Consider the following 56600-nt stretch of genomic DNA (forward strand, 5'->3'; position numbering starts at 1 on the left):
CCCGCCCACTCTGCGTGGTGCCCACCACGTTAATCCCCCAGAGGATCGAACCGGTGGCGGTTAAACTTTCACCAAAGCCCAGCACCACCCGCCCGACCGCCAGCAGCAGCAGGCTGGCCAGCGGCGAGGCATCGACCATCACCGCAAGAAGGGTAAACAGCCCGCTGGCGCCGCAGAAAATCAGCCCGACCAGCACCACTTTTTTCGGCCCGAGCAGGTCAGCATAGCGCCCGGCCTGCGGTCGGCTGACCAGCGTGGCGAAATATTGCAGGCTGATAATCAGCCCGGCGATAAACGAGCTGTAGCCCAGCTGGTTATGCACATAACCGGGCAATACCGCCAGCGGCAGACCAATCGACAGGTAGCAGAAGAAGGTAAAAATCACCACGGAGATAATGCGCTTGTTCAGTTGAGCAGAGGTTAATGCCGGGTTCAGAGACATAAAAAAGCCAGATAAAAATGCGATGTGGGTCACATCATACCCTTAGCTTGCTAACAGATCTCGCGAAGTTTACCGACACGTTATTTCCAGCTATCTGCAATGCGCTGCGCAGGGGTTGCCAAACGGCTGGCGCAATTTGCGCCTAGTCTGGCTGCGTCTATCAACAGGGAGAATGACCATGAGATTCAGTACAAAAGTTGCGATTGTCACCGGGGGAGCCAGCGGTATTGGCGCGGCCACCGTCGCCCGACTGGCCGGGGAAGGCGCCGCCGTGATGGTCGCGGACCTCAACGAAGTTTCCGGCCGCGCCTTTGTTGCCCGCCTGGTGAAAGAGGGCCACAAGGCTGAGTTCTGCAAAATTGATGTGACCGATGCGCGGCAAAATCGTCAGCTGATTGAACAGACCGTGGCGCACTTCGGGCGGCTGGATATTGTCTTTGCCAACGCCGGAATTGCCGCCGATGGCCCGGCGCACCTGCTGACGGTGGAGAAATGGCAGAAAACCATCGATATCAATCTGACCGCCGTATTTCTGATTAATCAGGCAGCGATCGCCTGGTGGCTTGAGCATAAGCAGCCGGGAATTATCGTTAACTGCGGCTCGATTCATAGCTGGGTCGGCAAGCACGGCGTCACCGCCTATGCTGCTTCAAAAGGTGGCGTAAAGCTGCTGACGCAAACGCTGGCTATCGACTATGCCGCGCGCGGTATTCGCGTCAACGCGGTCTGCCCGGGATATATCGATACGCCGCTGCTGTCCAAAGCCAGCGAGGAGGATAAAGACGCGTTGAAAAAATTGCACCCGATTGGCCGTCTCGGCCGCCCGGAGGAGGTCGCAGCGGTGGTGGCCTTCCTCGCCAGCCCCGATGCCTCATTTGTTAACGGCGCGGCGCTGCTGGTAGACGGCGGGTACGTGGCGCAATAGGCGCGGCAGGCCTTGCCGCTACGCTAGCGCGCACCGCAAACGCGCTGAGCTAACCTCAAATCATTCGATTCTGCGCATTAATCACCCGCGCAATATCCGCTGAGGTTGGCTGGGTGCGCACCTGCATAAACAGATCGGTGGCTTCCTCGTACTCTTTACGCAGATAGCCGAGCCACTGCTTAATGCGCGCCATATGATACAGGCCGGTATCGCCCTGCTTCTCCAGCCGCACATATTTTCGCAGCAGCTCAACCACCTGCGGCCACGGCATGCGCGGCTCGTTGTATTTGATCATCCGGCTGAGATTCGGCACGTTGAGCGCGCCGCGCCCGATCATCACCGCATCACAGCCCGTTACCGCCATACAATCCTGCGCGCTCTGCCAGTCCCAGATCTCGCCGTTGGCGATCACCGGAATGCTGAGCCGCTGGCGGATCTCACCGATCGCCGCCCAGTTAATCGCCTCAGCGCGGTAACCGTCCTCTTTAGTACGACCGTGCACCGCCAGTTCAGTGGCGCCGGCCTGCTGCACCGCATCGGCGATTTCGAAGCGCCGCGCGCCGGAATCCCAGCCCAGGCGCACTTTGACCGTGACCGGAAGGTGAGCCGGCACCGCCGCACGCATCGCTTTGGCCCCCTGGTAGATCAGCTCGGGATCTTTTAACAGCGTCGCCCCACCGCCGCTGCCGTTAACCGTTTTCGACGGGCAGCCGCAGTTAAGGTCAACGCCCCATGAGCCCATCTCCACCGCTCTGGCAGCATTTTCCGCCAGCCACTGCGGATGCTGGCCAAGCAGCTGAATACGCACCCGCGTGCCGGATGGCGTGCGGCTGTCATTGTCGAGCTCGGGGCAGAGACGCTGGAAGCACTTCTCCGGCAGCAGAGCATCCACTACGCGCAGAAATTCAGTAATGCAGAGGTCGTAATCGTTGACGTCGGTCAGCAGTTCACGCACCAGCGAATCGAGAACGCCTTCCATCGGGGCAAGTAATACGCGCATGGTAAACCTGTGGAGAGTAGAGAACAGGGGGAAGCGGGCGCCTCCCCCCGATTAATTAGCCGTTGTTACTTGGGGTAGAACGGCGTGGACGGGTTTTGTTGACGCGCGGTGCGCCAGCGTTACCGCCTTCCGGGCGTGCTGCACGGCCTGAACCGTTGCCCTGACGGCGCTCGCCGCCTGCACCCGCGCCATTGCCGCCGCCGTTACCGGCACGGTTGCCGCTGGCGCTACGATCGCCACCGCTGCGCTGGCCGCCCTGAGCACCACGACCGCGTCCACCGCCGCCGCCTGCTCCGCCGCGCTGCTGCTGGCGACCGTTGATGATCGGCTCAGCTTTAATGCTCGGGTCCGGCTCATAGCCTTCAATCGCCATGCGCGGGATTTCACGCTTCAGCACGCGTTCAATGTCGCGCAGCAGCTTCAGTTCGTCCACGCACACCAGCGACAAGGCTTCGCCCACCGCGGCCGCACGGCCGGTACGACCAATGCGGTGCACATAGTCTTCCGGTACGTTTGGCAGCTCGAAGTTCACCACGTGCGGCAGCTCTTCGATATCGATACCGCGCGCGGCGATATCAGTCGCCACCAGCACGCGGATCTTACCTTCTTTAAAGTCGCTCAATGCACGGGTACGCGCGCCCTGGCTCTTGTTGCCGTGGATCGCGGCGGCGGTGATGCCGTCTTTGTTCAGCTGCTCGGCCAGGTGGTTAGCGCCGTGCTTGGTGCGGGTAAATACCAGCACCTGCTGCCAGTTGTCGCGCCCGATCAGGAACGATAACAGCTCGCGCTTACGCTTCTTGTCGACCATATGAACGTGCTGCGTCACCTGCTCGGAAGCGGTGTTGCGGCGCGCCACGGAGACTTCTTCCGGGTTGTGCAGCAGTTTTTCCGCCAGGGTTTTGATCTCGTCAGAGAAAGTGGCGGAGAACAGCAGGTTCTGGCGTTTGGCAGGCAGTTTTGCCAGCACGCGACGGATATCGTGAATGAAGCCCATATCCAGCATGCGGTCGGCTTCATCCAGTACCAGAATTTCTACTTTGGACAGGTCGAGCGCGTTCTGATGCTCAAGGTCCAGCAGACGGCCAGGCGTTGCCACCAGCACGTCAACACCGCTGCGCAGTTTCATCATTTGCGGGTTGATGCTGACGCCGCCGAACACCACCAGCGAGCGCAAGTCGAGGTATTTGCTGTATTCCTGCACGTTTTCGCCCACCTGAGCCGCCAGTTCGCGGGTTGGGGTGAGGATCAGGGCGCGCACCGGGCGGCGGCCTTTCGGATGCGGGTTGTTGTTGCTGAGCAGCTGCAGCAGCGGCAGGGTGAAACCTGCGGTTTTACCGGTACCGGTCTGGGCGCTGGCCATCAGGTCACGTCCAGCCAGCACTACCGGGATTGCCTGGCGCTGAATTGGCGTCGGCTCGTTATAGCCCTGTTCAGTAACAGCGCGCAAAATATCGGCATTAAGGCCGAGAGAATCAAATGACATAAAGTTGACTGACTCCGGATCCGCCCTGACCGCGTAACGGTGTAGTTTCCAGGGGGAGAGTTGACGCCAGGATCATTCCTGACGCTTGAATGAGAGCACAAACCACGGTGCCTAAGGGGCGGATTATAACAGAACCCTACGCTCGACAGGGAGTTATTCTTACGCTTCTTGTCCAAAAATGCGCTACAAGCGGTTACAGCGCGCCAGCGCACATCGCAGCGAAGGGGTCGGTAAGGAGAGGATGGCTGCAGCAGACGGGAAAACAAACGGGCCACCGAAGTGGCCCGTGTGGGATTAACGTGGACGCTGGCGCGGTTGTACCCGCTCTTTAACCAGCAGCGAGACCAGCGCAGGTCCCGCCAGCATCACCACCCCGACTGCGCCAAGCAGCAGGTTGTTATGGATTACCCGTGACAGCACCAGCAGCACCAGCATTGCGGCACCGAAGTAATAGGTGGTGGTCACATCTTCAAGGAAATCGCCAATACGCCGCAGACGCGGCAGACGCTGGGTGAGCAGCATGGCGGCAAACACGCTGGCATACAGCGCCAGTAAAATTGTGCTCACCTGCAACAGTGCCTGATGTTTCCACCCCCACACCAGCGCGGCGATCAGCAGCAGGTGCAGTGCGATATGTACGCAGGTTTGTCCAGTGACAATCTGAATACGATTAGACCATTTCATGCTCTTCTCCTGGCAGACCTTACGTGAAACAGGTCGCCCATGCGGTTACTGACACCGGCCAGTAACGACGTCCTCAGACTAACGTAGTTTTCGGATAATACTGCAAATAAACGCGTTTCCCGCCACACATTTGTGACAAAGACTACACTTTACCCTTCACAAGTTAAGACGAAGAGTGTCATCAGTATGTCACAAAAAACGCAAGGATTTTCATTTAAAGTCCTGACGATTAACACTCACATGGGTTTCAACGCCTTTAACCGGCGTTTTATTCTGCCTGAACTCCGCGATGCGGTGCGGGCAACCGGGGCTGATATTGTGCTGTTACAGGAAGTGATGGGCAGCCACGATCTGCACAAGCTGCGCGTGGATAACTGGCCAGAAACGCCGCATTACGAGTTCCTCGCCGATACCATGTGGCGTGACTTTGCCTATGGCCGTAATGCAGTTTATCCAGAGGGGCACCATGGTAATGCGGTGCTGTCGCGCCTGCCCATCCTCGAGCATCACAACCGCGATATCTCGGTCGCAGGCACGGAAAAGCGCGGTATCCTGCACTGTCGTATTGCGGTGCCGGACAGCGACCTCACTCTGCACGTGCTGTGCGTGCACCTTGGCCTGCGCGAAGCACACCGGCAGGCCCAGCTCAAAATGCTGTGTCAGCTGGTGAATGAACTGCCGCCGGATGCCCCGGTGGTGATCGCCGGAGATTTTAACGACTGGCGCCTGCGCGCGAATGCCATTCTTGAGCGCGGAGCCGGGATGGAAGAGGTCTTCAGCCGCAAAAATGGTCGCCCGGCGCGCACCTTCCCCGCCCGCTTTCCGCTACTGCGCCTTGACCGTATCTACGTCAAAAATGCCGCTGTCAGCCATCCACAAACTATTCCGCTACGCCCATGGTCGCATCTCTCCGACCATGCGCCGCTGGCGGTGGAGATCCACCTATGAACCAGTGGCAGGAAGGTAATCAGATCAGGCTGCTGGAAAATGGCGAGGAATTTTTCCCGCGCGTTTTCGGGGCAATTCAGCGCGCCCAGCACAGCCTGCTGTTGGAAACATTTATCCTGTTTAACGATGATGTCGGCCAGGCCCTGCACGCCGAACTGCTGGCGGCAGCCCAGCGCGGGGTCAAGATTGAGATGATGGTCGACGGCTACGGCTCCCCGGACCTGCCGGACGAATTTGTCCACAGCCTCACCTCGCTCGGCGTGCGCTTTCTGTATTACGATCCGCGCCCGCTGGTCCTTGGCATGCGCACCAACCTGTTTCGCCGCCTGCACCGCAAAATTGTGGTCGCCGATGGCGAGATCGCCTTTGTCGGCGGCATCAACTACTCGGCGGAGCACAACGCCAGCTACGGTCCGGAAGCGAAGCAGGATTATGCGGTGGAGGTTAAAGGGCCCATCGTCGGCGATATTGCCGCTTACGTGCAGCAGCAGATGGGCAGCGAGCAGAAAATCCGTCGCTGGTGGGGACAGCGCTCGCACCGCCCGGCACATAACGCCAGGCCGGGCAACGCGCAGGCGCTGCTGGTGTATCGCGACAATCATGAGCACCGCGATGACATCGAGCAGCACTATATCGATATGCTGAAGAGTGCGCAGCAAGACGTCATTATCGCCAATGCCTACTTCTTCCCCGGCTATCGCCTGCTGCGCGAAATGCGCAACGCGGCGCGGCGCGGCGTGCGCGTGCGGCTGATCGTGCAGGGCAAGCCGGATATGCCGATCGTCAAGGTCGGCGCCGAGCTGCTGTATAACTACCTGGTGGAGGGCGGCGTGGAGGTTTACGAGTACTGCCGCCGCCCGCTGCACGCCAAAATCGCGGTGCAGGATCAACAGTGGTCAACCGTCGGTTCCAGCAATCTCGACCCGCTCAGCCTGTCGCTCAATCTGGAAGCGAATCTGATGATTCACGATCGCGACTTTAACCAGTGCGTGCGTGACAACCTCGAGGGGCTGCTGGCGGCGGACTGCCAGCGCGTGCAGGAGAGCCAGCTGCCGAAACGCAACTGGTGGCAGCTGGGCAAAGGCGTGCTGGTTTTCCATTTTCTGCGTCATTTCCCGGCGATTGCCGGCTGGCTGCCCGCCCACACGCCGAAGCTGGCGCAGGTACCGCCCCCGGCCCAGCCGGAGATGGAAACCCAGGACAGGGTCGAGACCCCCAACGAAGGAGTTAAACCCTGATGGCTAAAGCGCATACTCTCTGGAGCCGGGCGAAGAAGGTTCTGACCTGGCTGTTCTTTATCGCGGTAATCGTATTGCTGGTGGTCTATGCCCGCCAGGTGAACTGGGCCGACGTTTGGGATGTGGTGGTCAACTACAATCGCGTCGCGATCCTGGGGGCCGTGGCGCTGGTGGTGGTCAGCTACCTCACCTACGGCGTGTACGATCTGATTGGCCGCGCCTACTGCGGGCACAAGCTGGCGAAACGCCAGGTGATGCTGGTGTCGTTTATCTGCTACGCCTTTAACCTGACGCTCAGCACCTGGGTCGGCGGCGTGGCGATGCGCTATCGCCTCTACTCGCGGCTCGGCCTTGGCGGCAGCACCATTACGCGCATCTTCTCCCTGAGCATTGCGACTAACTGGCTGGGCTATGTTCTGGTCGCCGGGATTGTGTTCAGCGCAGCGATGGTGCGGGTGCCGGACGGCTGGTTTATTGGTGCCGGAACCCTGCGGGTGATAGGCATCTGCCTGCTGGCGTTTGTCGCGGTTTATCTGGCGCTGTGTGCCTTTTCCAAACGCCGCCGCTGGACCATCAAGGGGCAGAAGCTGGCGCTGCCGTCGCTGCGCATGGCGCTGATCCAGTTCGCGGTTTCCAGCGCTAACTGGCTGGTGATGGGGGCGATTATCTGGCTGCTGCTGATGCAAAAGGTCGATTTCCCGCAGGTGCTGGGGGTGTTGCTCATCAGCAGTATTGCCGGGGTGATTATTCATATTCCCGCCGGGATTGGCGTGCTGGAGGCGGTGTTCCTGGCGCTGCTGCGCGGAGAACCCATCTCACACGGCGCGATTATCGCCGCGCTGCTGGCCTATCGGGTACTCTATTTTATCGCCCCGCTGCTGCTGGCGCTGGTGATGTATCTGTGGCTGGAGGGTCGGGCGAAGACGTTGAGAGCGAAGAATTTAGCGTAAACGAGGGCGACCGAATAAAGGTCGCCCCTTACAGCACGTTGGGGCGGCCCCTTTTTCGGTCCGCCCTTCGCGTCAACGGCGGTTGCCGAAGATACGCAGCAGCATCAGGAACAGGTTGATAAAGTCGAGATACAGCGTCAGCGCACCCATAATCGAGTAGCGGCGCAGGTTCTCCTTGTCATCAACGTTGATCCCTTCACCGATGTTTTTCAGCTTCTGGGTGTCATAGGCGGTCAGGCCGACAAACACCACCACGCCAATATAGGTCACTGCCCACATCAGCGCGCTGCTTTTCAGCCAGATATTCACCAGTGACGCCAGCACGATGCCAATCAGCGCCATAAACAGCATGCTGCCCATTCCGCTCAGATCGCGTTTTGTGGTGTAACCCCACAGGCTCATCGCGCCAAACATCCCGCCGGTAACCAGGAAGGTGCTGGCAATCGAAGAGTAGGTATAGACGAGGAAAATACTCGCCATGGTCAGCCCGGTTAGCGCTGAATAGAGCATAAACAGGCCGGTTGCAGCGGCTCCGCTCAGCTTGTGCACCATGCCTGACAGCACAAACACCAGCCCCAGCTGCACGATAATCAGGCCGAAGAAGGTGATGCGATTGGCAAATACCAGCTCCATCACCGCCGGCGTATTCGCCGCGAACCAGGAAACAAACGCCGTTAACAGCAAGCCACAGGTCATCCAGCCGTAAACCTGCGCCATATAGACGGACAGGCCCGCGCTGGCACGCTGGACAATGGTATCGTTGGATCGTGGATATCGGTCCATGATGCTCCCCTTAATAGATGGATGAAAAGTGAGTTAAACCTCAAACAAGTCTGGCACATACCGCCCCGCCTGCGCCAGCCCGAAAGCGCGCGGATTTGTTGCTGATTGCGGCGCGATTGAGTTTAGCACTTCATCATGTGTCATTATTGGTGGGTAAATTCACCGAGGAGCTGTTGCTGGCTTTACTGCTAACCGCCTGCGGGAGAGGTAGTCCGCGTCAAGACGACAGAAATCTGTTTTCTGAGGATAAAATATTAACCGTTTTTTTCCATGGTGTTGCTGCCAGTGAGGTGCGCTAAAAATTAACGTTTAAGCCGATAATTTATCATTTTTCTTGAACAGCAAGCCTAAATCACAGGTAAAGGGACGGCTAAGTATATAAAAATGAGCCATATTTTTGCACCCAATTTTACCTAACGCAGACAGCTTGTGTGAACTCACCGTTTTGCAATTTATATTAAATTTATTACTTATTATCCCTGATCCACTCCCTGTTATAAACTCATGTAAAACATCAAACTCCCTCTTAGTCAGAAACTTCCTCACCTTTCTTTTGGGCGTGGGTTCGAATCTGTATGAAAACTGCAATCCGCACAACTTATTTAGCAGGTGAACGATATCCTTTCGATTAACTTTCAATGTATTAGGGTACAAAATATCAGTAAGAAGCTCCTGAAAAACCCCGCAAGTAATCATTATCATTCTCGCATGGTTATTTATTATCTCGGTCATTGATGTTTTAACGCTAAACGTACATGTCTGCCAGGAAAGGAGATCCAGAAGAACAATATCCGCCTCATTGACCTCACTACCGATAAAACTTTCGAGATTTAAACACTCCACCCTACGATTTAGCGCGGGTAAAAACCCAACCCCCGCACAGAGGAATGTATCGTCAGAGATCAGTAGAATATTCCTAAATTTCATACTGCAGATTTTATTTAACATAGCAACCTCTACCTGTCAGGTAAAAATACTCCCTTGATTAAAACTATACTCAAACTTAATTTTTTTTCAAACTATAGACATTGGGCATTTTTGGTATTAAAAATCTTTCTTACGGAATATTCTTACTAAAGACGACATAAGAGAGAGCGTGTAAAATGTTACAACTATTACTTTTATTCACCTTGCCTTTAATCATATTTTTCAGCATTTTATATCACTATCAAACCAAAAAAAGGAGGAAAATTTACTATAGAAATCATAACAATAAAGAGCTTGCACATATTAAAGGGCGAAGAACAAAGATTTTTTTGACGCTTATAAAGAGACTTATTGGAAAGAAATAGCCAGTTAATACCAACACCCTACCCGCTATTAAAACCTGGGGTTATGCGTTGAAATTTTGCAAAGGGGGCAATGCCCCCGCTATTAGGAGATAAACTATTTTTTTATTTTTAGGATTTTCACCAAGAAAAAATCGGCATGGTAGAGACCAGGGTAGAGATCGATACTGAATGTTCCTAAATCAAGTTTGCCCCGAAGCGAAAAAAACTATCAAGAAAAATAGAGTACAGCCTCGCAAGCAATGATACCGTACGGAATAGCGTTAAAATAACCAATAAGCAACACGCCTTAACCTCTCCCGGTTTCCTGATGCTATCCGCTACATTCACCTGATTGATATAACGAGAGCACATTGTCTTATTCATGCGCTATTTATTACCCACCTGAACATTACTTCCTACTTAACACCTGACCTTGCCAATAGGAAAATAATGGACTCGGGGGAAGTCATTCGACACCCAAAGCTGGATCGTATTGATTGCCAGGGCTTTTGCCGATCTTCAGCGCTAAATTACAGCGCAAAATCACCCGCTGGGCAGCCACAACTGGCTCTGATCGCTTAACTGACGCAGGGCAAAGTGTGATGATTATCCGAGGTCGTAACTGACAGGCAGAGTTTTATCTCACGCCGAATTTATCCAATAAATCCATCTGCCGGATAAAGATTGCTCACTGACTGCCGATAGACTGAGCAAAGGAGGTTGCAAAACAGGAAGTGACTAACGGGTACATTTTGCCACATCGGGGAAGGTCACATGCAGAGTCAGACAGTAGCAAAAAAGAGAATGAGCACCCGCACGCTGATGCTGCTCACTGGGGTACTGACAATTACCCTGGGTTTCAGCCTCACCATTGGCTTGCTGAGCTGGCAGTCGAGCCAGCAGCAGAAAAAGCTGGCGGAAGATTATCTCGGGCAGATCGCCCAGAGCCAGGCGCTATCGGTGCAGAAAGAGCTGGAGTATGCACGCACCGTCGCAGCCGCCATGGGCCAGAGCCTGATTGCCCTACCCGCCGCGGGCATCACTGACCGCGCTCAGGCGGAACAGATTATGGTCTATGCGCTGAAGATGAACCCCAGCTATCTGTCGATGTCGGCGGTTCTCGAACCCAATGTTTTAGATGGACGCGATGCGGAGTTCGCCAGCCAGCCTGGTTCGCCGCCGGGTGGGCGCTTCTCGCGCTATGTCGATCGGGATAAAGCGGGTGCCTATCAAAGCCATCTGATGGGGACATTTCTCACCCCGGGTGATGGCGACTACTATCTGGTACCACGCAAGCTGGAACGCGACACGCTGGCCGAACCTTACAGCTTCGCCTATGAAGGCGTCCCCACCCTGCTGACCTCCGTTTCGGCGGTGATTTTTGATGATGGCAAGGTGAAAGCCGTGACCACCTCCGATATTTCACTCGCCTCGCTGCAGGAAAAAGTGAGTAAAATCAAACCGTGGCAAGGCGCAGGCTATGCCATGCTGCTCTCTACCGCCGGTAAGGTGGTTTCCAGCCCAAACAAGGACGATGCCGGTAAGCCCTATAAAGGCGAAACCGACAAGTTCAGCAGCCAGATAATCCAGCGCTACGACCCGGTTTTGGGTGAGGATGTGCTGCAAACCTGGCGTCCGATCACCGTTGGCAACAGCCAGGCTTCATGGTATCTCGGCGTTGCCGCGCCGGTGAAGCTGGTGATGGCCGCGGCGAACCGCCAGCTGATGTATGCGCTGATAATGGCGGTGATCAGTATTGTGGTGGTGTGCGGCGTGCTGGGGCTGGTGTTCAGCCGCAAAGTGGCGAAACCGATCGGCGGGGAGCCGCGTCAGGCGGCGGATATTGCGCTGGCGGTGGCAGAGGGCGATCTCAGCGCCACTATCCCGGTGAAAGAGAACGATAAGCAGAGTATTTTCTTCGCCATGCAGACCATGCAGCACCAGCTGCGCAATATGGTGGGTGAGATTATCTCCGCCAGCGACTCGGTACGTCAGGGGGCGGAAGAGATCGCCAGCGGCAACCTTGACCTCGCTTCACGCACCGAGCAGCAGGCTGCGGCGCTGGAAGAGACGGCAGCCAGCATGGAGCAGTTAACCGCCACGGTGAAGCACAATGCTGATAATGCCCACCAGGCAACGGCGCTGACGGATAACGCTACCGACATCGCCCGGCGCGGCGAGCAGCTGGTGTCGCAGGTGGTGCAGATTATGCAGCAGATTGATGAGAGCTCGCAGAAGATTGGTGCTATCACCAGCATTATCAACGGCATTGCCTTCCAGACCAATATTCTGGCGCTGAACGCGGCGGTTGAAGCAGCACGCGCCGGGGAGCAGGGGCGCGGCTTTGCGGTGGTGGCGGCGGAAGTGCGCAGCCTGGCACAGCGCAGCGCCAATGCGGTGAAGGATATCTCCGCGCTGATCGCCGAATCGACCCAGCGCGTCGACCACGGGGTGGATCTGGTGCAGAGCGCCGGGAAAACCATGCAGGAGATGACGCAGGCGGTAAACTCGGTGAAGACCATTATCGGCGAGATTGTGCATGCCTCCGATGAACAGTCGCAGGGCATCGGTCAGGTGACGGTCGCGGTCAATCAGATGGATGGCGCAACGCAGCAGAACTCCGCGCTGGTGCAGCAGATGTCGGCCGCCGCCGCATCGCTGGAGGATCAGGCGAAGACGCTGGCGCAGACCGTGCAGCTGTTTAAGCTGGAAACGGCGTAACGGGGATCGAGGGCCGACCAGAAAAGCGGTCGGCCCCTACACCAGAGCGTAACCGTAGGGGCCGATCATCTTTTTCGATCGGCCCGTCAAACCGGCTGTAACCGCAGGGGCCGATCATCTTTTTCGATCGGCCCAGCAAACCGGCTGTAACCGTAGGGGCCGATCATCTTTTTCGATCGGCCCGTCGAACCGGCTGTAACCGTAGGGGCCGATCATCTTTTTCGATCGGCCCGTCGAACCGGCTGTAACCGCAGGGGCCGATCATCCTTTTCGATCGGCCCGTGACAGCAGATTACTGACGGCTGATACAGCTCTGATAACGCGTATTCACGCGCTGGGCAAACCAGGCGGTGGTCAGATTACGGGTTATTTTCGGGCTTTCCAGCTTGATGCCCGGCAGCACTTCTCGCGGTAATCTCTTACCGGCGTCTTTATCCGCCAGCGCGAATACCGACTTGTACAGGTCGGTTTTCTCGAAGTCGATGCTCTCCCCTTTCTCCAGCGCCCGACGGATCGCCCGCTCGCTGAAGTCCAGACGCTTGCCGAGGGTACGTACCGCTTTCTCGGTTGAGCCTGCACTGTCGGACCCGTAGTTGATCAGGTCACCATCCAGCGCCAGCTTGATGCCGCTCAGCCGGGATACCGCCGCCTGGAATGCGGCGTTACGGCTGGCATACCAGCCCGCGTTGAAGTCGGCAAAGCGATACAGCGGCGCAGTATAATTGGCCGGATAGCCCAGCAGATGCAGGGTACCGAACCACATCCCACCGCGTCGGCTGAAGACTTCGCGCCGGATCGAGCCGTCAACCTGATACGGGTAGCCTTTACTGTGCGCTTCGGCAAAGGCAATGCTGACCTGCATCGGGCCGCCGGTGTGGATCGGGTTGAGATTGCCAAACAGCTTCTGCCCCATCGGCACCATATCGATAAAATCATCGAAGATCGCGCTCAGCTCTTTTTCACTGGAGACATGATCGAGGCGATCGGCATAGCTTTTGCCGTTGGGGGATTTGATCAGCAGCGCGGTGCGCACCAGGAATGATGGGATATGCAGCTGCCCTGCGCGGCGGTCAATCTCGCCCCAGGCGATTTTCGGCAGGCCGGCCACATTGGCATCGGCGCTGAAGTTGGACTCCTGCCCGGTAACGGCGATCACCGCGCACAGATTGCTGACCGAAGGGTCAATCTCCTGGCCGTTGAAGGCGACATAGATATCGCTGGCCCAGCCCTGGCGATCGCTGACGCCGGGCGGTAACAGCCGGGCGATCTGGGCTTTCACATCGGTCGGGCGCGCGGCAGGCGTGGTTTTCGACGTCGGGTTACTACAGCCCGCCAGCACCAGCAGGGCCAGCGGCGCGAGGTGTCTCAAAGAGAAACGGCTCATGAAAATCCTTAGCCAAAGAAAAGACGCAGTGTACCCTATTTTTCCCAGCGTGCGGCGGCGTCGCGGTCGCTCTGTTTAGCCTCGACCCAGCGCTCGCCGTCTGGCGTGGCTTCACGCTTCCAGAACGGCGCACGGGTTTTCAGCCGATCCATGATAAATTCCGCCGCGTCAAAGGCGGCACCACGGTGCGCGCCACTGACCCCCACCAGCACGATCTCATCGCCCGGGAACAGTTCACCGACGCGATGGATGACGGTGACGCGCTGCATTGGCCAGCGGCGGCGCGCTTCGGCTACGATCTCCGCCAGCGCTTTTTCGGTCATGCCCGGATAGTGTTCGAGGGCCAGGGCACTGACGTTATCACCAAGGTTGTGATTGCGCACTTTGCCGGTAAAGGTCACCACCGCCCCATCTTCATCGCAGGCGGCCAGCCACTGATACTCGTCGGCCATATTAAATGGTTCGCTGCCAACCCGAATTCGCGTCTCCATCTCAGCCCCCGGTGACCGGCGGGAAGAAGGCGACTTCATCCCCGGCGCGCAGCGGATGCGCCATCGGCACCAGCGTCTGATTAACCGCCGCCAGCAGCTTGCCGGACTCCAGCGCCAGCGCCCAGCGATCGCCCTTCTGCGCCAGCTCGCTGCGCAGGGCTTCTACGCTGGTAAATTCGGCGGGCAGTTCAAGGCTGGCGGTGCCAACCAGCTCGCGCACCTGGGCAAAAAACAGCACGTTAATCATGGCTCACCGCCTGAAAATCACCGGATTTCCCACCGCTCTTACTCAGCAGGCGGCACTGTTCGATGGTGATATCTTTCTGCACCGCCTTGCACATGTCGTAGATGGTCAGCGCGGCAACGGAGGCCGCGGTCAGTGCTTCCATCTCCACGCCGGTTTTCCCGGTCAGGCGGCACAGCGACTCGATGCGCACGCGGTTGTGCTGCGGCTGGGCTTCCAGCGACACTTCCACCTTGCTCAGCAGCAGCGGGTGGCAGAGCGGGATCAGCTCCCAGGTGCGTTTTGCCGCCTGGATGCCGGCAATGCGCGCCGTGGCAAAGACGTCACCCTTATGGTGGCTGCCGTCGATAATCATCTGCAGCGTCTCCGGGTGCATCACCACGAACGCTTCTGCCCGCGCTTCACGCACGGTTTCCTGTTTGGTGGAAACGTCCACCATATGCGCCTCACCGGCGGCATTAATATGAGTTAACTGAGACATTTACGGCTTCTTCACATGTGAAACAAAATTACACGGGCGAGTTCGGGCATCCAGCTGTGGCTGAATAATGCGCTCCCACGCCAGCTGACAGGCGCTGGTGGAACCGGGCACGGCGAGGATCAGCGTCTGATTGGCGACGCCAGCCACCGCGCGCGACTGAATGGTGGAGGTGCCAATATCCTCCCAGGAGATCATGCGGAACAGCTCGCCAAATCCTTCCACTTCACGATCGAACAGCGGCAGCAGCGCTTCCGGGGTGCTGTTTTTCTCATTAAAACCGGTACCGCCGTTGATCAGCACCACCTGCACATCCCTGCTGGCGATCCAGCTGGAGACCACGGCGCGAATACGGTAGCGGTTATCGGGCACGATGGCATGGTCGAGCACCTGATGCCCGGCCTCGATCGCGGCCTCCCGCAGATAGCTGCCGGAGCTGTCGCTCTCCGCCGTATGGCGGTCGGAGACGGTCAGCACCGCCACGTTAAGGGGGGTAAAATCCGTCGAAGTTTTACTCATAATCAAGTCCTTAGCTTAACCGCCGATAAATGAGAGATTCTGCGTGATGCCGGTATTGCCCTGGTGCAGGAAGTGGGTTTGCTTTTTGCTGGTCAGACTGCTGGCGATACGCGCCTGCAGTTCCGCCTGCTGGCTGTCATCCGCCAGCAGATCTCTGAGCGGTACGCCGCTCTCACCAAACAGGCAGAGATGCAGATTGCCAATCGCCGATACGCGCAGGCGGTTACAGCTGGCGCAGAAGTCCTTTTCATACGGCATAATCAGGCCAATTTCACCCTGATAGTCGGCATGCCGGAATACCTGCGCCGGGCCGTCACTGCGCGCGCGCGCCTGACGCACCCAGCCCTGCTGCAGCAGCTGGTCGCGGATCACTTCGCCAGAAACGTGATGTTTGCGGAACAGCGCCCCGCCGTCACCGGTTTCCATCAGCTCAATAAAACGCAGCTGGATCGGGCGCGTGCGCACCCAGGCAAGAAAGGTATCCAGGCTGTGGTGATTCACGTCGCGCATCAGCACGGTATTGACCTTCACCTTGCTGAACCCGGCGTCAAAAGCGGCATCGATACCGCGCATCACCTGATGAAATTTGTCCTGGCCGGTAATGGCGTGGAACTGGCGCGCATCAAGGCTGTCGATACTGACGTTGAGTGCGGTCAGCCCGGCAGCCCGCCACTCGGCAACATCGCGCTGCAGGCGATAGCCGTTAGTGGTCACCGCCAGCTGGCGAATAGAGGGGTTGTCGCGCACCGCCGCAATGATGTCCGTAAAGTCACGGCGCATTGAAGGCTCGCCGCCGGTCAGGCGCACTTTTTCGGTGCCCGCAGCGGCGAACGCCCGCGTGACGCGACGGATTTCATCCAGCGACAGGAAGCTTTTGTTCTGAATACCCTGTGGTTTATACCCGTCAGGCAGACAGTATGTGCAACGGAAGTTGCATACATCGGTGATCGACAGACGCAGGTAATAGAACCTGCGGTCGAAACTATCAGCAAATTGTGGCACCAGAACACCTTTCCAAAGAGGGGAGATGCAGTCATTTCTTTCTGCACCCTGGCAACTCGGGGTTGCGGCCAGGAGACCGTATCCAGCAGGACTTAGGTATCAGGGCTTAAGTGTGATTTACCGGACATCGGTAAACCATGGTTTAAAAATTTTAGCGCTTCTGACTGCGCGATACCAGAACAGAGTTTCGCTATATACTTTGAGATATAACGTTTTTTCCCGGCATTTTAACACCCGTTTAGCGTAAAATAGCTTTTATCAACGTTTCAACCATGATGATGACAATAACTATGCGCAATCGCACTTTAGCTGACCTCGACCGCGTGGTGGCATTAGGCGGCGGGCACGGCCTGGGTCGTGTGATGTCCGCACTTTCTCCGCTGGGTTCCCGCCTTACCGGCATTGTGACCACCACGGATAATGGCGGCTCCACCGGGCGCATTCGCCGCTCGGAAGGCGGTATTGCCTGGGGTGATATGCGCAACTGCCTTAACCAGCTGATCGCCGAGCCGAGCGTGGCCTCGGCAATGTTTGAGTATCGCTTTGCCGGTAACGGCGAGCTGGCCGGCCATAATCTCGGCAACCTGATGCTGAAGGCGCTCGATCATCTCAGCGTGCGCCCGTTTGAGGCGATAAACCTGATCCGCAATCTGCTGAAGGTGGATGCGTTTCTTATCCCGATGTCAGAGCAGCCCGTCGACCTGGTGGCGCTGGATAGCGAGGGTCACCTGGTATACGGCGAGACTGAAATTGACCAGCTGACCCAGCCGCCGCAGGAGTTAATGCTCTCCCCTGCCGTCAGCGCCACGCGTGAAGCGGTAGAAGCGATTGGTGAAGCCGACCTGATCCTGATTGGCCCCGGCAGTTTCTATACCAGCCTGATGCCGGTGCTGCTGCTGCCGGAAATCGCCCAGGCGCTGCGCCGTACCCCGGCGACGATGGTGTTTATTGGCAATCTCGGCAAAGAGCTCAGCCCGGCAGCGGCACAGCTGACGGTGGTGGATAAGCTGGCGATGATGGAGAAGGCGATCGGTAAACGGGTGATTGATGCGCTGGTGCTCGGGCCGAAGGTTGACAGCAGCCATCTGAGCGACCGCATGGTGATTCAGGAGCCGCTGGAGGCCGGAGATATTCCCTATCGCCACGACCGCCAGCTGCTGCGCCTGGCGCTGGAGCACGCGGTGCAGGCGATGGTGTGAAAATGCGCCCGATTTGAACCGTAGGGGCCGATCATTTTTTTCGATCGGCCCGCGATCTATCCTTTACCGCGCGGGGGGACCGGAAAAGAAGGTCCCCCCCTACAAAAACCCTGCGGCCAAATAATTACGATGCGGCGATAAACAGCTCGCGCACCTGGTGCAGCTGGTCACGCACCTGGGCGGCCTCTTCAAACTCCAGATTCTGCGCGTGCTGCTGCATCTGCGCTTCCAGCTGGTGAATGCGCTTCTGCAGCCCGGCTGGCGACAGATCGACATAGGTCGCATCGTCTTCCACCAGGCTCTTACCTTTCATATTGCGCGGCTTAGCTTTGTTCTTCGCCAGCCCCTGGCCCAGCTCAAGAATATCGGCAATTTTCTTGTTCAGCCCCTGCGGTACAATGCCGTTCTCCTTGTTGTACTGCTCCTGTTTCTCGCGGCGACGCTCGGTTTCGCCTATAGCGCGCTCCATCGACGGGGTGATCTTATCACCGTAGAGAATCGCTTTACCGTTGAGGTTACGTGCGGCGCGGCCAATGGTCTGGATCAGCGAGCGTTCGGAGCGCAGGAAGCCCTCTTTATCGGCATCGAGGATTGCCACCAGCGACACTTCCGGCATATCCAGGCCCTCTCGCAGCAGGTTAATCCCCACCAGCACGTCAAATTTACCGAGGCGCAAATCGCGAATGATCTCGACACGCTCAACGGTATCAATATCCGAGTGCAGATAGCGCACGCGCTCGCCGTGCTCCGTCAGGTATTCGGTTAAATCTTCCGCCATGCGTTTGGTCAGCACCGTGACCAGCACGCGCTCGTTAATCTGCACGCGCTTGCGGATCTCCGACAGCAGGTCATCCACCTGGGTACCCACCGGGCGCACTTCGACAATCGGGTCGAGCAGGCCGGTTGGGCGCACCACCTGGTCAATCACATCACCGCCGGATTTCTCCAGCTCATAATTGCCCGGCGTAGCGGAGACGTAAATAGTCTGCGGCGCCAGCGCCTCAAACTCTTCAAACTTCATCGGGCGGTTGTCCAGCGCCGACGGCAGGCGGAAGCCATACTCGACCAGCGTCTCTTTGCGCGAGCGGTCGCCTTTGTACATCCCGCCAATCTGCGGAATCGTGACGTGGGATTCGTCAATCACCAGCAGACCATCGGCAGGCAGGTAGTCAAACAGCGTGGGCGGCGCTTCGCCTGGACCGCGCCCGGAGAGGTAGCGCGAGTAGTTTTCGATACCGGAGCAGTAGCCCAGCTCGTTCATCATTTCGAGGTCAAACTGGGTGCGCTGGCTGATGCGCTGCTCTTCCAGCAGCTTGTTGTTTTCCAGCAGCACCTTTTTGCGCTCCGCCAGTTCAACTTTAATCTCTTCCATCGCCTGCACAATGCGCTCACGCGGCGTGACGTAGTGCGTTTTCGGGTAGATGGTATAGCGCGGGATCACCGACTCAATCTGACCGGTCAGCGGGTCGAAAATTGAGAGCCGCTCGACCTCTTCATCAAACAGCTCCACGCGCAGCGCGTAGTCGTCCGACTCTGCCGGGAAGATGTCTATCACCTCTCCGCGCACGCGGAATGTTCCGCGCTGGAATGCCTGGTCGTTACGCGTGTACTGCAGCTCCGCCAGGCGGCGCAGGATGGCGCGCTGGTCAATCACCATACCACGCGTCAGGTGCAGCATCATTTTGAGGTAGAGGTCAGGGTCGCCAAGGCCGTAAATCGCAGAAACGGAGGAGACCACGATAACGTCGCGCCGCTCCAGCAGGGCTTTAGTGGCGGAAAGACGCATCTGCTCGATATGTTCGTTAACCGAGGCATCTTTCTCAATAAAGGTGTCGGAGCTGGGCACATAGGCTTCCGGCTGGTAGTAGTCGTAATACGAGACAAAGTATTCCACGGCGTTATCAGGGAAAAACTCTTTCATCTCGCCGTACAGCTGCGCCGCCAGCGTCTTGTTAGGGGCCAGCACCATGGTCGGGCGGTTCAGGTCGGCAATCACGTTGGCGACGGTGAAGGTTTTACCGGATCCGGTCACGCCCAGCAGCGTCTGATGGGCAAGACCATCTTCCAGCCCCTCTTCAAGGCGTCGAATCGCCTCAGGCTGATCGCCAGATGGTTTGAAATCGGAGTTGAGTTTAAAGACTTTGCTCATTGAAGGGCTACCTGAAAAATGAAGTGCGCGAACCGGACTGTAATTCTACTCTGCCCTGACGATTTTGCCAGCAAAAAAGACTGGATAAAATTACAGTTATTTTGCATGATGCATCAGAAGAGAGCCCGTCTGCACTTTTGCCGTCCGTTGCGCAAACGAATGCGCAAAACAGGCGTCGAGGTTATCCCCAAATGCTTTACGCTTTTAACATTTGTCAATAGCCTGCTGACAAATCTGACCCGGCGCTTATCAGGAATATTCCAGTGGCTTGATTTTAATTAACTAATTGATTTTAATCATTTATATAAAGAAGCCGAGTTTCGCACCAACCCGTGCGCAAGCCGCGTCCGCTCTCGCCTTGCGCGGGTTTTCACACTCTAATGCACAAGGTTATCCACAGGAATGGTGGATAACTGTTTTCAGCGCTTGAGGCGTCTGATGTGTATAAATCGTCCCCACGCTGCGATCGACCCGCCAAATATTTTTTTTTGCTTTATTTTTACCCCCGCCAGCGGGGATTTCGCCAGGCATTGGCCATGTTATGCACCGCGCATTCAATCAGCCGGGCACGTTTTATTCTCCCCGCCTGACTCTCACTGCCATTTCGCGTGGCAGCTGCACCATAAATGATTAACCCGCGGCACTGGTCCGGTGCAGCACGCTGCTTACTGCAGGAAATTGTTTAGCCGCGCTGACCAATAACTGCGGATGAATGTTATCAGTTTGTCTCTTTTTTTACTTTTTTCCGCCGTTCAACACCTCTGGCCCACTAATTGCAAGTACTCACTGGTTAGTCCATACCGCCTCACGCTTGCAGCTTGCATAACACCAGAGCGAGGAGCACAAAACCGCGGGTACTTCATAGCGAGATACCGGACTGTTTGCCAGACGACAAAGAGCGGGAGCAATACAGGTGCGATCGAAAACTGTCTGAAGGAGAGTGCAGATGCTCAGCTTACGTTCTATTAATCAATTTTATGGGCAGAACCACATATTGTGGGATGTTGATCTCGATCTGCCACCTGGCACCTGTACCGGCATCCTCGGACAGCCCGGCATGGGAAAAACCACGCTGGTCAACTGCATCATGGGGCATTTGCCGATTAACAGCGGCTCGATGATCTGGCAGGAAGATAACGGCCCACCGCAGGACCTGCTGCTGCAGCCGGTGGAAAAACGCGCCTCGCTGGGGATAGGCTATGTTCCGCAGGGGCGACACATCTTTTCGCAGATGAGTATTGAAGAGAACCTGCAAATCGCCCTGCTGGCCGGTGCCGGTATGGAACGCCACCGGGCTATCCCTCAGATGGTGTATGACCTGTTCCCGGCGCTCTATTCGCTGCGTCATCAGCGCAGCGGCGAGCTGCCTATCGACCAGCAGCAGCAGCTGGCGCTGGCGCGTGCGCTGGTACTGCAGCCGAAGCTGCTGATTCTGGATGAGCCGACCGAAGGCATGTCGCCCTGGCTGGAAGAGGAGATGGGCAACCTGATCCATCGCCTGAACCATGATTTCGGGATGACCATTTTGCTGCTGGAGCAGCGCCTGTCGTTTATTCGCCGCGTGGCTGACTACTTCCTGCTGCTGCACCGCGGGCGCAACGTGGCGCACGGCACGGTGGCACAGCTGGATGAGAGCATGGTGAATACCTGGCTGACGGTGTGAGGTTTGCGGGGCGGTGTGAAGTTTGCGGGACGGGCATGCCCGTCCCCTACGATGTGCGTAGGGGGCAGGCATGCCTGACCCGTTTACGGCAAGGTAATAAACCGCCCCACCTCATCAAACCCCTCTCCACCCGGCAGGTGCGGGATCTCGCCCAGCAGCGGTGCCGGGATCGTGCGGGTTAACGTCGCCATATACTCCTGGTGACGTTTACCCGCAGGCAGCACGCCGTTGGCAATCCAACCCGCCAGCTGCAGCCCGCTGGCCTGAATCGCCTGCGCGGTGAGTAAGGCGTGATTAATACAGCCCAGCTTAACGCCCACCACCAGAATCACCGGCAGCTGCTCCTGCACCACCCAGTCGGCAAAGGTCAGACTTTCCGACAGCGGCGTGAACCAGCCACCGGCCCCTTCGGTCAGCACCCAGTCAGCCTGTTGTGCAACCGTCTCCAACCCGGCAGAGAGCTGGCGGGCGCTGATCGGGCGCTGCTCTTCGGCGCTGACAATATGCGGCGAGGTCGGCTCGATAAACGCCAGCGGGTTGACCTGCTGATACGGCAGCCAGACGCTGGCAGTGCGCTGCAGCGCCAGCGCATCACTGTTGCGCACGCCCTCAGGCGTCACCTCACAGCCGGAGGCCACCGGCTTGTAGCCTGCACAGCGCCATCCCGCAGCTTTCGCCGCCTGCAACAGTGCACAGCTGGCCACTGTCTTCCCCACTTCCGTATCCGTTCCGGTGACAAACCAGCGCTTACTCACACTCAATCACTCCTGATACCAGTTGATAACTCAGCAGGCAGCCGCGTTCATCGCGCGGCCAGACCTGCTCCAGCCGCTGCAGCGCGCCACGGCTCAACGCCAGCGCATCGCGCCCCTGATGCAGATGGGTGGCGCCGATGCCCTTCAGGGAACGCAGCGCGCTGAGCACGTCCGCAAACGCCAGCGTCAGGGGATAGCACTCAAGCGACAGCCGCATGCCGCTTGCCGCCTCTGCAATCATCTCTGGCGTGGCAAAGCGGTTGACCGGCGCACAGCGTCCCAGGTGCTGCCAGGCTTGCTGCACCTCACTCAGCGAGCCGGCGAGCAGCGTGGAAAACAGCACCTGCCCGCCGGGGCGCGTGACGCGCTGCAGCTCGCGCAGCGCCTGCGGCAGCGAACTGCACCACTGCACCGCCAGGTTGCTCCAGCTGCGGTCAAAGTGGTTATCGGCAAACGGCAGCGCCTCAATGTCGCCCAGCTGATAATGGTGCGCAGCCTGCGCGGCAGCGGCCTGACGCAGCATATCCGCGGAGAGATCCAGCGCGGTGACGGCATGCCCGTTTTCACGCCAGCGCTGGCTGAACCAGCCAGTGCCGCAGCCGGCATCCAGCACCTCCAGCTCCTGCCCGGGGCGCGCCAGCTGCATCAGGCGTTCTCCGCACTGGCGCTGTAGCTCCGCATGCTGGTTATAGCTGTGCGCGGCCCGGCCAAACGCCGCCGCCACCGCCTGTTTATTGACCATTTGCAGCATGCAGCACCTCCAGCAGGGCATCGATATCGGAATCGTGGTGCGCCGCGCTGAGGGTGATGCGCAGCCGTGAGGTGCCGGGCGGTACGGTCGGCGGGCGGATGGCACTCACCCAGCAGCCCGCCGACCGTAGCCGCTGTGCCAGCGCGAGGGCTGCCTGCTCATCGCCGACCATCAGCGGTTGGATGGCGCTGTCCGATGCGGCCAGCTTCCAGCGCAAGCCGCTGGCGTGCTGGCGAAAATAGCCAATATTATCCTTCAGCCTTTGCCGCTGCTCATCGCCCTGCTGCACGCAGACCAGTGCCGCCTGCAACGCACAGATCTGCGCTGGCGGCATGGCAGTGCTGTAGATCAGGTGACGGGCAAACTGCAGCAGATATTCCGCGGTGGCGTCATCGCACAGCAGCGCCGCGCCGCTGACGCCAAAAGCTTTGCCAAAGGTGACGATCAGCAGCTGCGGTTTCACCCCCTGCTGCCAGCAGCTGCCGCGCCCCTGTTCGCCGCAGACGCCAATACCGTGCGCATCATCCACCAGCAGCCAGCTGTTGTGCCGCTGAGCCAGCTGCTGCAGCGCCGCCAGCGGGGCGCGGTCGCCATCCATGCTGAACAGCCCTTCGGTGACCACCAGCGTCTCGCCACTGCCCGCCGTGGCCAGCAGGGAAGCCAGCGCGGGCGGCTGATTGTGGCTAAAACGGCGCAGCGTGGCCGGGCAGAGGCTGGCGGCTTCCAGCAGCGAGGCGTGGCACAGCTTATCGGCAAAGATACGATCGTCTTTGGCCATCATCGCGGTAATCACCGCCTGGTTAGCGGCAAAGCCGGAGATAAACAGCAGCGCGCGCGAGTAGCCCAGCCACTCTGCCAGCTGCTGCTCAAACTCCGCCTGCGGGGCGCGATAGCCGGTAACGTGCGCTGAACCGCCCGCGCCCACGCCATAGCGGGCCGCGCCCTGCTGCCAGGCGGCCACAATGCGCGCATCGTGGCTCAGCCCGAGGTAGTCGTTGGCAGAGAAATTGCGGTAATCATGGCCCTCGACCCGCAGGCTGCGCGCATCGGCGTATTCGTTCACCTGCCGCTGGCGATACTGGCCGTGCAGGCGGCGGGTTTCCAGCGCCTGCTTCATTCGCTGTGACCAGGCCATTATCGTGCCGCGTTGTAAAACAGGTCGTTATCGGCCGTCATCAGCTGCGCCGCCAGCGCCTGCTGCTGTTCGTTATCGCCGCGGTGGGTCTCCGTATGCTGCGGGTTGAGACCCAGCTTGCGGAACAGCAGCAGATCTTTGTCCTCCTCCGGGTTCGGCGTGGTGAGCAGCTTACAGCCGTAGAAGATCGAGTTGGCCCCGGCCATAAAGCACATCGCCTGAGTCTGTTCGCTCATCTGCTCGCGCCCGGCGGAGAGCCGCACATGGGAGCCAGGCATCATGATGCGCGCCACCGCGATGGTCCGCACAAAATCAAACGGATCGACGTCATCGTTATCCGCCAGCGGCGTACCTTTTACCTTGACCAGCATGTTGATCGGCACGCTCTCCGGCGGGGTGGGCAGGTTCGCCAGCTGTACCAGTAGCCCGGCGCGGTCGCTGACCGTTTCGCCCAATCCGACAATGCCGCCGGAGCAGACTTTAATCCCGGCATCGCGCACCTTGCCCAGCGTATCCAGGCGCTCCTGGTAGCTGCGCGTGGTAATAATGCTGCCGTAAAATTCCGGCGAGGTGTCAAGGTTATGGTTATAGAAATCCAGCCCGGCATCGGCCAGGCGCTGCGCCTGCTGCTCGCTCAGCGACCCCAGCGTCATGCAGGTTTCCAGCCCCATCGCTTTCACGCCCTGCACCATCTTTTCCAGATACGGCATATCGCGCTCGTGCGGATTTTTCCACGCCGCCCCCATGCAGAAACGGCCGGAGCCGGCGGCCTTGGCCTTGCGCGCCGAGATCAGCACCTCCTCCACTTCCATCAGGCGCTCGGACTCCAGCCCGGTTTTGTAGCGCGCGCTCTGCGGACAGTATTTGCAGTCCTCCGGACAGGCGCCGGTTTTGATCGACAGCAGCGTACTGACCTGCACCTGGCGCGGGTCGAAATGCTGGCGGTGTACCTGCTGCGCCTCAAACATCAGTTCGAGAAAGGGTTTTTCAAACAGCGCCTGCGCCTGAGAAATAGTCCAACGATGTGCCATTGCTTGCTCCAAAAAAGTCTGTCATTTGTCTTCACGGCCTGGTTATACTTGTAAACTAAATATTTTATTTTTGGTTTACAAGTGATTTTATGACCCCAGCCGATCTTGCCTTTGACCGTCACCACATCTGGCATCCGTACACCTCGATGTCCGCGCCGTTGCCCTGCTACCCGATCGTCGCCGCGCAGGAGACCTCGCTACAGCTGGCCGACGGGCGCCAGCTGGTCGACGGCATGTCGTCCTGGTGGGCGGCGATCCACGGTTATAACCATCCGCGCCTCAACCGGGCGCTGCAGGCGCAGATGGCGCAGATGTCACACGTGATGTTTGGCGGCATAACCCATCCGGCGGCGGTGGCGCTGTGCCGCAGGCTGCTGGCCATGGTGCCGCAGAACTTGCAGTGCGTGTTTTTGGCGGATTCCGGCTCGGTGGCGGTGGAGGTGGCGATGAAAATGGCGCTGCAATACTGGCAGGCGCGCGGTGAAAAGCGGCAGCGGTTTCTCACCCTGCGCCACGGCTATCACGGCGATACCTTCGCGGCGATGTCGGTGTGCGACCCGCAAAACTCGATGCACAGCCTGTATCAGGGCTATCTGCCCGAGCATCTGTTTGCCCCGGCCCCGGCCTGCCGCTTTGACGATGAGTGGCAGGAGAGCGATGCCGATGCGCTGGAGCAGCTGATCGTGGCGCATCATCAGCAGATCGGCGCCGTCATCCTCGAACCGATCGTGCAGGGCGCGGGCGGGATGCGCTTTTATCATCCGCGCTATCTGCAACGGGTGCGCGCGCTGTGCGACCGCTATTCGCTGCTGCTGATTGCCGATGAGATCGCCACCGGTTTTGGCCGCACCGGCAGGCTGTTTGCCTGTGAACACGCGCAGATCGCCCCGGATATTCTCTGCGTTGGAAAAGCGCTAACCGGCGGCAGCATGACGCTCTCCGCCACGCTGACCAGCCGCCATGTGGCCGATACCATCAGCCAGGGCACTGCCGGCTGCTTTATGCACGGGCCAACCTTTATGGGCAATCCGCTGGCCTGCGCGGTTGCCGCCGAAAGCCTGGCGATACTGCAGGAGAACCACTGGCCTGCTCAGGTCGCCGCAATTGAAAGCCAGCTGGCCGCCGCGCTGCTGCCGTTGCGCGACCACCCTGCCGTGGCGGACGTGCGGGTGCTGGGCGCGATTGGCGTGGTAGAGACGCAGCGACCGGTGAATATGGCGGCGATGCAGCAGTTCTTTGTCGAACAGGGCGTGTGGATCCGTCCGTTTGGTCGCCTGATCTACCTGATGCCGCCCTATATCATCTCCCCGGCGGCGCTGGCGCAGTTAACGCACGCCATCAGTGAAGCTATTGCTTATCCGGCCCTGTTTAATTAATCAGGATCGGCTCACCCTCCCGGCAGGCAAAAGCGTGATGCGCTACGCTTTTAGAACGTTTTTAAGCGGCACTACTGCCGCATTAAGAAATCGGAGGAACTATGCCACAAGATAAACAGACCAACCGCCGCCTGCTGCTGGCCTCACGCCCGCACGGTGCGCCGACCGAGGCGAACTTCCGCCTGGAATCTCAGCACGTGCCGCAGCCCGCTCAGGGACAGGTGCTGCTGCGCACCGTCTGGCTCTCCCTCGACCCTTACATGCGCGGGCGCATGAGCGACGCCCCTTCCTACGTTCCGCCGGTCGCGCTGAATGAGGTGATGTGCGGCGGCACGGTAGCGATTGTTGAGCGTTCAGAAAATCCTGATTTCAGCGCGGGCGACTGGGTGGTGAGCGGCAACGGCTGGCAGGATTTCGCGCTGTCTGACGGGCGAGACCTGCTTAAGCTCAGCGGCCCGGTGCTGGAACACCCTTCCTGGGCGCTGGGCATGTTGGGCATGCCGGGCTTCACCGCCTATATGGGCCTGCTGGATATCGGTAACCCGCAGCCGGGCGAGACGGTGGTGGTCGCGGCCGCCACGGGGGCTGTCGGTTCGCTGGTCGGGCAGATCGCCAAAATCAAGGGCTGCCACGTGGTCGGGATTGCGGGCGGTGCGGAGAAATGCCGCTACGCCGAAGAGAAGCTGGGCTTCGACCGCTGCCTGGATCACCGCGATGCCAATCTGGAACAGCAGCTGAAGCGCCACTGCCCGGATGGTATCGATGTCTACTTTGAAAGCGTCGGTGGGCGGGTATTCGATGCGATATTACCTCTGATGAATACCAAAGGGCGCATCCCGGTCTGCGGGCTGATAGCTGACTACAACAGCACCGGCGTTCCTGCCGGCCCTGACCGTCTGCCGCTGCTGCAAAGTGCGATCCTGCGCAAACGCCTGCGCGTGCAGGGCTTTATCATTAACCAGGACTACGGCCACCGCTTTGACGAGTTTTTCCGCCAGATGAGCCAGTGGGTGGCGGAAGATCGCCTGGTGTTCCGCGAACATATTGTCGACGGTCTGGATAAGGCACCAGAAACCTTTATCGGCATGCTGCAGGGGGAAAACTTCGGCAAGGTGGTCATACGCGTTGCGGGGGATCGGCCGTGAGGATCCTGATGGTATTAACCTCCCACGATAAGCTGGGCGATAGCGGTAAAAAGACCGGCTTCTGGCTGGAGGAGTTTGCCGCGCCGTACTATGTCTTTTTTGACGCCCATATCAATGTGGTGCTGGCTTCTCCCGCCGGGGGGCAGCCGCCGCTCGATCCGGTCAGCGACGCCCCGGATGCACAAACTCCCGATACCGAACGCTTCCGCCAGGACCCCATTGCTCAGCAGGCGCTGGCCAATACGCAGCAGCTGAAAAATATCGATCCCGGCCATTACGATGCGGTGTTCTACCCCGGAGGCCACGGCCCGCTGTGGGACTTAGCGGAAGATGAAGCCAGTATTGCTTTAATCGAAACGCTGTTCGCCAACGGTAAACCGGTTGCCGCCGTCTGCCACGCGCCGGGCGTGCTGCGCCACGCCAGGAAACCGGACGGTACGCCGCTGGTGGCGGGCAAACGGGTGACCGGCTTTACCAACAGCGAGGAGCATGCCGTTGGGCTGACGAATGTGGTACCTTTTTTGGTTGAGGACGAGCTGAAAAAGCTTGGCAGCCAGTTTGAACACACGGATAACTGGGGTGTTTATGTGCTGACTGACGGCCACCTGGTCACCGGACAAAACCCGGCCTCCTCCGCTGCTGCGGCCGAAGAGCTGCTGAAGTTGTTACATCAATAATTGCTAACCAAAATAGTTGAGGTTGCATCAAGGCGACAAGAGAATGACAAATCAGTCAGGAACCGATTTGAACGCTGTTTACAGCGGCCCCATCAGGGGTGAGGGCCAGGGATGGCCCGAATAACAAGCGCAGTTAACGCAGATGCAGCCTCAAATATGAAAGTTAAGGAGATGGAATGAAGCTTTTGAGTCACGATTTTAACGACGGCGATAAGCTGCCGGAGCGCCAGGTATTGAATGCAATGGGCTATCAGGGTGATAACCTGTCGCCACACCTGAAGTGGGATGACGTGCCTGCCGGCACCAAAAGTTTTGTTATCACCTGTTATGACCCCGATGCCCCCACCGGCTCCGGCTGGTGGCACTGGGTGGTGGCGAACCTGCCAGCCGGGGTGCGCGAGCTTCCGCAGGGCGCCGGTTCCGGCAAAGCGGAGCTGCCAGCCGGCGCGGTGCAGACGCGCACCGATTTCGGCAGCGCAGGTTACGGCGGCGCGGCACCGCCGAAAGGCGAATCGCACCGTTATATCTTTACCGTGCATGCCATTGATGTAGAGACGCTGGAAGTGGATGAGAACGCCAGTGGCGCTATGGTCGGTTTCAACGTGCATTTCCATTCGCTGGGCAGCGCTTCCATTACGGCGATCTATTCGTAGTTAAGCTGGATGGACGGGTTGGCTTAAGACCTGTAGGGGCGGACCGCTGTTTGGGTCCGCCCCTTTTTCGTTGCGCCGCTGCCTGATGAGAGAATTAACCCAGGCTCCAGGCATGCGTGGATCTGTCATGAATATTCGAGAATTAACGTAGGGTCCAGGCATGCCTGGACCGGGCGGGTCATGACCCGCCCCTACAGCGATACCCGTAGCATGCCTGACCGCTACGGGCATTAAGCCAGTGAGTGAATCACCACCCACATCGGGCCCTGACCAACTGCGTAGCGCGCCAGCGGCTGCAGCAGGCCACGATCGGAAGTGATTTTGTACACCTCAATATGATGCGACTTCTGCCCTGCCGCCACCAGATACTGGCCGCTGCGATCGATATTAAAACCGCGTGGCTGGGTTTCGGTTGGCTGATAGCCTTCAATCGTTAACGCCGCGCCGTCGGCGCTGATGCTGAACACGGTAATCATGCTGGCGGTACGGTCACAGCTGTACAGATGGCGACCATCCGGGGTGATATGAATATCTGCCGCCCAGCGCGTGCCGCTAAAGCCTTCCGGCATCATATCCAGGCTCTGCACCTTCTGCACTTCGCTGGCGCTGATGTCCCAGACGTCGACGCTGCTGTCCAGTTCGTTGACGCAGTAGGCGTAACGCTGGTTCGGGTGGAACACCATATGGCGCGGACCGGCACCTTTGGTGGTGCTGACTTCCGCCTGCGGGCGTGGCGTCAGCTTGCCGTCTTCACCCAGCGTAAACAGGCAGATGCGGTCCTGCTTCAGCGCCGGAACAAACAGCGTGTTGTTACCGAGATCGATATTGGCAGAGTGGCAGCCTTCCAGCCCGTTCACCACCTCCAGCGGCGCACCCGGCAGGCCATCGGCAGCAATCGGGCTGACGCTGACGCAGGCATCGTTATAGGAACCCACGAAAATAAAGCGCCCGTTACGGTCGGTAGAAATATGCGTCGGGCTGCCAGGCAGCGGCGCATGGCCGGCTTCTTTCAGCTTACCTTCGGCATCAATCTTATAGGCCACCACGCGAAAATCCGGGCGCACGCCGACATACAGAAACGCTTTGTCCGGGCTGACCACCATTGGCTGAACCTGGCCCGGTGCATCAACCACCTGCAGCAGCGTCAGTGCGCCGTCATCATGCAACTGCCAGGCGTGGATCTGATGGCTTTCCGGGCTGGCGGTATAAACAACTTGTTTCATGAATGCTCCTTGTTCTGAACGGGAAATCAGGTGAATGGATTATTGCACCGCCAGTTTTAAAGCTGGCGTCACAAGGTGTACACTTACTGGCTTACTTCGAGTCACGGAATCGCACATGAGCTATCGCATCATCGCCCTCGATCTGGACGGCACGCTGTTAACCCCGACGAAAACCATTCTGCCAGAATCGCTTGCCGCGCTGAAAAAAGCGCAGCAGGCGGGAATAAAAATCCTGATCGTGACCGGTCGCCATCACGTTGCCATCCACCCTTTTTATCAGGCACTGGCGCTCGATACACCTGCAATCTGCTGTAATGGCACTTATTTGTATGATTATCAGACTAAAACGGTGCTCGAGAGCGATCCGCTGCCGCAGGAGCAGGCGCTGCGCGTCGTGGAGATGCTGGACGAAGCGGGCATCCACGGCCTGCTGTATGTCGATAATGCCATGCTGTATCAGGCTGAAACCGGCCACGTGACGCGCACCATTAACTGGGGACTGTCGCTGCCGGAACACCAGCGCCCGACATTCTTACAGGTTGACAGCCTGGCCGACGCGGCACGCAGTGCTGAATCGATCTGGAAATTTGCCCTGTCCCATGCAGACACCGACGCGCTGCAGCAGTTCGCGCAAAAAGTTGAAGCTGAAATGGGGCTGGCCTGCGAGTGGTCCTGGCATGACCAGGTGGATATTGCCAAAGCGGGCAACAGCAAAGGCAAGCGCCTGGCGCAGTGGGTAGCCGCGAACGGCTACCAGATGAGCGAGGTGATTGCGTTCGGCGATAATTATAACGATCTCAGCATGCTGGAAACCGTTGGCTTAGGCGTGGCGATGGGCAATGCGGACGATGCTATTAAAGCGCGGGCGAAACGCGTCATTGGCACCAACCTCGAAAGCGGGATTGCCGATACCCTTTACCGCGAAGTGCTGTAATCAGAGCGTGTCGATCAGGTGGTGATCGACACGCTTTTGATTTGCGCATATAGCCACATATTGGGCTTAATCATCAGTTCATCGCGCGCCCAGGGCGTGATACGCGCCCACAGCTCGCTCTGCCCCACCAGCAGCTTGACTTCGATCTGATTGTCGATCTCCAGCAGTTCTGCCACCTTCGCCGGGATCACGTTGCGAATGCTGCTGTTGACCGGGGGTTTTAATATCAGCGAAACATCCGCCGACTGAATGCGAATGCGCAGCGGGGTGCCCTGCGACGCATCCACCCGGTTTACCCAGATATGCTGATCGCCCAGCGACAGTGCGGTCATCTGGTAGTGAGGATGCTGTTCCAGCACCATCACGCGCAGGATACTGCTCTGGTCACTTCTTGGCAGCCACGGGCGCATCGCGCTGCTGGCCCAGACGCGCTCCAGCGGGCCAAAGGCTTTCACCTCACCTTTATCCAGCACCATCACGTTATCCGCCAGATGCAGCAGTTCATCGAGGCTGTGGCTGACGTAAAGGATCGGCGTTTCCACCTGACGCGCCAGCGTCTGCAGCCAGGCTAGCAGCTCGCGCTTGCGCGGCAGATCCAGCGAGGCCAGTGGCTCATCCATCAGCAGGATTTCCGGCGCGCTCAGCAGCGCACGGCCGATCGCCACGCGCTGTTTTTCGCCGCCGGACAGCGACCACGGATAGCGATCCAGCAGCGCTTCAATACCCAGCAGCCGCACCAGCGAATCGAACTGCGCGCGCATCGACCTGGCCATGCCATATTCCAGATTGCCGCGCACCCGGTAGTGCGGGAACAGACGCGCATCCTGGAACACATAGCCGATACGCCGTTTTTCCGGCGGCAGCCAGACGCCATTTTCCGCATCGCTCAGCAGGCGCCCGTTGAGGGCGATGGTGCCGCGTTGCGGTTTGGTCAGGCCACCAATGGCGTTAATTAACGAGGTTTTTCCGGCGCCGGAGACGCCAAAAATGGCGGTCACGCCATGAGCGGGCACGCTGGCGTTAATCGTCAGGGTGTGGTCGCCCTGCTGCTGGCTGAAATCGAGTTCTAACATCAGAGACCTAAACGCTTACGACCCCAGCGGGTCAGCCATTCGGAAAGCAGCAATGAAACCAGCGCCAGCAGGATAGCAATGACGCACAGACGCGCCGCCGCCCCTTCCGCACCGGGGGTTTCAATCAGCGTATACATGGCGGACGGCAGCGTGCGCGTCTCGCCGGGAATGTTAGAGACAAAAGTAATGGTGGCACCAAACTCGCCGAGCGAGCGGGCGAAGGCTAACACGGTGCCGACGATAATCCCCGGCAGGGTCAGCGGCAGCGTGATGGTAAAGAACACCCGCCAGCGCCCGGCGCCCAGCGTGCGCGCCGCCTGCTCCAGCCGGCTATCAACCGCTTCCAGCGCCAGACGGATGGCGCGCACCATCAGTGGAAAAGCGATCACCGCCGAAGCCAGCGCCGCCCCGCGCCAGCTGAAGGCGAAGCTGAAGCCAAACCAGTCATAAAGATATTCACCAAAAAATCCGCGGCGCCCGAATCCGAGCAGCAGCAGATAGCCCACCACCACCGGGGGCAGCACCAGCGGCAGGTGGATGACGCTGTCGAGCAGGGTTTTGCCGGGAAACTGGCGACGAACCAGGATCCAGGCCATCAGGATGCCAAACGGCAGGCTACAGGCGACCGCGACCACGGACACTTTCAGGCTGAGGGCGACGGCCTGCCATTCTGGCTCACTGAGAAACATCATTTTAACCTTCATCCTTTAAACTGCAGCTGCGTTGGCTGCTCTCATTCACCCCAGTCACTGACTGGAGTAAGCACCTGGGGCTTCACTCAACTGCCGCCTTGCTGCAGCTTAAAAGCTTTTGGTTAACGGGGAGAATCCATACTGTTTGAACACGGCTGCGGCCTGCGGCCCTTTCAGATAGTTGTAGAACGCGGTGACGCTGGCGCTGTTATGGTCTTTCACGATGGCTATCGGGTACTCTACCGGTTTGTGGCTGGCCTGCGGGAAAGTGCCGACGACCGTCACTTTTTTGCTGGCGATAGCGTCTGAACCATACACGATACCGTAAGGGGTTTCATCACGTTCGACCAGCGCCAGGGCGGCACGCACGCTATTACCCGGGGCCAGCATCGGCGAGACCTGCTGCCAGGCGCCCAGTTTCTCCAGGGCCTCTTTAGCGTAGATCCCGGCCGGAACGTGATCCGGATCGCCAACGGCCAGACGCTGCCCTTTCAGCAGGCCCTTCCAGTCGGTTTTTTCACTGATGGTAACGGCCTGCGCTTTCGTCGAGGCCGGCGCCACCAGCACCAGATCGTTGCCCAGCAGGGTAAAGCGGCTGGCGTCATCAATGGTTTTCTTCCCGGAGGCGTAATCCATCCACTGCTGATCGGCGGAGATAAACAGATCGGCCGGAGCGCCCTGCTCAATCTGGCGCGCCAGCGTTGACGAGGAAGCAAAAGAAGAGACAATTTTGACCTCTTTGCCTTTCTCATACTGGCTGGCGATATCCTGCAGTGCATTAGTCAGGGAAGCGGCGGCAAACACGGTGATGTTCTCGGCCGCCATTGCGTGGCCGCCTACGCTCAGACTGACGGCCGCCGCAGCCAGCCACGGGTTCCAGTTTACAGACATGATGTTTCTCCGGTTTCAGGGGGTTACGTTATATACTTTATGATATAGCGATGAATTACCCTCTGCCACAGTAAATATCGGCATTGGCGGGAAGAAGTTTAATCGGGGGGAATTGGCAGGGTACAAAAGCAAACGCCCGGAGGTCCGGGCGTTTAAAATGGCGCAATCAGTGTTACTGAGCGATGCGGTCTTTCTTCGCGGGTTGCTCGTTACGGTGACCGATTTTCGAGATCACGTTGAAGACTTCACCCAGTCCCCAGATCAGGCCGAGAATAATTGCCATCACGATTGGCACCATAATAATTGCTACGGCCAGGCCTTTCAGTAATTCCAGCATGGAAGCCTCATCTTGCTGAAGAAAAAAGTTATTGTAACGGGAGTCTCTAAGAATGCACTGACCTTTTGTGCTTTCGTGCGCTTTTTATGGCCAGTACTTCTATTCCGGGAGTAGCTGCTACAATCGCCGGCCAAAACTTATCACCCGGAGGATCTATGCAGGCTGAAATTGCCCTGATACTGAAACGACAGCAGCGGCTGTTCGCCGACCCGCGCCGTATTGAACTGCTGCGCCAGGTGAAAGAGAGCGGATCGATCAGTCAGGGCGCGAAGCTGGCGGGCATCAGCTATAAAAGCGCCTGGGATGCCATCAATGAGATGAACCAGCTGGCAGAGCGCACGCTGGTCGAGCGCGCCACCGGCGGGAAAGGCGGCGGCGGCGCGCAGGTTACCGCCTGGGGAGAGCGCCTGCTGGACCTGTACGCCCTGCTTGAACAGATCCAGCAGAGAGCGTTTGATGTGTTGCAGGATGATGCCGCGCCCGGCAGTCTGTTAGCCGCGATTGCGCGCTTTTCCCTGCAGACCAGCGCGCGCAACCAGTTCTTTGGCACCATCATCAGCCGCGACATTCAGCCGGTGCAGCAGCACGTTAGCGTGCAACTGGCCGATGGCGTCACCCAGGTGCAGGTCGCGCTGACCGCTCAGAGCGCCGATCGCCTGGGGCTTACAAGCGGCAAAGAGGTGCTGGTGCTGATTAAGGCGCCGTGGGTTGAAGTGTCCAGCCAGCGCGTCGAGGCGGACAACCAGCTGTCCGGCACCGTGCGCGAGATTGAACAGGGTGAGACGCACAGCGAAATCCTGATCGCCCTGAGCGGCGGTGAAACCCTGTGCGCCACCGTGGACAATCAGCATATTGCCCAGCAAAAACTGCAGCCGGGCGCGGCGGTGACAGCATATTTTAATGCCGATCGCGCCATCATCGCGACGCTGCTCTGAATCCCGGGTGCGGGTTTGACAATCAGCAGCAGGAAGCCCCTAATCATCTCACGATGCAGCGACTCTCAATAACTCGAGCCGCAGGAAGGCGGCAAGCCTGAGAAGCCCCAGCAGCTGAGATAACTGGGTGACTGGGGTGAGCAGGCGCAGCCAACGCATCTGTGGCTTGAAGTATGACGTGCAATAATGGAATGAATAATGTCAATGATGCAAATTACGCAGGGCATCTTTCGCCTGAGCGATACCCGAACGCTGAACCTGAATGACTTAACCCTTAACGCGGATGAAAGCTGGGCGTTTGTCGGCGCTAACGGCAGCGGTAAATCGTCGCTGGCCCGCGCGCTCTCCGGCGAATTAGCGCCGTCCAAGGGCAGCGTCAACAGCCATTATCAGCGCCCGGTGCGCTTGTCGCTGGAGCAGCTGCAAAAGCTGGTTTCCGATGAATGGCAGCGCAATAACACCGACCTGCTCAGCCCCGGTGAAGACGATACCGGCCGCACCGCCGCTGAGATTATCCAGGACGAGGTCAAAGACCCCGCTCGCTGCCAGCAGCTGGCGACGCGGTTTGGCATTGCGCACCTGCTGACGCGCCGCTTTAAATATCTCTCAACCGGCGAGACGCGCAAAACGCTGCTGTGCCAGGCGCTGATGGCGCAGCCGGACCTGCTGATCCTCGATGAGCCGTTTGACGGCCTTGACGTCGCTTCGCGCGCCAACCTGGCGAGCGTGCTGGGTGAACTGCAGCAGCCCGGATTTACTCTGGTGCTGGTGCTGAACCGCTTTGATGACATCCCCGATTTTATTGCGCACGTCGGCGTGCTGGCGGAGTGTACGCTAACCCACATCGGCGCGCGGGATGCTATCCTGGCGCAAGCCCTGGTGGCACAGCTGGCGCACAGCGAGCAGCTGGCCGGCATGACGCTGCCGGAAGCTGACGATGCCGCCGCCATCCCAGCGCTGCCCGCCGGGGCACCGCTGATAGTGCTGCGCGACGGCGTGGTCTCCTATAACGATCGCCCGATCCTCAACCAGCTGAGCTGGCAGGTGGATCGCGGCCAGCACTGGCAGATTGTCGGCCCGAACGGCGCGGGGAAGTCGACCCTGCTGAGCCTGGTCACCGGCGATCATCCGCAGGGTTACAGCAACGATTTAACCCTGTTTGGCCGCCGTCGCGGCAGCGGTGAAACCATCTGGGATATCAAGCAGCATATCGGCTACGTCAGCAGCAGTCTGCACCTTGATTACCGCGTCAGCAGCAGCGTGCGCAACGTGGTGATCTCTGGCTATTTTGACTCAATAGGCATTTATCAGGCGGTGTCTGACCGTCAGCAGGCGCTGGCCCGCGAGTGGCTGGCGCTGCTGGGAATGCACGGCGCGCTGGCCGACTCCCCGTTCCACGATCTGTCGTGGGGCCAGCAGCGGCTGGTGCTGATTGCGCGCGCGCTGGTGAAACATCCGGCGCTGCTGATCCTCGATGAGCCACTGCAGGGGCTGGACCCCATCAACCGCCTGCTGGTCCGCCGCTTTGTCGATGTGCTGATTGGCGAAGGCCGCACCCAGCTGCTGTTTGTCTCCCACCATGCCGAAGATGCGCCGCAGTGTATTACCCATCGTCTGAGCTTTGTGGCCGACGGCGACGGCTATCGTTATACGCAAGAGGCATTGTAGGTTTAACGGGGCGAGCGGAAAAAATGGTCGTCATTACCTTCGTCGATATTCATCCGCACGGGGCGACCGGAAAAAATGGTCGCCCCCTACAGGGTTCCGCGTGGGGCTGACCTTCTGTTTCGGTTAGCCCATTATCATAATGTAACCGCTACCATTATTCCTCCCACCTTGCCTGCTTATCAGTCAGCCCCGTACTATTTTTATTGATACTTCGGATTTTTCAGCTTGTGTAAACGATTCCATTTATACAGACTTGATCACGCTTTCCGCAGCGACTCTGTGCTATTTTCCTTCACAGCAAAAAATGCATAAAAAAGGTTACCAGGAACTCAACATGCAGAAATTTAATCCGGTCGATCACCCGCATCGCCGTTATAACCCACTGTCCGATCAGTGGATTCTGGTTTCACCGCACCGGGCCAAACGCCCCTGGCAGGGTGCGCAGGAAACCCCGTCGCAGGATAAACTGCCGGCGCACGATCCTGACTGCTTCCTTTGCCCCGGCAATACGCGCGTCACCGGGGATAAAAACCCCGACTACAGCAGCACCTACGTGTTTACGAATGACTTTGCTGCGCTGATGACCGATACCCCGGACGCGCCGCAAAGCGAAGATATGCTGATGCGCTGCGAGAGCGCGCGCGGCACCAGCCGGGTGATCTGCTTCTCCCCCGATCACAGTAAAACCCTGCCCGAGCTGACGGTTGCGGGGCTGATTGAGGTGGTGAAAACCTGGCAGGAACAGAGCGCCGACCTCGGTCAGCACTATCCCTGGGTGCAGGTATTTGAGAACAAAGGCGCGGCGATGGGCTGCTCCAACCCGCATCCGCACGGCCAGGTGTGGGCTAACAGCTTCCTGCCTAACGAAGCGAAGCGTGAAGACGATCTGCAGCGCGCTTATTTCAGCAAAAACGGTGCGCCGATGCTGGTGGATTACGCCGCACGCGAGCTAAAAGACGGCAGCCGCACGGTGGTCGAAACCGAACACTGGCTGGCCGTGGTGCCGTGGTGGGCAGCGTGGCCGTTTGAAACGCTGCTGCTGCCAAAGGCGCATATTAAACGCATCACCGATTTGAGTGAGGCGCAGCGCGACGATCTGGCGCTGGCGTTGAAAAAACTCACCAGCCGCTATGACAATCTGTTCCAGTGCTCCTTCCCTTATTCAATGGGCTGGCACGGCGCGCCGTTTAACGATGACGCCAATGACCACTGGCAGCTGCACGCGCACTTCTATCCCCCGCTGCTGCGCTCGGCAACGGTGCGTAAATTTATGGTCGGCTATGAAATGCTGGCTGAAACCCAACGTGATTTAACGGCGGAGCAGGCGGCAGAACGTCTGCGCGCCGTCAGCGATATTCATTTCCGTGAGACGGGAGCATAACCATGAGTTTACAGACCTCTACCCAGCAGATTTTCAGCAGCGCGTTTGGCTATGCCCCGGGCCACATTATTCAGGCACCGGGCCGCGTCAACCTGATCGGCGAACACACCGACTACAACGACGGTTTCGTGCTGCCGTGCGCCATTGATTACCAGACGGTGATCGCCTGCGCGAAACGCAGCGATCGTCAGGTGCGGGTTATCGCCGCCGATTACGAAAATCAGCAGGATATCTTCTCGCTAAACGAGGCGATCGAAAGCCACCCCGACCAGATGTGGTCAAACTACGTGCGCGGCGTGGTGAAGCACCTGCTGACACGCTGCCCGGATTTTGCCGGTGTGGATATGGTGATTAGTGGCAACGTCCCGCAGGGCGCGGGCTTAAGCTCATCCGCCTCGCTGGAAGTGGCGGTCGGCACGGTGTTTAAACAGCTTTATCAGCTGCCGCTGGACGGCGCGGCTATCGCGGTCAACGGCCAGGAAGCGGAGAACCAGTTCGTCGGCTGTAACTGCGGAATTATGGATCAGCTGATCTCCGCACTGGGCAAGCAGGATCACGCTATGCTGCTCGACTGCCGCACTCTGGGCACGCGCCCGGTGCCGATGCCGTCCGATATTGCCGTGGTGATTATCAACACTAACTTCCGCCGCAGCCTGGTGGGCAGCGAGTACAACACCCGCCGCCAGCAGTGTGAAGCCGGAGCGCAGTTCTTTGGTAAAAGCTCGCTGCGCGACGTATCGCTGAGCGAATTTGAGGCGCGCGAGCACGAGCTTGACCCGCTGGTGGCGAAACGCGTGCGCCACGTGCTGACCGAAAATGCCCGCACGCTGGAAGCCGCCGACGTGCTGGCGAAAGGTGACCTGGCGCGTATGGCGGTACTGATGGCGGAATCCCACGCATCGATGCGTGACGACTTCGAGATTACCGTGCCGCCGGTCGACCAGCTGGTGGATATTGTCAAAGAGACCCTCGGCGAACGCGGTGGCGTTCGTATGACCGGCGGTGGTTTTGGCGGCTGCATCGTGGCGCTGATGCCGCTGGATTTGGTCGATGAGGTGAAAGCCGCCGTCGAAGCGCAGTATGAAGCGCAATCCGGCATTAAAGAGACCTTCTACGTCTGCAAAGCGTCTGAAGGAGCAGGTGAATGCTAAACCTCAACCGCAACTCGCACGCCCCCGACGGCGCGGCGTGGCGCATCACCACCCTGCGCAACCGCAACGGGATGGTTGCAACATTTATGGACTGGGGCGCGACCTGGCTCTCCGCCCGCGTACCGATGGGTGACGGCAGCGTGCGTGAAGCGCTGCTTGGCTGCGCCACCCCGTCTGACTATCTGCAGCAGTCGGCCTATCTCGGCGCCACGGTGGGCCGTTACGCCAACCGCATCGCCCATGCGCAGATCGCGCGCGACGGCGTAATCTTTCCGCTAGCCGCCAATCAGGGCGAGCATCAGCTGCACGGTGGCCCGGATGGCTTCCACAATCGCCGCTGGCAGATTGTCAGTCAAAGCGACAGCGAGGTGGAGTATCGCCTGGATTCGCCGGATGGCGATCAGGGTTTTCCAGGCAATTTGCTGGTCTCCCTGCGCTATCAGCTGAGCGACGACAACACCCTGTCGATTCGCTATCACGCCACGGTGGATAAAGCCTGCCCGGTCAATCTGACCAACCACGCCTACTTCAATCTGGATGCGCAGCACGGCGATGCCCGCCAGCACCAGCTGTTGCTCAATGGCGATCGCTATCTGCCGGTGGACAGCGCGGGCATTCCCAATGCGCCGCTGAAGGACGTGGCGGGGACCAGCTTTGATTTCCGCCAGCCGAAGAGCGTGCAGCAGGATTTCCTGCAGGACGATGACCAGCGGGCGGTAAAAGGCTACGACCACGCCTTCCTGTTAAATACCCAGGATGGCGAAAGCCCGGCTGCTCAGCTGTGGTCTGCCGATGGCAAACTGCGCCTCAATGTGTTTACCACCGCCCCGGCGCTGCAGTTCTACAGCGGGAATTATCTGGAAGGCACCCCGTCACGCGAACAGGGCGTCTATACTGCTTTCCAGGGAATTGCGCTGGAGAGCGAGTTTCTCCCCGACTCGCCGCATCACCCTGAGTATCCGCAGCCCGACTGCTGGCTGCAGCCAGGTGAATCGTATCAGTCAGTGACGCGTTACCAACTGACGGCGGTTTGATAAAGCGCATGAAAATCGCGCATCGCGACAGTTACGGGCTTACGCGCTGCGCAGAATTCAGCTATGGTAATGCACATTAAAATTGCCGTGCGGTTCTTTCCGGCAGTTTACCGGTCACCATTATCATAGAAACGTAAAGTTATTAAGGAGTTAAGCTATGGCTGTAACTAAGCTGGTTCTGGTACGTCACGGCGAAAGCCAGTGGAACAACGAAAACCGTTTCACCGGTTGGTACGACGTTGACCTGTCAGACAAAGGCCGCACCGAGGCGAAAGCCGCTGGTCAGCTGTTGAAGAAAGAGGGTTTCACCTTCGATTTCGCTTACACCTCCGTGCTGAAACGTGCCATCCACACCCTGTGGAACATTCTGGATGAAGTTGACCAGGTGTGGCTGCCGGTAGAGAAATCCTGGCGCCTGAACGAGCGTCACTACGGTGCGCTGCAGGGTCTGGATAAAGCAGAAACCGCACAGAAATACGGTGACGATCAGGTTAAGCAGTGGCGTCGTGGCTTTGCCGTGACCCCACCAGAGCTGGACCGCGCCGATGAGCGTTTCCCTGGCCACGACCCGCGCTACGCGTCACTGACCGCTGAGCAGCTGCCAACCACCGAAAGCCTGGCGCTGACCATCGATCGCGTTCTGCCATACTGGAACGAATCTATCCTGCCACGTATGAAAAGCGGCGAGAAAGTGATCATCGCGGCCCACGGTAACTCCCTGCGTGCGCTGGTGAAATACCTGGACAACATGAGCGAAGAAGAGATCCTCGAGCTGAACATCCCAACCGGCGTGCCGCTGGTGTATGAGTTCGACGAAAACTTCAAACCAATCAAACACTACTACCTGGGCGATGCCGACGAGATTGCTGCGAAAGCCGCAGCCGTCGCGAACCAGGGTAAAGCAAAATAATTGCTGCTGATTTGATTGAAAAAAAACCCGCCTGATGGCGGGTTTTTTATTGCCTGCAAGCCGTTACGCGCGGCGGGCTTTCACCGCGCTGGCCAGCTGGCGCAGCACGGTTTCAGTATCCTGCCAGCCGATGCAGCCGTCGGTGACGCTTTTGCCGTACACCAGCGGTTCACCGCTCTCCAGGTTCTGATTGCCCTCGACCAGATGGCTCTCAATCATCACGCCGATAATTGCCTGCTCGCCGCCCGCAATCTGCTGCGCCACGTCAGTGGCAACATCCAGCTGCTTCTTAAACTGCTTGCTGCTGTTCGCATGGCTGAAGTCGATCATCACCTGGGCAGGCAGGCCGGCTTTTTCCAGACCGGCTTTCACCGCGCTGACGTGGTGAGCGCTGTAGTTTGGCTCTTTGCCGCCGCGCAGGATGATATGGCAGTCTTCGTTACCGCTGGTTTCCACAATCGCCGAGTGGCCATATTTGGTCACGGAGAGGAAACAGTGTGGCGCACTGGCCGCGCCGATGGCGTCGATAGCCACTTTGATGGTGCCGTCGGTGCCGTTTTTGAAACCTACCGGGCAGGAGAGGCCGGATGACAGCTCGCGGTGGACCTGCGATTCCGTGGTACGCGCGCCGATGGCGCCCCAGCTCATCAGATCGCCGACGTACTGTGGCGTGATCATATCGAGGAACTCACCCGCCGCCGGCAGGCCGCTGTCGTTGATCTCCACCAGCAGCTGGCGCGCAATACGCAGGCCGTCATTAATCTGGAAGCTGCCGTCCATATGGGGATCGTTGATCAGCCCTTTCCAACCCACGGTCGTACGGGGTTTTTCAAAATAGACGCGCATCACCACTTCCAGCGAGTCTTTCATCTCGTCACGCAGCGCCAGCAGGCGGCCAGCGTACTCTTTAGCTGCCTTAGTATCATGGATAGAGCAGGGGCCGATCACCACCAGCAGGCGATCGTCCTGGGAAGTCAGAATGTTATGGATTGCCTGGCGGGCCGAGGATACTGTTGCAGCAGCCTTGTCCGTGGCGGGGAATTTTTCAAATAACGCAACCGGAGGTAAAAGTTCTTTTATCTCTTTGATTCTTAAATCATCGTTTTGATAATTCATAATATTTCCAGGTTATTTCATTGCCATACTGCACACCAGGCGCATCTCCTCCAATTTATCGTGACTCCCGGTGACTGTAAATCGCCTTTCGCGGATTCGTTGCTGACGTGATTTGCTTTTTCTGGGAGCCCTACTACACTTTTAATCATTACCTCTTGAAATAAATCTATTTGCACAACTTATGATTGGCGAACGCCGCAATCACACTATTTTGTTTCAAACACCGTTAGATCTTGATGATGTCGTATTCAAAAATTAAAGGAGCATAATAATGAATAAGTTCTCTATGGTACTACTGACAGCCGCAATGACTCTGGGCAGCACCGCTGCAATGGCCGACGGTTCAGCAAATGCAGCGGCCGATGCCGGCGCAGTGGCTGGCAGCGCAAAAGAAAATATTGCGCCTAACAAAGTTGATAACGACAAAATCAACACTGGCCATGAAACCCAGCATAAAACCATGAAGCACCATAAGAAAATGAGTGCTGATGAGATCAACAAAAACACGCAGTGCAAAGATGGCAAATGTCCGGACATTAACAAAAAAGTCGGCGCTGATGCGAATACCAAAACTGACGGTACTTCGCAGTAACGTTTGTTAAGTTCTGGCTGGCTGATTCTGGCTCGCTGAAAAAGAATCTGGCTGACCGGAAATCTGGCTAACCGGAAATCTGGCTGACCGAAAAAGAGGGTCAGCCACTACATGACCGAGACAGAATATCAGCCGGTAGCTCGAGGCAGAACGTAGCCGTACGTCGAGGCAGAATGTCAGCCGGTGCATGACCCAGGAGAGCTTCGGCTCTCCTTTTCTCGTTTTTTTCCCGCCCACCTTCGGCTATCCTGAACCCCCTGCCTGATTTGGAACTGTTCATGACCACCCTATTGCTGATTGACGATCATCCGCTGGTCCAGGTGGCGCTGGAAGCGGCCCTGGTTCACGCGCCCTTCCCGCTTAAGCTGCTGGCGGCGGATAATCAGCGCGATGCCCTGGCGCTGCTCGGCGATCGCGCTATTGGGCTGGTGATCCTCGATATTGGCTTACCGGACAGCGACGGCTTACAGCTGCTTAAGCTGATTAAGCGCCATTACCCGCCACTGCCGGTGGTGATCTACTCAGCACAGGAGGAGCAGGTCTATCCGCGTCTGGCGGAAGCTGCCGGGGCATCTGGCTATGTTGCCAAGCGTCAGCCGCTCAGCCAGCTGCTCTCCGCCATCCTTGCCGTGCTCGGCGGCCAGCGCGTCTTCCCTGCCCAGCATGGCGATACGCTTAACGCGGTGTTGACGGCCAAAGAGCAGCAGATCCTCGCGCTGCTGGCGCGCGGCCTGTCTAATCTGCAGATCGCCGGGCAGCTGCATATCAGCAATAAAACCGTCAGCACCCATAAAAAGAACATCATGGAAAAAACCGGAGCGGGCTCGGTCGTCGAACTGGCTCAGCTGTGGCAGTCACAACAGTGAGAACGCTACTGCTGATGCTGCTGCTGTTCACCAGCAGCGCGCTGGCGGCGCTGCGCCCGGTGAGCAGCATCGCCCTGCCGCAGGAGATGATGCCGATGCCGGTCGAATGGGGAAAAACCCTGCGCGTCGGCGTATTACAGGACAACAGCTCGCCGTGGAATATTGTCGTTGGCAGCGACCTGTACGGTATCAATGCCGACTATCTGGTGGCGCTGCAGCAGACCAGCGGCCTGCACGTCAGCGTGCAGGGGTTCAGCACGCAGCAGGCGATGATGGCGGCACTGCAGAGCGGAAAGCTGGATGTGCTGTTTGGCGTTCCGCAGCAGACGCTGCCTGCGGGCCTCAGCGCGACGCAACCGTGGTTCTCCAGCCCGCTGCGTATTTACCGTAATCGCAATAACCTGCGGCCGGTGATGTTCAACTCTGGCGATGCCCGCCTCAGCGTCAGCCGCGACACCCTGGCGCGCGTTGACCCCGAGTTTGCGCGCAAGCATCACTGGCAGGTGCTGCCCAGTGATTTACAGGCCCTCTCCACCCTGCTCAATCAGCACAGCGACTATGTGGTGGCGGATGAGACCAGCGCCGGATTCCTGCTGAGCCAGCTGCAGCAGGGCGAAGTTTATCAGCTCGCCTCTTCTCTTGACCCGGGGGTGCTGCAGCTGGAGGCGGTCACAGCGGATGCCACACTGGCGCAGCAGCTTGATAACGCTATTCGTCAGCTGCCGATGGAGGTGGTGAACGGCATTCAGGGGCGCTGGAGCAGTGCGCTGCCGCGCTATCAGGACAGCAATACCGCCCACCTGACGCCGATGGAGCGCAGCTGGATTGCGCAGCATCCGGTGGTGATTTATGCCGCCGTCAGCGACGACTATCCGTGGAGCTACCGCAATGCCAGCGGGCAGCCCGCCGGTTACAGTGTTGACCTGCTGAACAGCATCGGCCAGATTACCGGGTTGCGCTTTCAGCCATACTGGGTCAGCAATGCACAGCAGGCGGGCGCGCTGGTGCAGCAGGGGCGGGCGTTGATCCAACTCAATCTGCCGCTGACCGGTGATGATGCAATGCTGAATAATACCCAGCCGGTGTGGCGTGCGCTGTGGGGAGTCTATGTTCAGGCGGCGGCGCAGAACGTCACCGGCTGGCCGGATCTGCGCGGTAAACGCATCGGCGTGCTGCGCGGGGATATCGCCGGGCGCCTGTTGCCCGCAGGCAGCACAACCCAGATATTTGAGGATGCCAGCAGCCTGTACGATGCGCTGGCCAGCGGTCAGATCGACGCGCTGGTCGACAATGTGCTCTCAGCGCGCTGGCGCATCCAGGGGCGTTTTGCCAATACTCTGCAGCTGGCGTTTGCCGCCAGCGACACCGCATGGCCGGTGACCATCGGCATCGCCCCCGATCGGCCGCTGCTGCGCGCACTGCTGAATAACAGCCTGCAGCAGATCCCAGCGGAAAGCTGGCAGCGGCTGCGCGAAACCTGGAGCAGCACGCCGGACAGCTTTAGCGATAGCAACAGCGGCGAGATGCGGCCGATCTCCCTCTTCGTACTGGTCGCCGCGCTGTTTGCCATCGTCTTCCTGCTGATCCTGCTGCTGAGACGCTATCTGGAGCAGCGGCGTGAGCGGCAGCAGCGCCTGCTGCTGGAGCAGGAGCGCGAAGTGGCCCAGCGGGAAAACCGCATGAAAAGTCAGTTCCTCGCCACCGTCAGCCACGAGCTGCGCACGCCGATGCAGGCGGTGCTGGGCCTGCTGGAGCTGGAGCTGATGCAGCAGCCTGAGAGCCATAACCTGGCGTTGATCCACAGCAGCGCCGCCAGCCTGATGACGCTGCTGGGCGATCTGCAGGATCACGCCCGGGTTGAGAGCAACAGCTTCAGCTTGGCCCCCCGTCCGCTGGAGCCGGAAAAATGGCTGCAGCGGCTGGCGGTGTTCTACCACCCGCTGATGCGCGAACAGGGACCGCGGCTGAGCGTCAGCGCCCTGAATCCCCTGCCCGCCTGGGTGCTGATTGACGGCGAACGCCTGCAGCAGATTGCCAACAACCTGATTGCCAATGCGATCAAATTTACCCGCGAGGGTGAGATCCGGCTGACGCTGGAAGCGCTGAGCACGCCGCCACAGCTGCATTTTCAGGTCAGCGATAGCGGCAGTGGCATCCCGCTGGATGAGCAGCAGCGTCTGTTTGAACCCTGGTATCAGACCCCTTCCGGTCGCCAGCTCTCGGTGCAGGGCAGCGGGCTGGGCTTGTCGATCTGCCGCGAAATTGTCAACCGCATGGGCGGCACTATCACGCTGCAATCCACCCCCGGCCAGGGAACCTGCGTCAGCGTGCTGCTACCGTGGCAGCTTATTCCCTCGCCACTGCCTGCCGCAGATGCCGAACCGCAGCAGTGCAATACCGAGGCGGTCAGCCATCTGCGCGTGGCGATTGTCGACGACCATCCGACCAATCTGCTGGTGATGCAGCAACAGCTGGCGCACTGCGGTATCCAGGCGGAAACCTTCGCTGATGGCCGGGCGCTGCTGAAAGACGGTCGCCAGTGGGACCTGCTGTTTGTTGACTACAGCATGCCGCACCCGAACGGCGTGCAGCTGGTGAAAATAGTGCGCCGTGGCGAACGCCATCAGCCGCATCATACCCGGGTGGTGCTGTGCTCTGCCGATGCGCAGATCCTCAACCGGCCACAGGCGCGACAGGTTGCTGACCGCCTGCTGGTGAAGCCAGTTTCGTTAGCGGATCTTGCCGCTCTGCTGCAGGCGGAGGCGCCCGCGCCGTTTGCCGACCTGCCGCAGCGTTTAAATCAGCTGGCGCATCACGATGAGCACTATTTTCAACGCCTGTGCCAGACGCTGGCCGAGACGCTGAAGCGCGACTGCGCCGCGCTCAGGCAGGCAATAGCGTCAGAAGAGTGGCAGCAGGTTGAGAAAGCGGCGCACAGAATGAAAGGCAGCTGGCTGCTGCTGAACTACAGTGAAGGGGAAACCCTGTGCCAGCAAATCATTGAGGCTGCCCGCCTGCACCAGAACCCTAAGCCTGCAATGAATTTATTGATATCATTAAGCGAAAGCCTGTTAACTCAATTGGGATCCTATGGCTCACACCCACACTGAAAAGAACGGTAACCGTTCACGTCTGCTGGCAGCCTTTGTTGTCACGGCCCTGTTTATGCTGGCCGAGGTGGCGGGCGGTCTGCTCTCCGGCTCGCTGGCGCTGCTGGCCGATGCCGGGCATATGCTGACCGACGCCGCCGCGCTGCTGGTGGCCCTGCTGGCCACGCATTTTGCGCAGCGCAAGCCCAGCCAGCGCCACTCCTTTGGCTTGCTGCGCCTGACCACGCTGGCAGCTTTTGTCAATGCTATCGCGCTGCTGGTGATTACCGTGCTGATTGTCTGGGAGGCGCTGAGACGTTTCTGGCAGCCGGAGCCGGTGGCGGGTGGCATGATGCTGATTGTGGCTATCGGCGGGCTGCTGGCAAACCTGCTGGCGTTCTGGCTGCTGCATCACGGCAGCGGCGATAAGAACCTTAACGTGCGCGCGGCGGCGCTGCACGTGCTCGGTGACCTGCTCGGCTCGGTCGGGGCGATTGCTGCCGCGCTGATTATTATGTTTACCGGCTGGACGCCGATCGACCCCATTCTGTCGATTGTGGTGTCCCTGCTGGTGCTGCGCAGCGGCTGGATGCTGATCAAGGAGAGCGGTCACGAACTGCTGGAGGGGGCGCCGCAGGATATTGATGTGGCTAAGCTACAGCGTGCGCTGGCGCGCAGCATCCCGGAGGTGCGTAACGTGCATCATGTGCATTTGTGGCAGGTGGGCGAGAAGCCGGTGATCACGCTGCATGTACAGGTGATCCCGCCTTACGATCATGACGCGCTGCTGCAGCGCATTCACGAGTATCTGCACCAGCATTATCAGATTGAGCACGCCACGGTGCAGATGGAGTATCAGCGTTGCGATGGCGATGATTGTGATGTGGGGTGGATTCAGGGCGGCGGCGAGCACCAGCATCACCACCACCATTAACCGTACGGGTCGACCCTTTTTTCGGTCGACCCGTGGCCAATTATCCTCTCTGGCGGGCGCTTTTCATCCACAGCCACGAGCCATTCAGCGCGATCAGCGTCAGCAGCACATACTCCAGCGCCATGGCGTACACTCCCTGACGGGCGAATATCATCACGCTGATCAGGTTGATCACCACCCACAGCAGCCAGTTTTCAACGTACTTGCGCGTCATCAGGATCATCGCCGCAATCGACAACACCATCATGCACGAATCCCAGAACGGGAAAGCATCCGGCTGCAGCTGCGGCATCACCACGTTGAAGCCCATGCCCTGCATAATGTTTACAGCGGCACGCGTCAGCAGCGCAAATACCGGATCGATATACAGCGTCATCAGCGCAATGGCGATAACAATCACCGCTGTCCAGGCCAGCAGCTGCGCACGCGGCAGCCAGCGAATTTTCAGCGCCTGCTGATTATCACTGGTCTGGCGGCTCCAGGCATACCAGCCGTAGATATTGGCGACGAAAAAGAACAGCTGCAGCAGCAGGCTGGCGTAAAGCTGGATCTGGAAGAAGATGACCGCGAACAGCGTCACGTTGATCAGGCCGAAAGCGTAGTTGACGATCTTCTCCAGGCTCGCCAGCCAGATGCACAGCAGCCCGGCAAGGGTACCGATGGCTTCAATCCAGGACAGATCGTAGCCACCGGCCCCAAGAGGGATATGAACCAGAATATTCGACGTGCTGAAAAAATCCATATTGCCATCCTGTCCAGAGCGTAACGTCAGGCGTTACCCTTCACGTTGAGTTTGAGATTTGCAGCAAAGGTTAGCATACGATTCAACGGGATCAATGCACCTTCTCGCAGTGCATCGTCAACAAAGATCTCATGATCGCTGCCGCCCTGCTCCAGACCCTCAGCAATGGCTTGCAGCCCGTTCATTGCCATCCACGGACAGTGCGCACAGCTGCGGCAGGTGGCACCCTCGCCGGCCGTTGGTGCCTCGAGCAGCTCTTTGTCCGGGCAGGCCTGCTGCATTTTATAGAAGATGCCGCGATCGGTGGCGACGATCATCTGCTTGTGCGGCAGGGTTTGCGCTGCATGAATCAGCTGGCTGGTCGAACCGACCGCATCGGCAAGATTAACGATAGCCTGCGGCGACTCAGGATGGACCAGCACGGCGGCATCGGGATACAGCGCTTTCATCCGCTGCAGCGCCTGAGTTTTGAATTCGTCATGGACGATGCAGGCGGCCTGCCAGCAGATCACGTCCGCGCCGCTTTTGCGCGTCACATATTGACCAAGATGGCGGTCCGGGGCCCAGATGATTTTCTCGCCCAGGCTATCAAGATGCTCGATCAGCTCAACGGCAATGCTGGAGGTGACGACCCAGTCGGCGCGCGCCTTGACCGCTGCGGAGGTATTGGCGTACACCACAACGGTACGGTCGGGGTGGGCGTCGCAGAATTTGCTGAACTCTTCAATCGGGCAGCCGAGGTCGAGCGAGCACTCCGCCTGCAGCGTCGGCATTAAAATGGTTTTTTCCGGGCTGAGGATTTTGGCGGTTTCGCCCATAAAGCGCACCCCGGCGACCAGCAGCGTGGAAGCCGGATGCTGGCTGCCAAAGCGCGCCATCTCCAGCGAATCAGAGACGCAGCCGCCGGTCTCTTCGGCCAGCGCCTGGATTTCCGGGTCGGTATAGTAATGCGCCACCATCACCGCATCCCGCTCTTTCAGCAGGCGCTTAATTTTTTCGCGGTAAAACTGTTTCTCATCAACGGATAAACGGGCCGGTTTGGGCGGGAAAGGATATACGGCGGATTCGGGATCGAACATCAGGCTCATAAGGCGACTCTCGTTTCTTCAACTTAACCGAATTAGCGTAGATGGCCGGTCCGGCGCCAACTCTACGGTTGGTTTGTTTTATATGCTAAACACGATAGCTGAAAAATGAACCGATGTCGCCGAATATTTACTTTTCACCGCAGGATGTGACGCCGATCATAATAGCGCTTCCTGCGACCACAGCTGGCCACCTTCCAGACGCAGCAGGAACGCTTTGGTCTCCAGCCCTCCGGCGAACCCGGTTAGCTTGCCGTTGGCGCCGATAACCCGATGGCATGGGGCAATAATCGAGAGGGGGTTACGACCATTGGCGGCCCCGACGGCCCTGACGGCGGCCGGGCTGCCCACCTGGCGCGCGATTTCACCATAGCTGCGCGTTTCACCAAACGGAATGGTGACCAGCGCCGCCCAGACTTTGCGCTGGAATTCAGTGCCGATAAAGTCGAGCGTTACATTGAACTGCTGACGCTGCCCGGAGAAATACTCGCGCAGCTGCTTTTCAGCTTCCAGCAGGATCGCGTTTGTCGGGTCTTCGTCCTGCGGCAGGAAGCGCACGCGCTTGGGATCGTCGTTTTCCCACAGGATCGCCGCCAGCCCGCGCTCGGTTGCGACCAGCTTTAGCTCACCGACCGGTGACTGCATCATCTTGTACCAGAATGCCATTTTGCCTCTCCTTAACTGATACCGTCTCTGCCCTGATTATGCGCGTTCTGACATGCAGCACTGGCCGTTTTCGGTCACCGGGTTAAAATCGTTATATGACCGAATATGGCGAGTGCAACGCATCCCGGTGCGCTAACCTGGAGAGATTCCCGTTCCACAGGACAATATCATGATTGACCCAGACTCTGCCTATCGTGCCCTCACTTCCCGCGATGCTCGCTTCGACGGCGTATTTTACGTCGGGGTGACTTCGACGGGTATCTATTGTCGCCCGATTTGTCCGGTGAAACCGCCCTACGCGGAAAACTGCCTGTTCTTTGACAGCGCCGAGGCAGCGGAGAAAGCATCATTTCGCCCCTGCCTGCGCTGCCGCCCGGAGCTGGCCCCCGGCAACGCCCCGGTGGATAACAGCCAGCGCATCGCGGGGCGGCTGATGCAGCGCATTGACGAGGGGCTGATTGAGCAGGTGGAGAGTCTGGAAGAGATCGCCGCGCAGTTTCACCTTAGCCTGCGCCAGCTGCGGCGTATCGTGCAGAAGGAGCTGGGCGTATCGCCGCAGGAGCTGCGCCAGACGCGCCGCCTGCTGCTGGCTAAGCAGTTGCTGAGTGAAACGCGGCTGCCGGTCACGCAGATCGCCTTTGCCAGCGGATTTGCCAGCCTGCGCCGTTTTAACGCCGCCTTCAGCACTCAGTACCGGATGCCACCCACGCGCCTGCGCAAGGCCAGCGAGTGCGAAGAGAGCGAGCTGAACGGCAGTGATACCTCTACCCTACAGCTGAGCTATCGCCCCCCCTACGACTGGCAGGCCATGCTCGGCTTTCTGCGGCTGCGTGCACTGCTGGGCGTGGAATATGTTGATGAGCAGAGTTATGCGCGTACCGTGCGTCTGGGAGCGCATCAGGGGTGGATCAGAGTCACTCAGGCGGCAGCGAAGAGTGTGCTGCTGGTGGAGTTCACCCATTCGCTGACGCCGGTGCTGCCCGCTCTGCTCCGTCGCCTGCGTAATCTGTTCGATCTCAGCGCCCGTCCGGACCTGATTGCTGAACATCTGGCGCTCGACCCGCTGTTAACGCCCGCGCTGAATGCCAGCCCTGGCCTGCGCGTGCCCGGGGCTTTTGACGGCTTTGAAATGGCGGTGCGCGCCATCCTTGGTCAGCAGATCACCGTAAAGGCCGCAGCGACGCTCGGGGGGCGTTTCGCCACGGCGTTCGGCGATCGCTTGACCACGCCGTTTGCACAGTTAACCCACCTCTCCCCCCTGCCGGCTCGCGTTGCTCAATGCTCGGTAGATGAGATTGCCAGCCTGGGAATTGTCAGCGCCCGCAGCCGCTGCATTCTGGCGCTGGCGGCAAGCTGTGCGGATGGAACGCTGCAGCTAGATGCTGCCAGTCAGCCGGAGCAAACCGTGGCGCAGCTGTTAGCCCTGCCGGGGATTGGCGAATGGACAGCGCAGTATCTGGCAATGCGTGCGCTACGCTGGCCGGATGCATTCCCCGCCGGGGATATCGTGGTACGTAACAATCTGGGGGGTATCAGCGCGAAGCAGACAGAGGTTCGTTCACAGGCATGGCGGCCATGGCGCAGTTATGCAGTGATGCATATCTGGAAGAGCGGCAAGTTGGGGTAATGTGAAAGCTGACCCTCTTTTTCGGTCAGCCAACAAAAACCGGGACGACCAGAAAAGCGGTCGTCCCCTACGAAACCCGGCGCGATTTGCGACTTACCGGCTCGTAGTGGCTGACCCTCTTTTTCGGTCAGCCAACAAACCCGGGACGACCAGAAAAGCGGTCGTTCCCTACGAAACCCGGCGCGATATGCGACTGACCGGCTCGTAGTGGCTGACCCTCTTTTTCGGTCAGCCTGAATCGCACATAGCAAAAAGGCGCCTTTAGGGCGCCTTCTTACATTGGTGGGTCGTGCAGGATTCGAACCTGCGACCAATTGATTAAAAGTCAACTGCTCTACCAACTGAGCTAACGACCCGATATGGTGGGTGATGACGGGCTCGAACCGCCGACCCCCTCCGTGTAAAGGAGATGCTCTACCAACTGAGCTAATCACCCATATCGTCATGCTGCGCAAAGACTTTCGCTGGGAAAGTGGTGGGTCGTGCAGGATTCGAACCTGCGACCAATTGATTAAAAGTCAACTGCTCTACCAACTGAGCTAACGACCCGCAATGCGGTTAATCTTTGCTACTTTCACACTTTAAAGTTTGGTGGGTCGTGCAGGATTCGAACCTGCGACCAATTGATTAAAAGTCAACTGCTCTACCAACTGAGCTAACGACCCGATATGGTGGGTGATGACGGGCTCGAACCGCCGACCCCCTCCGTGTAAAGGAGATGCTCTACCAACTGAGCTAATCACCCATATCGAAACTTTAAAGCACGGTTTACACCGCTTAAAACTTAATAGTGGTGGGTCGTGCAGGATTCGAACCTGCGACCAATTGATTAAAAGTCAACTGCTCTACCAACTGAGCTAACGACCCACTTTTGTGCTGCTGGCGTCTCTTAACATATCCCCCGGCAACGGCGGCATATATTACTGATTTGAATTTCCAGCGCAACCACTATTTCAGGTTAAGCTGTTCAACTGCTTAGCTTTCACGCGGTAAGACCAGAATCCAGGCGAAATCTGGCCAGATGGCGCAAATTACAGAGCGGCCGAACGTTTTTGCGCCTGTTTCGCTGCATCAGTATTAGGGTAAAGTTTTACCACCTGCTGATACACCGCTTTGGCTTTTGCCTTGTCGCCTTTTTCCTGCATGATCACCCCCACCTTCAGCAGCGCATCGCCACTCTTCGGTGATTTAGGGTAATTTTTTACTACGGTGGCAAAATAATAGGCCGCGTCGTCTTTTTTACCTTTGTTGTAATTCAACTGTCCCAGCCAGTAATTGGCATTCGGCTGGAAGGTGGAATCCGGATACTTCTTCACAAAGGCCTGAAAAGCGGCGATCGCCTGATCGTACTGCTTTTTCTCCAGCACCAGTGCCACTGCGGCATTGTAGTCGGTGTTGGCATCACCGCTTTGCACAGGCGCAGCAGCAGCGGCGGCAGGAGCCGCCGCCGCGTCGCTACCTGACGCACCGCTATTGCCTGCCGCAGCATCGCCGCCAGCTGCGGCTGCGTTAGCATTTGCGCCACCGCTGCTCAGACTGTCGATCTGCTGGTAAAGGCCTTTCTGACGTTCCACAACCTGGTTCAGCTGATAGCTGTTTTCCTGGATCTGACCACGTAACTGGTCAATATCATTTTGGTTAGCGGAAAGTTGCTGCTGAAGCTGCTGGAGGAGCTGTGCCTGAGCATTAGAAATACGCTCAAGAGTGGTGACGCGGTCTTCAACCGAGCCAGAGCCAACGTTACTGATTGTTGCCTGGGCATTAGCGGCCCAGGGGGCCGCTACGCCAATCAGTAACGACAGACTCAACAGGTGAGTTCTGAAGCTACTAATCATGTGATTCTCTTAGTAAACCAGTACTGCACGACGGTTTTTAGCATAAGCTGATTCGTCGTGACCCAGTACTGCAGGTTTTTCTTTACCGTAAGAAACGATAGAGATCTGGTCAGCAGAAACGCCTTTACCCTGCAGGTACATTTTCACAGCAGTAGCACGACGCTCGCCCAGTGAAATGTTGTACTCAGGAGTACCGCGCTCATCCGCATGACCTTCTACGGTCACTTTGTAAGATGGGTTGCTACGCAGGAAGTTTGCGTGTGCATCCAGCATCTGAGCGAATTCTGACTGGATGTCAAACTTGTCCAGACCGAAGTAAACGATGTTGTTTTTCTGCAGTTCTTGCATCTGCAGACGTGCCTGCTCGTCAGAAGACATGTTACCGCTGTTCATGCCGCTGTTAGAACCGTCACCCATGCCCATACCGTTGGTCTGGTCATTGTTGTTGTTCTTGTGAGAGCTACATGCAGCCACTGCGATTACTGGCAGTGCCAGCAGTAAGCCTTTCAGCACTTTGTTCAGTTGCATTATTTAATTCCTATTATAGTTTGCCATACATATTTACACATGCATCACAGATACGGCGACCAGGCAGGAAATTTGACCTGTCCATCGGTTGCCGGAAGACGCGCTTTGAAACGCCCATCCGTCGAAACCAACTGCAATACGGAACCCATCCCCTGAGTAGAGCTATAGATTACCATCGTGCCGTTAGGTGCGAGACTTGGCGTCTCATCCAGGAACGTGTCCGTTAATTGTTGAACGGCTCCCGTTACCAGATCTTGTCGAGCGACGTGTTGAGCGCCGCTGTTGGTGCTGACCATCACCATTGATTTGCCATCAGTGCTTACGTCGCCATCCTGGTTTTGACCGCCTTCCCAGGTAATGCGCTGCGGCGTGCCGCCGTTAACACCAATTTTATAAATTTGCGGACGACCGGCCTGGTCGGAGGTATAGGCCAGAGTCTGGCTGTCCGGGAACCAGGTCGGTTCAGTGCTGTTATAACGACCGTCGGTCACCTGAGTGATCTGGCCTGAACCCAGGTTCATCACGTAGAGATTCAGACTGCCGGTTTTCGACAGTGCGAATGCCAGCTTAGAACCATCGGGTGAGAATGCAGGCGCACCGTTGTGACGCGGGAATGAGGCTACCTGTTTAATTGCACCGTTAGCCAGCGTCTGAATCACCAGCGCAGACTTACCGCTTTCAAAGGTCACATAAGCCACTTTACTCCCGTCTGGAGACCAGGCAGGGGACATCAATGGCTGCGGTGAACGGTGAACCACAAACTGGTTGTAGCCGTCGTAGTCGGAAACGCGCAGTTCATACGGGAACTGGCCGCCGTTGGTCTGCACCACGTAAGCAATACGCGTACGGAATGCACCTTTAATGCCGGTCAGCTTTTCAAAGCTCTCATCACTGGCGGTGTGTGCGGCGTAGCGCAGCCACTGCTTGGTGACTTTGAACTGGTTTTGCGCCAGTACCGCACCAGGGTTACCCGAGGTGTCGACCAGCTGGTAAGAGACGGTATAGCTACCGTCAGCGCCCGGCTGAACCTGGCCCACAACCACCGCATCAATACCCAGCGCGGTCCATGCAGCAGGCTGCACTTCGGCAGCAGAGGTAGGCTGCTGTGGTAAACGTGAACGATCGATTGGGTTAAATTTACCGCTGTTACGTAAGTCGGCAGCAACGATGCCACCAATATCTTCCGGTGCTGCACCCGGACCGTCCCACTTAAACGGCACAACGCCGATAGGACGCGCGGTGTTCACACCCTGAGTAATTTCAATGCGAACTTCTGCATGCGCAACCGCGACAAACAGCATTAAAACGCTCAGCGCTACACGAAATGCCTGCTTCATTATTTCTCCCTTACCCGGACATAGCACCCGTGGTAAATAGCCTTGTAATCAACAAACCTAAGAGTACGACATGGTGAACATAGTTCAACATGCCGCTTATTACCGAATTATTGTGGCTTGAAACGCATCGGGGCGTTTTTGAACACCTCATAAACCGCCTGCGAAGGGGGTTTAGGAATGCGAGCCTGCTTAGCTGCCGCTATGGCCGCCTGGCAAAGTGCCGGGTCACCACCTTCAGACTGAACACTGATCAACATACCATCCGGAGCTAGCTTAATTCGCAGATCGCAGGTTTTACCGGCATAAGTACTCGCGTCGTAGAACTTGCTCTGAATGGCAGCTGTAATCTGCCCCAGATAACCATTAATCTCCGCGCCAGATGCCCCTGCAGTTTTCTGGTTGCCCTGCCCTGCAGCCCCACCGCCTCCGGCAGCTTTACCGGACTTCGGCGCATTTTTACCTGAAGTCAGGTCACCCAGCAGGTCACCGACATCACCAGACTCTTTCGCGGCTTCCGCTGCGGCTTTCTTCTTGGCGGCGGCATCAGCTTTGGCTTTCGCCGCAGCGTCAGCTTTTGCCTGAGCGGCAGCATCAGCTTTGGCTTTGGCCGCGGCCTCGGCTTTTTCTTTCGCAGCAGCAGCGGCTTTCTCTTTCGCCTCTTCTGCGGCTTTGGCTTTCGCATCGGCAGCAGCCTGCTGTTTCGCTTCCTGGGCTGCTTTCGCATCCGCCGCTGCTTTCGCTTTGGCTTCCGCGGTCGCCTTGGCTTTCGCATCGGCTACGGCTTTCTCTTTAGCGGCTTCTGCTGCGGCCTGCTTCGCTTCGGCCTCAGCTTGTTTCTTCGCATCAGCAGCGGCTTT

At 58.3% G+C, this 56600-nt stretch carries 53 protein-coding genes, 6 tRNA genes and 1 riboswitch (2 of these 60 only partly in view); of the genes, 23 read left to right on the forward strand and 36 right to left on the reverse strand.

Going from position 1 to position 56600, the window contains the following annotated elements; genetic code table 11:
• Positions 1-442: the 5' portion of an MFS transporter gene (locus tag ID864_RS13050; RefSeq protein ID WP_048916661.1), read on the reverse strand. It extends 740 nt beyond the left edge of the window; only the first 442 of its 1182 coding nucleotides appear in the window; the start codon lies at positions 440-442; the stop codon falls past the left edge of the window.
• Between the two features lie 178 nt (positions 443-620).
• Here ID864_RS13050 and ID864_RS13055 point away from each other — a divergent pair, with 178 nt between their 5' ends.
• Positions 621-1367, forward strand: coding sequence for an SDR family NAD(P)-dependent oxidoreductase (locus tag ID864_RS13055; protein ID WP_048916662.1), 747 nt, complete (start codon positions 621-623; stop codon positions 1365-1367).
• 55 nt (positions 1368-1422) lie between these two features.
• On the opposite strand, the gene dusC is transcribed toward ID864_RS13055, so the two are convergent.
• From dusC to ID864_RS13070, 3 genes are all read right to left on the reverse strand, one after another.
• A complete protein-coding gene (gene dusC / locus ID864_RS13060; protein ID WP_048916663.1) occupies positions 1423-2367 on the reverse strand; it encodes a tRNA dihydrouridine(16) synthase DusC in 945 nt (314 codons plus the stop codon).
• Positions 2368-2422: 55 nt separating this feature from the next.
• The gene (rhlE, locus tag ID864_RS13065; RefSeq protein ID WP_048916664.1) at positions 2423-3850 is read right to left on the reverse strand and encodes an ATP-dependent RNA helicase RhlE; all 1428 of its coding nucleotides are present in this window, start codon (positions 3848-3850) and stop codon (positions 2423-2425) included.
• 294 nt (positions 3851-4144) lie between these two features.
• On the reverse strand, positions 4145-4534 hold the full coding sequence (locus tag ID864_RS13070; RefSeq protein ID WP_048916665.1) for a YbhQ family protein: 390 nt from the start codon (positions 4532-4534) through the stop codon (positions 4145-4147).
• 186 nt (positions 4535-4720) lie between these two features.
• Here ID864_RS13070 and ID864_RS13075 point away from each other — a divergent pair, with 186 nt between their 5' ends.
• Genes ID864_RS13075 through ID864_RS13085 form a run of 3 tightly spaced genes read left to right on the forward strand, consistent with a single transcriptional unit; the run spans position 4721 to position 7670 of the window.
• Positions 4721-5482 carry an endonuclease/exonuclease/phosphatase family protein gene (locus ID864_RS13075; protein ID WP_048916666.1) on the forward strand — a complete coding sequence of 254 codons (762 nt, stop codon included), beginning with the start codon at positions 4721-4723 and terminating at the stop codon, positions 5480-5482.
• Complete coding sequence (gene clsB / locus ID864_RS13080; RefSeq protein WP_048916667.1) at positions 5479-6720, forward strand: cardiolipin synthase ClsB; 1242 nt, start codon at positions 5479-5481, stop codon at positions 6718-6720. The genes ID864_RS13075 and clsB overlap by 4 nt, the downstream gene beginning before the upstream one ends.
• Positions 6720-7670, forward strand: coding sequence for a lysylphosphatidylglycerol synthase domain-containing protein (locus tag ID864_RS13085; protein ID WP_048916668.1), 951 nt, complete (start codon positions 6720-6722; stop codon positions 7668-7670). The genes clsB and ID864_RS13085 overlap by 1 nt, the downstream gene beginning before the upstream one ends.
• Before the next feature lie 72 nt (positions 7671-7742).
• Here ID864_RS13085 and ID864_RS13090 read toward each other — a convergent pair whose 3' ends face one another.
• Together ID864_RS13090 and ID864_RS13095 are read right to left on the reverse strand one after the other, a co-directional pair.
• Entirely contained in the window at positions 7743-8453 is a 711-nt protein-coding gene (locus ID864_RS13090; protein ID WP_048916669.1) for a Bax inhibitor-1/YccA family protein, read from the reverse strand.
• 309 nt (positions 8454-8762) lie between these two features.
• Positions 8763-9401 (reverse strand): LuxR C-terminal-related transcriptional regulator, encoded by a 639-nt coding sequence (locus tag ID864_RS13095; protein ID WP_062818341.1) that lies wholly within the window; start codon positions 9399-9401, stop codon positions 8763-8765.
• 1097 nt (positions 9402-10498) lie between these two features.
• Here ID864_RS13095 and ID864_RS13100 point away from each other — a divergent pair.
• A complete protein-coding gene (locus ID864_RS13100) occupies positions 10499-12445 on the forward strand; it encodes a methyl-accepting chemotaxis protein (RefSeq protein ID WP_048916672.1) in 1947 nt (648 codons plus the stop codon).
• Positions 12446-12737: 292 nt separating this feature from the next.
• On the opposite strand, the gene ID864_RS13105 is transcribed toward ID864_RS13100, so the two are convergent.
• From ID864_RS13105 to moaA, 6 genes are all read right to left on the reverse strand, one after another.
• The gene (locus ID864_RS13105; RefSeq protein ID WP_048916673.1) at positions 12738-13829 is read right to left on the reverse strand and encodes a DUF1615 domain-containing protein; all 1092 of its coding nucleotides are present in this window, start codon (positions 13827-13829) and stop codon (positions 12738-12740) included.
• 35 nt (positions 13830-13864) lie between these two features.
• Complete coding sequence (gene moaE / locus ID864_RS13110; protein WP_048916674.1) at positions 13865-14320, reverse strand: molybdopterin synthase catalytic subunit MoaE; 456 nt, start codon at positions 14318-14320, stop codon at positions 13865-13867.
• A 1-nt stretch (position 14321) separates the two neighbouring features.
• The gene (gene moaD / locus ID864_RS13115; protein ID WP_048916675.1) at positions 14322-14567 is read right to left on the reverse strand and encodes a molybdopterin synthase sulfur carrier subunit; all 246 of its coding nucleotides are present in this window, start codon (positions 14565-14567) and stop codon (positions 14322-14324) included.
• Positions 14560-15045 carry a cyclic pyranopterin monophosphate synthase MoaC gene (gene moaC / locus ID864_RS13120; RefSeq protein WP_187498531.1) on the reverse strand — a complete coding sequence of 162 codons (486 nt, stop codon included), beginning with the start codon at positions 15043-15045 and terminating at the stop codon, positions 14560-14562. The genes moaD and moaC overlap by 8 nt, the downstream gene beginning before the upstream one ends.
• Positions 15046-15561 carry a molybdenum cofactor biosynthesis protein B gene (gene moaB, locus ID864_RS13125; protein WP_048916677.1) on the reverse strand — a complete coding sequence of 172 codons (516 nt, stop codon included), beginning with the start codon at positions 15559-15561 and terminating at the stop codon, positions 15046-15048. It lies immediately after the preceding gene.
• 15 nt (positions 15562-15576) lie between these two features.
• Positions 15577-16563 carry a GTP 3',8-cyclase MoaA gene (moaA, locus tag ID864_RS13130; protein ID WP_191149934.1) on the reverse strand — a complete coding sequence of 329 codons (987 nt, stop codon included), beginning with the start codon at positions 16561-16563 and terminating at the stop codon, positions 15577-15579.
• A riboswitch (molybdenum cofactor riboswitch) is annotated at positions 16553-16688 on the reverse strand. Its footprint overlaps the gene before it by 11 nt.
• Before the next feature lie 165 nt (positions 16689-16853).
• Here moaA and ID864_RS13135 point away from each other — a divergent pair.
• Positions 16854-17762 (forward strand): gluconeogenesis factor YvcK family protein, encoded by a 909-nt coding sequence (locus ID864_RS13135; RefSeq protein WP_048916679.1) that lies wholly within the window; start codon positions 16854-16856, stop codon positions 17760-17762.
• Between the two features lie 124 nt (positions 17763-17886).
• Here the strand turns inward: ID864_RS13135 and uvrB are convergent, their stop codons facing one another.
• Complete coding sequence (uvrB, locus tag ID864_RS13140; RefSeq protein WP_048916680.1) at positions 17887-19911, reverse strand: excinuclease ABC subunit UvrB; 2025 nt, start codon at positions 19909-19911, stop codon at positions 17887-17889.
• A gap of 946 nt (positions 19912-20857) precedes the next feature.
• On the opposite strand from uvrB, the gene ID864_RS13145 reads away from it, so the two are divergent.
• Positions 20858-21574, forward strand: coding sequence for an ABC transporter ATP-binding protein (locus ID864_RS13145; protein ID WP_048916681.1), 717 nt, complete (start codon positions 20858-20860; stop codon positions 21572-21574).
• Positions 21575-21657: 83 nt separating this feature from the next.
• Here the strand turns inward: ID864_RS13145 and bioD are convergent, their stop codons facing one another.
• Genes bioD through bioB form a run of 4 tightly spaced genes read right to left on the reverse strand, consistent with a single transcriptional unit; the run spans position 21658 to position 25246 of the window.
• Positions 21658-22329 (reverse strand): dethiobiotin synthase, encoded by a 672-nt coding sequence (gene bioD, locus ID864_RS13150; protein ID WP_099754230.1) that lies wholly within the window; start codon positions 22327-22329, stop codon positions 21658-21660.
• Positions 22322-23080, reverse strand: coding sequence for a malonyl-ACP O-methyltransferase BioC (gene bioC, locus ID864_RS13155; RefSeq protein WP_191149935.1), 759 nt, complete (start codon positions 23078-23080; stop codon positions 22322-22324). Before bioC ends, bioD begins: the two co-directional genes overlap by 8 nt.
• On the reverse strand, positions 23061-24215 hold the full coding sequence (gene bioF / locus ID864_RS13160; RefSeq protein WP_191149936.1) for an 8-amino-7-oxononanoate synthase: 1155 nt from the start codon (positions 24213-24215) through the stop codon (positions 23061-23063). Before bioF ends, bioC begins: the two co-directional genes overlap by 20 nt.
• The gene (gene bioB, locus ID864_RS13165) at positions 24215-25246 is read right to left on the reverse strand and encodes a biotin synthase BioB (RefSeq protein WP_048916685.1); all 1032 of its coding nucleotides are present in this window, start codon (positions 25244-25246) and stop codon (positions 24215-24217) included. The genes bioF and bioB overlap by 1 nt, the downstream gene beginning before the upstream one ends.
• A gap of 89 nt (positions 25247-25335) precedes the next feature.
• Here bioB and bioA point away from each other — a divergent pair, with 89 nt between their 5' ends.
• The 4 genes from bioA to ID864_RS13185 all read left to right on the forward strand — a co-directional run bounded on the left by bioA (position 25336) and on the right by ID864_RS13185 (position 29097).
• Positions 25336-26622 carry an adenosylmethionine--8-amino-7-oxononanoate transaminase gene (gene bioA / locus ID864_RS13170; RefSeq protein WP_048916686.1) on the forward strand — a complete coding sequence of 429 codons (1287 nt, stop codon included), beginning with the start codon at positions 25336-25338 and terminating at the stop codon, positions 26620-26622.
• Between the two features lie 101 nt (positions 26623-26723).
• Positions 26724-27767 (forward strand): NADP-dependent oxidoreductase, encoded by a 1044-nt coding sequence (locus tag ID864_RS13175; RefSeq protein ID WP_048916687.1) that lies wholly within the window; start codon positions 26724-26726, stop codon positions 27765-27767.
• On the forward strand, positions 27764-28444 hold the full coding sequence (locus tag ID864_RS13180) for a type 1 glutamine amidotransferase domain-containing protein (protein WP_191149937.1): 681 nt from the start codon (positions 27764-27766) through the stop codon (positions 28442-28444). The genes ID864_RS13175 and ID864_RS13180 overlap by 4 nt, the downstream gene beginning before the upstream one ends.
• A gap of 176 nt (positions 28445-28620) precedes the next feature.
• Positions 28621-29097 carry a kinase inhibitor gene (locus ID864_RS13185; protein ID WP_048916689.1) on the forward strand — a complete coding sequence of 159 codons (477 nt, stop codon included), beginning with the start codon at positions 28621-28623 and terminating at the stop codon, positions 29095-29097.
• A 230-nt stretch (positions 29098-29327) separates the two neighbouring features.
• Here the strand turns inward: ID864_RS13185 and pgl are convergent, their stop codons facing one another.
• Entirely contained in the window at positions 29328-30320 is a 993-nt protein-coding gene (gene pgl / locus ID864_RS13190; protein ID WP_048916690.1) for a 6-phosphogluconolactonase, read from the reverse strand.
• 115 nt (positions 30321-30435) lie between these two features.
• Between pgl and ID864_RS13195 the strand changes: the two genes are divergently transcribed.
• The gene (locus ID864_RS13195; RefSeq protein ID WP_191149938.1) at positions 30436-31254 is read left to right on the forward strand and encodes a pyridoxal phosphatase; all 819 of its coding nucleotides are present in this window, start codon (positions 30436-30438) and stop codon (positions 31252-31254) included.
• A 14-nt stretch (positions 31255-31268) separates the two neighbouring features.
• On the opposite strand, the gene modC is transcribed toward ID864_RS13195, so the two are convergent.
• The 4 genes from modC to ID864_RS13215 form a co-directional block, all read right to left on the reverse strand.
• The gene (modC, locus tag ID864_RS13200) at positions 31269-32327 is read right to left on the reverse strand and encodes a molybdenum ABC transporter ATP-binding protein ModC (RefSeq protein WP_048916692.1); all 1059 of its coding nucleotides are present in this window, start codon (positions 32325-32327) and stop codon (positions 31269-31271) included.
• Positions 32327-33016: a molybdate ABC transporter permease subunit gene (gene modB / locus ID864_RS13205; protein WP_048916700.1), complete on the reverse strand. Its 690-nt coding sequence runs from the start codon at positions 33014-33016 to the stop codon at positions 32327-32329. Before modB ends, modC begins: the two co-directional genes overlap by 1 nt.
• 111 nt (positions 33017-33127) lie before the next feature.
• On the reverse strand, positions 33128-33910 hold the full coding sequence (modA, locus tag ID864_RS13210) for a molybdate ABC transporter substrate-binding protein (RefSeq protein ID WP_048916693.1): 783 nt from the start codon (positions 33908-33910) through the stop codon (positions 33128-33130).
• A 172-nt stretch (positions 33911-34082) separates the two neighbouring features.
• The gene (locus tag ID864_RS13215) at positions 34083-34247 is read right to left on the reverse strand and encodes an AcrZ family multidrug efflux pump-associated protein (protein WP_048916694.1); all 165 of its coding nucleotides are present in this window, start codon (positions 34245-34247) and stop codon (positions 34083-34085) included.
• Positions 34248-34402: 155 nt separating this feature from the next.
• On the opposite strand from ID864_RS13215, the gene modE reads away from it, so the two are divergent.
• The 6 genes from modE to gpmA all read left to right on the forward strand — a co-directional run bounded on the left by modE (position 34403) and on the right by gpmA (position 41326).
• Positions 34403-35182: a molybdenum-dependent transcriptional regulator gene (gene modE / locus ID864_RS13220; protein ID WP_048916695.1), complete on the forward strand. Its 780-nt coding sequence runs from the start codon at positions 34403-34405 to the stop codon at positions 35180-35182.
• A gap of 198 nt (positions 35183-35380) precedes the next feature.
• Complete coding sequence (gene modF, locus ID864_RS13225; protein WP_191149939.1) at positions 35381-36850, forward strand: molybdate ABC transporter ATP-binding protein ModF; 1470 nt, start codon at positions 35381-35383, stop codon at positions 36848-36850.
• 334 nt (positions 36851-37184) lie between these two features.
• Positions 37185-38231, forward strand: coding sequence for a galactose-1-phosphate uridylyltransferase (galT, locus tag ID864_RS13230; RefSeq protein ID WP_048916701.1), 1047 nt, complete (start codon positions 37185-37187; stop codon positions 38229-38231).
• A 2-nt stretch (positions 38232-38233) separates the two neighbouring features.
• Entirely contained in the window at positions 38234-39382 is a 1149-nt protein-coding gene (gene galK / locus ID864_RS13235; RefSeq protein ID WP_191149940.1) for a galactokinase, read from the forward strand.
• Positions 39376-40416, forward strand: a complete 1041-nt coding sequence (galM, locus tag ID864_RS13240) for a galactose-1-epimerase (protein WP_099754238.1) — start codon at positions 39376-39378, stop codon at positions 40414-40416. The genes galK and galM overlap by 7 nt, the downstream gene beginning before the upstream one ends.
• A gap of 157 nt (positions 40417-40573) precedes the next feature.
• Complete coding sequence (gene gpmA, locus ID864_RS13245; protein WP_048916699.1) at positions 40574-41326, forward strand: 2,3-diphosphoglycerate-dependent phosphoglycerate mutase; 753 nt, start codon at positions 40574-40576, stop codon at positions 41324-41326.
• Positions 41327-41389: 63 nt separating this feature from the next.
• Here gpmA and aroG read toward each other — a convergent pair whose 3' ends face one another.
• Positions 41390-42442 (reverse strand): 3-deoxy-7-phosphoheptulonate synthase AroG, encoded by a 1053-nt coding sequence (aroG, locus tag ID864_RS13250; protein ID WP_191149941.1) that lies wholly within the window; start codon positions 42440-42442, stop codon positions 41390-41392.
• Positions 42443-42710: 268 nt separating this feature from the next.
• On the opposite strand from aroG, the gene ID864_RS13255 reads away from it, so the two are divergent.
• The 4 genes from ID864_RS13255 (at position 42711) to zitB (ending at position 47923) form a co-directional block, all read left to right on the forward strand.
• The gene (locus tag ID864_RS13255) at positions 42711-43034 is read left to right on the forward strand and encodes a protein YbgS (RefSeq protein WP_062818343.1); all 324 of its coding nucleotides are present in this window, start codon (positions 42711-42713) and stop codon (positions 43032-43034) included.
• 278 nt (positions 43035-43312) lie between these two features.
• Positions 43313-43900 (forward strand): response regulator transcription factor, encoded by a 588-nt coding sequence (locus ID864_RS13260; protein ID WP_133624154.1) that lies wholly within the window; start codon positions 43313-43315, stop codon positions 43898-43900.
• A complete protein-coding gene (locus ID864_RS13265; RefSeq protein WP_230049205.1) occupies positions 43882-47010 on the forward strand; it encodes a hybrid sensor histidine kinase/response regulator in 3129 nt (1042 codons plus the stop codon). The genes ID864_RS13260 and ID864_RS13265 overlap by 19 nt, the downstream gene beginning before the upstream one ends.
• On the forward strand, positions 46991-47923 hold the full coding sequence (gene zitB, locus ID864_RS13270; protein WP_191149942.1) for a CDF family zinc transporter ZitB: 933 nt from the start codon (positions 46991-46993) through the stop codon (positions 47921-47923). The genes ID864_RS13265 and zitB overlap by 20 nt, the downstream gene beginning before the upstream one ends.
• 40 nt (positions 47924-47963) lie before the next feature.
• On the opposite strand, the gene pnuC is transcribed toward zitB, so the two are convergent.
• The 3 genes from pnuC to ID864_RS13285 form a co-directional block, all read right to left on the reverse strand.
• Positions 47964-48665: a nicotinamide riboside transporter PnuC gene (gene pnuC / locus ID864_RS13275; protein ID WP_048916706.1), complete on the reverse strand. Its 702-nt coding sequence runs from the start codon at positions 48663-48665 to the stop codon at positions 47964-47966.
• A gap of 26 nt (positions 48666-48691) precedes the next feature.
• Complete coding sequence (nadA, locus tag ID864_RS13280; protein WP_048916707.1) at positions 48692-49753, reverse strand: quinolinate synthase NadA; 1062 nt, start codon at positions 49751-49753, stop codon at positions 48692-48694.
• Positions 49754-49909: 156 nt separating this feature from the next.
• Complete coding sequence (locus ID864_RS13285; protein ID WP_191149943.1) at positions 49910-50416, reverse strand: methylated-DNA--[protein]-cysteine S-methyltransferase; 507 nt, start codon at positions 50414-50416, stop codon at positions 49910-49912.
• A gap of 169 nt (positions 50417-50585) precedes the next feature.
• On the opposite strand from ID864_RS13285, the gene ID864_RS13290 reads away from it, so the two are divergent.
• Positions 50586-52043 (forward strand): AlkA N-terminal domain-containing protein, encoded by a 1458-nt coding sequence (locus ID864_RS13290; protein ID WP_191149944.1) that lies wholly within the window; start codon positions 50586-50588, stop codon positions 52041-52043.
• A gap of 280 nt (positions 52044-52323) precedes the next feature.
• Here the strand turns inward: ID864_RS13290 and ID864_RS13295 are convergent.
• The 10 genes from ID864_RS13295 to tolA form a co-directional block, all read right to left on the reverse strand.
• Positions 52324-52399 (reverse strand) — tRNA-Lys (locus ID864_RS13295).
• 4 nt (positions 52400-52403) lie between these two features.
• Positions 52404-52479, reverse strand: a tRNA-Val gene (locus tag ID864_RS13300).
• 37 nt (positions 52480-52516) lie between these two features.
• Positions 52517-52592: transfer RNA gene (locus ID864_RS13305), tRNA-Lys, on the reverse strand.
• A 40-nt stretch (positions 52593-52632) separates the two neighbouring features.
• A tRNA-Lys gene (locus ID864_RS13310) sits at positions 52633-52708 on the reverse strand.
• 4 nt (positions 52709-52712) lie between these two features.
• Positions 52713-52788: transfer RNA gene (locus ID864_RS13315), tRNA-Val, on the reverse strand.
• A gap of 46 nt (positions 52789-52834) precedes the next feature.
• Positions 52835-52910 (reverse strand) — tRNA-Lys (locus ID864_RS13320).
• A gap of 164 nt (positions 52911-53074) precedes the next feature.
• On the reverse strand, positions 53075-53878 hold the full coding sequence (gene cpoB, locus ID864_RS13325) for a cell division protein CpoB (protein ID WP_133624159.1): 804 nt from the start codon (positions 53876-53878) through the stop codon (positions 53075-53077).
• Between the two features lie 9 nt (positions 53879-53887).
• Positions 53888-54406 (reverse strand): peptidoglycan-associated lipoprotein Pal, encoded by a 519-nt coding sequence (pal, locus tag ID864_RS13330; RefSeq protein WP_048916711.1) that lies wholly within the window; start codon positions 54404-54406, stop codon positions 53888-53890.
• A gap of 44 nt (positions 54407-54450) precedes the next feature.
• Positions 54451-55743: a Tol-Pal system beta propeller repeat protein TolB gene (gene tolB, locus ID864_RS13335; protein WP_048916712.1), complete on the reverse strand. Its 1293-nt coding sequence runs from the start codon at positions 55741-55743 to the stop codon at positions 54451-54453.
• A 107-nt stretch (positions 55744-55850) separates the two neighbouring features.
• On the reverse strand, positions 55851-56600 hold the 3' portion of the coding sequence (gene tolA, locus ID864_RS13340; RefSeq protein WP_099753592.1) for a cell envelope integrity protein TolA. 534 nt of this gene lie beyond the right edge of the window; only the last 750 of its 1284 coding nucleotides appear in the window; its start codon lies beyond the right edge, outside the window; it ends in the stop codon at positions 55851-55853.

Origin of the sequence: Erwinia aphidicola (genome assembly GCF_014773485.1) — a bacterium.
Classification (GTDB): Bacteria; Pseudomonadota; Gammaproteobacteria; order Enterobacterales; family Enterobacteriaceae; genus Erwinia; species Erwinia aphidicola.

Excerpts from the sequence above, each read along its gene's own strand:
- ID864_RS13075 (WP_048916666.1), top strand. The coding sequence starts at position 4,721 with ATGTCACAAAAAACGCAAGGATTTTCATTTAAAGTCCTGACGATTAAC.
- ID864_RS13100 (WP_048916672.1), top strand. The coding sequence starts at position 10,499 with ATGCAGAGTCAGACAGTAGCAAAAAAGAGAATGAGCACCCGCACGCTG.
- ID864_RS13090 (WP_048916669.1), bottom strand. The coding sequence starts at position 8,453 with ATGGACCGATATCCACGATCCAACGATACCATTGTCCAGCGTGCCAGC.
- uvrB (WP_048916680.1), bottom strand. The coding sequence starts at position 19,911 with ATGAGCAAAGTCTTTAAACTCAACTCCGATTTCAAACCATCTGGCGAT.
- modA (WP_048916693.1), bottom strand. The coding sequence starts at position 33,910 with ATGTCTGTAAACTGGAACCCGTGGCTGGCTGCGGCGGCCGTCAGTCTG.
- ID864_RS13260 (WP_133624154.1), top strand. The coding sequence starts at position 43,313 with ATGACCACCCTATTGCTGATTGACGATCATCCGCTGGTCCAGGTGGCG.
- galT (WP_048916701.1), top strand. The coding sequence starts at position 37,185 with ATGCAGAAATTTAATCCGGTCGATCACCCGCATCGCCGTTATAACCCA.
- moaD (WP_048916675.1), bottom strand. The coding sequence starts at position 14,567 with ATGATTAACGTGCTGTTTTTTGCCCAGGTGCGCGAGCTGGTTGGCACC.
- ID864_RS13215 (WP_048916694.1), bottom strand. The coding sequence starts at position 34,247 with ATGCTGGAATTACTGAAAGGCCTGGCCGTAGCAATTATTATGGTGCCA.
- ID864_RS13070 (WP_048916665.1), bottom strand. The coding sequence starts at position 4,534 with ATGAAATGGTCTAATCGTATTCAGATTGTCACTGGACAAACCTGCGTA.
- moaE (WP_048916674.1), bottom strand. The coding sequence starts at position 14,320 with ATGGAGACGCGAATTCGGGTTGGCAGCGAACCATTTAATATGGCCGAC.
- cpoB (WP_133624159.1), bottom strand. The coding sequence starts at position 53,878 with ATGATTAGTAGCTTCAGAACTCACCTGTTGAGTCTGTCGTTACTGATT.
- ID864_RS13055 (WP_048916662.1), top strand. The coding sequence starts at position 621 with ATGAGATTCAGTACAAAAGTTGCGATTGTCACCGGGGGAGCCAGCGGT.
- nadA (WP_048916707.1), bottom strand. The coding sequence starts at position 49,753 with ATGAGCCTGATGTTCGATCCCGAATCCGCCGTATATCCTTTCCCGCCC.
- bioF (WP_191149936.1), bottom strand. The coding sequence starts at position 24,215 with ATGGCCTGGTCACAGCGAATGAAGCAGGCGCTGGAAACCCGCCGCCTG.
- modC (WP_048916692.1), bottom strand. The coding sequence starts at position 32,327 with ATGTTAGAACTCGATTTCAGCCAGCAGCAGGGCGACCACACCCTGACG.
- gpmA (WP_048916699.1), top strand. The coding sequence starts at position 40,574 with ATGGCTGTAACTAAGCTGGTTCTGGTACGTCACGGCGAAAGCCAGTGG.
- modB (WP_048916700.1), bottom strand. The coding sequence starts at position 33,016 with ATGTTTCTCAGTGAGCCAGAATGGCAGGCCGTCGCCCTCAGCCTGAAA.
- pal (WP_048916711.1), bottom strand. The coding sequence starts at position 54,406 with ATGCAACTGAACAAAGTGCTGAAAGGCTTACTGCTGGCACTGCCAGTA.
- ID864_RS13145 (WP_048916681.1), top strand. The coding sequence starts at position 20,858 with ATGCTCAGCTTACGTTCTATTAATCAATTTTATGGGCAGAACCACATA.
- tolB (WP_048916712.1), bottom strand. The coding sequence starts at position 55,743 with ATGAAGCAGGCATTTCGTGTAGCGCTGAGCGTTTTAATGCTGTTTGTC.
- rhlE (WP_048916664.1), bottom strand. The coding sequence starts at position 3,850 with ATGTCATTTGATTCTCTCGGCCTTAATGCCGATATTTTGCGCGCTGTT.
- galM (WP_099754238.1), top strand. The coding sequence starts at position 39,376 with ATGCTAAACCTCAACCGCAACTCGCACGCCCCCGACGGCGCGGCGTGG.
- bioA (WP_048916686.1), top strand. The coding sequence starts at position 25,336 with ATGACCCCAGCCGATCTTGCCTTTGACCGTCACCACATCTGGCATCCG.
- ID864_RS13195 (WP_191149938.1), top strand. The coding sequence starts at position 30,436 with ATGAGCTATCGCATCATCGCCCTCGATCTGGACGGCACGCTGTTAACC.
- zitB (WP_191149942.1), top strand. The coding sequence starts at position 46,991 with ATGGCTCACACCCACACTGAAAAGAACGGTAACCGTTCACGTCTGCTG.
- ID864_RS13290 (WP_191149944.1), top strand. The coding sequence starts at position 50,586 with ATGATTGACCCAGACTCTGCCTATCGTGCCCTCACTTCCCGCGATGCT.
- ID864_RS13105 (WP_048916673.1), bottom strand. The coding sequence starts at position 13,829 with ATGAGCCGTTTCTCTTTGAGACACCTCGCGCCGCTGGCCCTGCTGGTG.
- ID864_RS13285 (WP_191149943.1), bottom strand. The coding sequence starts at position 50,416 with ATGGCATTCTGGTACAAGATGATGCAGTCACCGGTCGGTGAGCTAAAG.
- ID864_RS13085 (WP_048916668.1), top strand. The coding sequence starts at position 6,720 with ATGGCTAAAGCGCATACTCTCTGGAGCCGGGCGAAGAAGGTTCTGACC.
- modE (WP_048916695.1), top strand. The coding sequence starts at position 34,403 with ATGCAGGCTGAAATTGCCCTGATACTGAAACGACAGCAGCGGCTGTTC.
- pnuC (WP_048916706.1), bottom strand. The coding sequence starts at position 48,665 with ATGGATTTTTTCAGCACGTCGAATATTCTGGTTCATATCCCTCTTGGG.
- galK (WP_191149940.1), top strand. The coding sequence starts at position 38,234 with ATGAGTTTACAGACCTCTACCCAGCAGATTTTCAGCAGCGCGTTTGGC.
- clsB (WP_048916667.1), top strand. The coding sequence starts at position 5,479 with ATGAACCAGTGGCAGGAAGGTAATCAGATCAGGCTGCTGGAAAATGGC.
- bioB (WP_048916685.1), bottom strand. The coding sequence starts at position 25,246 with ATGGCACATCGTTGGACTATTTCTCAGGCGCAGGCGCTGTTTGAAAAA.
- ID864_RS13175 (WP_048916687.1), top strand. The coding sequence starts at position 26,724 with ATGCCACAAGATAAACAGACCAACCGCCGCCTGCTGCTGGCCTCACGC.
- moaC (WP_187498531.1), bottom strand. The coding sequence starts at position 15,045 with ATGTCTCAGTTAACTCATATTAATGCCGCCGGTGAGGCGCATATGGTG.
- modF (WP_191149939.1), top strand. The coding sequence starts at position 35,381 with ATGTCAATGATGCAAATTACGCAGGGCATCTTTCGCCTGAGCGATACC.
- ID864_RS13095 (WP_062818341.1), bottom strand. The coding sequence starts at position 9,401 with ATGTTAAATAAAATCTGCAGTATGAAATTTAGGAATATTCTACTGATC.
- dusC (WP_048916663.1), bottom strand. The coding sequence starts at position 2,367 with ATGCGCGTATTACTTGCCCCGATGGAAGGCGTTCTCGATTCGCTGGTG.
- pgl (WP_048916690.1), bottom strand. The coding sequence starts at position 30,320 with ATGAAACAAGTTGTTTATACCGCCAGCCCGGAAAGCCATCAGATCCAC.
- aroG (WP_191149941.1), bottom strand. The coding sequence starts at position 42,442 with ATGAATTATCAAAACGATGATTTAAGAATCAAAGAGATAAAAGAACTT.
- moaB (WP_048916677.1), bottom strand. The coding sequence starts at position 15,561 with ATGAGTAAAACTTCGACGGATTTTACCCCCCTTAACGTGGCGGTGCTG.
- ID864_RS13135 (WP_048916679.1), top strand. The coding sequence starts at position 16,854 with ATGCGCAATCGCACTTTAGCTGACCTCGACCGCGTGGTGGCATTAGGC.
- bioC (WP_191149935.1), bottom strand. The coding sequence starts at position 23,080 with ATGCTGCAAATGGTCAATAAACAGGCGGTGGCGGCGGCGTTTGGCCGG.
- ID864_RS13185 (WP_048916689.1), top strand. The coding sequence starts at position 28,621 with ATGAAGCTTTTGAGTCACGATTTTAACGACGGCGATAAGCTGCCGGAG.